We start from the raw sequence: 56930 nt of genomic DNA on the forward strand, positions 1-56930 counted from the left end.
CATGAGTGCGATTCATGCGCTCTCCCGGACTGAGCTACGGCCCCACGAAAAACAGAAATACTAGTCTATTTCAGGAAACATGACTGTCAAACTCCATTGTCCCAGATAGCGGTTACTCTTTATTGCTAAGGGAATTATGTATAATTTTCCTACGCATTGACAAAAAGGAGATAGCAGGATGCATTCCGTTGAGGTAGGGCTTATAGGTGCCGGAACCATAGGTTGCGGAGTTTATAAAACAATAAGCGAAAACAAGGACATAATAGAGAAAAGAACCGGGATAAGGCTCAGAATCAAGAAAGTAGCCGATATCGACATAAAGAGAAAACGCCCGGTAAAAATCCCTAGGAAACTTTTTACCACCGATGCGCGCGGACTCATAGACGACGAGAGCATCTCGATAATAATCGAACTTATCGGCGGAACGACGGCAGCGCGCGAACTGGTCTTGGCCGCGATACGAAACGGAAAAAACGTCGTAACCGCAAACAAGGCCCTTCTGGCCCACCACGGAGGTGAAATATTCAGGGAAGCGGCCGCAAACGGGGTTCACGTGGCGTTTGAAGCAAGCGTCGGAGGAGGAATACCCATAATCAAGGCGGCACATGAGAGCTATGTGGCAAACAACATTCTCTCCATACACGGAATAATGAACGGGACGTGTAACTACATACTCCACAACATGTCGGAGCAGAAAAAAGGGTTTGACGAAATGCTGCAGCGCGCCCAGAAAGAGGGATACGCAGAAGCCGACCCCTCGTTTGACATAGACGGCATTGACGCCGCGCACAAGCTGTCGATTCTGATAATGCTTGCCTACGGATTCTTTCCGAAATTCGAGAACATATACGTCGAGGGAATAAGAAACATCTCTTCAATCGATATAAGCTTCACCGAGCAGCTCGGCTACAAGATCAAACTGCTTGCCATAGCCAAGTCAACCGATTCGGGCATACAGGCTGGAGTTTATCCGGCCCTTATAAGAAAAAACACTCAGCTTGCCGATGTAAAAGACGCATTTAACGCAATCCATATCGTGGGAGACAAGGTAGGTCCGACAATGTTATATGGAATGGGAGCCGGGATGCTCCCGACGGCAAGCGCCGTTGTGGGCGATCTGGTTTCAATCGCAAAAACCGCCCAAAACGGTTCGCAGCCCGCCCCTCCCATGCTTTACGCGGAAGACGCAGGACGCAGGGCTCTTGTCAGCACCGACGGTCTTACGGGCCGCTACTACCTTAGATTTCAAGTCGAGGACAAGCCCGGCACGCTCGGGAAAATAACCACGATTCTCGGGAAGTGCGGAATAAGCATAGAGTCCATAATTCAGCAGACAAGGGAAACAAACGGCGGGGAGGTTCCCATCATAATAATGACCCACGAGTCGGGGGAGAAAAGTCTCAGGAAAGCTCTTGACAGGATAAGGAAATCCATGACATCTGTAGCCGACGCGATTTTCATAAGGATCGAAGAAATATGAGAGAACCAGCCGTAGCGAGAAAAATGCTTACGGACATAGAACCGCAGGAACATGCGACGTTCTACAAGGATCTTCTGGATTCACTTCCCGAGGGAGTGATAGTAGCTGACAAGGACCTTAATATAATTTCCGTTAACGAGCCGTCTGAGACCATACTCAATATCTCAAGGCGAAAGACAATCGGAAATCATATATCAAAGTTTCTGCCGGAAGAAATAACCAACCTCTGCTCAAGGGCGGTAAAAGAAGAAAGAGTCGTGCAAGAAAATGACCTGCTTTTCCGCATATCCCGCAACTCTTCGATCAACGTGGAATGCACTGTATCTCCGATACACGGAAGCGACGGCGGGATGAATGGACTTGTGGTCCAGATAAGAAACACTGAAAAAATGAACATGATGTCCATCATCAGCAGGAACTGCAGCCTCGAAGAAAATTACGAAACCCTTGTAAGGGGGCTCGCGCACGAAATAAGAAATCCCCTGAGCGGCATAAAGGGGGCTGCACAACTTCTAAACGGCACGCTGTCAAAAACGGAGAAAAACCGGTGTTCGAAGATAATAATAAAGGAAACGGAAAGACTGAGAGACTTGGTTGACAGACTCGTGAAACCGTCATCGGTATCAACGCAGCATCTGATGTCGGTAGATATAAATGAAATTCTGATTGACATAATATTTCTCGAATCGAATCTTCATAAAAACATAGAATTCAAGCACAAGCTCGACATTACCATTCCTCCCGTACCAGGAGACTACAACTCCCTGAAACAGGTGTTCATAAACATTATCCAAAACGCGGTGAGTTCGATAAAGAACAAAGGGCAGATAACGGTCAGCACCAAATGGGTCACGGATTACAAGATACGCAATAAACACACGGTCCTGATATCGGTAAAAGACAACGGAACGGGAATACAGAAGAAGGACCTGAAAAAAATATTCACCCCGTTTTTCTCGAGCAAAAGGAAAGGAACAGGGCTTGGTCTTTTCATATCGAGCCAAGTAATAGCCAAATACGGAGGAATGATTACCGCGGAGAGTGAAGAAGGAACGGGCTCCGAATTCAAGATACAGCTCCCGGCAAGCTAGAAATTATCAGCTTTTTGGGAACAGACAACGCAATTGCGACTTGGCGGTTGGAGAAACCAGATCATGAAGAATCGCATCCTAATAGCCGACGACGAAGAGGACATCAGGTGGATACTCGAGACATCCCTTAAGAAATCGGGCTTTGAAGTCGAGTGTGCCGAAAACGGAAAGGACGCCGTCCGAAAAGCGTGCGAGGATCCATACTCCCTGATTCTTCTTGACATAAACATGCCGGATATGAACGGGTTTGAAGTTCTCAACCAGCTTAGAAACAGAGAAATCGACTCGCCCATAATATTCATTACCGCGCAGAATACCGTCAGCAATGCCATAGATTCAATACAGCTCGGGGCCTATGATTATCTGACCAAGCCGTTTGACCTCGAAGAGGTAAAACTCTTTGCCGAGCGGGCCATAAAAAACTACGAAGTCGAGAGAAAAATAAGGCTGTCTCAGGATTCCGAGGAAAATATTTCGTTCGAAGAAATAGTCGGCAGTTCACCCGACATGCTGAACGTATACAAGCTTATAGGTCGCACCGCCTCCAAAAACATCACCGTGCTGATAACAGGAGAAAGCGGCACCGGGAAAGAACTTATCGCAAGAGCCATCCATTATAACAGCCCGAGAAGAAAGAAAAGACTGGTATCCGTAAATATATCCGCGATCCCCAAGGAACTTATCGAAAGTGAACTGTTCGGATATGAAAAAGGGGCATTCACCGGCGCCACCACCTTGAAGAAAGGAAGATTTGAAGAAGCCGACGGCGGAACCCTTCACATAGACGAAATAGGGGAACTTTCAACCGACCTGCAGTCAAAGCTCCTAAGGGCCATCGAGGAAAAACAGATCTACAGGCTCGGCAGTGAAAAACCGGTCTCCGTTGACCCCAGAATAATCGCAAGCACAAATAAAAACCTAAGAGATGCTGTCACGGAAGGTTCTTTCAGAGAGGACCTGTTTTACAGACTAAACGTCATAAGCATAAATTTACCCCCTCTCAGGAAAAGAAAAGAGGATATAAAGGAACTGGTTCGACACTTTTTGAATAAATACTCCACTGAATTCGGCACCGAGAAAAAGGTGCTCTCCCCCGAAGCGGAGCAGTTGCTGATCAGCCACAGTTGGCCCGGAAACGTAAGAGAACTTGAAAACACTATAAAACGTCTTCTGGTTTTAACTCCCGACAGCATAGTAAGCGGTGAGGAGACAAAAGAAGCCATCGATTCGCAAACCGGCTACGGAGAGACGGAAACGACGGAGAGGAAAACCGAAGAGCTTGTTCGTACGATGGTAGAAAATTCGGACTTATCCCTGCAGAACATCCACGAACAAGTAATCGGAAAAGTTGAAAAACAGTTAATCAAAACCATTCTCGCAAAAACTGACGGAAACATGAAACAGGCGGCAGCAATACTGGGGATAAACAGAAACACCCTGTCAAAAAAGATAAATGACCTGGAAATAGAAAGGAGTTAAAACCTAATACCCAAGCTTCCTGAGCGCATCGCGCGCCGCGGACTGTTCAGACTGTCTCTTGCTTCTGCCCTTGCCCGTACCCGCCAGGTCGGAAGAAATTCTTACCTCCACTGTGAAAGTCCTTTCATGCGGGGGACCTTCTTCACTCAGAACCCTGTACTCGGGCGTCTTTCCGAAGACGCTCTGGGAAACTTCCTGAAGCTGCGTCTTGCTGTCATGGGGAAAATCGTCTTCCTCAACAGCGTCTTGAAACAGTCGAGACACAACCTCGAAAGTTTTCTCGTAGCCCGCATCAAGATACAGCGCTCCTATGAGTGCCTCAAAAGCATTTGCGTTGTTTGACTCCCTTTCCCTCCCCCCGGTGCTTTCTTCTCCCTTTCCAAGCCTTATCTGCTCTCCCAGTCCCAGCATCTCGGCGTATTTCGCGAAATTCACACCGCTTACCACCCGACTTCTGATCTTTGAGAGATCTCCCTCGGTGTATGAAGGGTATTTTTCGTAAAGCAGAACGCTAACCATGCATCCAAGCAGAGCATCTCCGAGGAACTCAAGTCTCTCGTTGCTGGGACATGAAAACTCGTTTGCATATGAACTGTGGGTAAGCGCCGTTTCAAGCAGAGAGGGATCTTCGAACTTATAGCCAAGTTTTCGGTGAGTCATTGTGAGAAAATATCATTAACCACATTCAAAATCAACATCGCCGCAGGAGTGATTAAATTTTAAGATGTTATGCACAATAAACGTGCATCGTCGGAAAAATCTGAAACAGCGCTCGCGGGAAAAAGAGATTTTTTTACGAACAGAAATATAAATCGAGTCGCCTTCGGATTCTGAAAATATTTAATTATAAGAATTAGTTATAAAACAAAAAACTTCCCCTTCGCAAAAGAAACAGTTATTCTATACCCCTATTTTAAGAACCAATTCACTTAGAAACAAAAGAAATGGTATATTTTTTGATACTTTATTGTAGTTGAATAATAAGCGTAGGAGGATTTTACCACCATGAAGAAGATAGAGGCCATTATCAAGCCGTTCAAACTGGAGGATGTAAAGGAGGCTCTCAGGGAGATAGGAATTCAGGGTCTGACAGTTGTCGAGGTAAAGGGGTTCGGCCGTCAGAAAGGTCATACGGAACTTTACAGGGGTGCAGAATACGTCATCGACTTCTTACCTAAGATAAAGCTGGAAATAGTGGTTTCCGACGATATGGTCTCCAAGGTAATCGAGACCATAAGGGAAAGCGCGAAAACCGGCAAGATAGGAGACGGAAAGATATTCCTGTTCCCGGCCGAAGACGTAATAAGAATTAGAACTGGAGAAAGGGGCGAGGATGCTATATAATTAGCGCTCGCACCAAAGAAACTTTTCTCTGGAAACAATTGCATTAAGGAGGATTATTAATCATGGCTACTAAGTCGGGTCAGCCCGCTTCTCCGAAGAAGCCGGCTGAAGTAATAAAATTCATAAAAGATTACGAGATCGAGTTTGTCGATCTCAGATTTCTTGATTTTATAGGAATGTGGCAGCACTTCACCATACCGGCGGAGGAAGTTGACAAGTCGTTTTTTGAAAACGGCCTTGGTTTTGACGGTTCAAGCATCAGGGGATGGCAGGCGATTAACACAAGCGATATGCTCATTATGCCGGATCCCACCACCTGCAAGGTCGATCCTTTCATGCAGGCCCAGACTCTCGTCATAATATGTAATATTGAGGATCCCATAACAAGGGAACCTTATACCAGAGACCCGAGAAACATAGCGAGAAAAGCTGTTTCCTTCATGCAGGGTACAAAGGTCGCAGACACCGCCTACTTCGGTCCGGAACTGGAATTCTTCATTCTTGACGATGTAAGATACGATCAGAGTCCACGTGGCGGTTACTACTTCATAGATTCGGAGGAAGGCATCTGGAATTCCGGGGCTGATGAGCAGCCGAACCTCGGTCACAAGCTCAGGCACAAGGAGGGCTATTTTCCAACGCCTCCTTCAGACAGCATGCATGACATACGTTCCGAAATGGTGAGCACGCTTCTAAGCCTTGGTATTTCTGTCGAAGCCCATCACCACGAGGTTGCGACATCGGGGCAGGCTGAAATCGATATGCGTTTCGCCCCGCTGGTCGACATGGGAGACAACATGAAATGGTACAAGTACGTGGTAAAGAACGTTGCCCGGGAACACGGGAAAACGGTCACTTTCATGCCAAAACCCGTCTTCGACGACAATGGCTCCGGAATGCATGTTCACCAGTCCCTGTGGAAAAACGGAAAGCCTCTTTTCGCAGGAAAAGGGTATGCGGGGCTTAGCAATCTCGCAATGCACTACGTGGGCGGGATCCTCAAACACGCAAGGGCTATATGCGCGTTCAGCAACCCGATAACAAACTCATACAGAAGACTTGTTCCTGGGTTCGAAGCTCCTGTGAACCTTGCCTATTCGGCGAGAAACAGAAGCGCCGCGGTAAGGATCCCCATGTATTCGCCGAACCCCAAGTCAAAAAGAATTGAGGTCCGGTTCCCTGACCCCTCGTGTAATGGTTATCTTACGTTTTCCGCTATGTTGATGGCTGGACTTGACGGAATCGAAAACAAGATCAAGCCGGGGGATCCGCTGGATAAGGATATCTATGCTCTGGGGCCCGAGGAGCTAGCGAGCGTTCCCTCCGTACCAGGTTCGCTTGAAGAGGCCGTCAAAGCCCTTGAAGATGACCACGAGTTTCTGCTCAAAGGAGGAGTCTTCACAGAGGACGTAATCGAGACATGGATTGACTACAAAACGGAAAACGAAATCAACCCGATCAGGTTGAGACCCGTACCGTATGAGTTCATGCTTTATTACGACGTATAAGCTCTGCCGAAGGGGGGAGTCGAACCCCCACGGGCGCAATGCCCACAGGATCCTGAATCCTGCGCGTCTGCCTATTCCGCCACTTCGGCTTTTATCTTTCTCTCCAAGACGCCACGGTCGGATACGAATTTTTCTTTTTCAGGTCTTTACGGATAACGGCCTGAACCTGCCTTGTAACGGGAATTTGCTCTCCCACTATACCCGTGGAAACAGCGGTGTAGACATCACTTTTCCCGCCCTTAAGAACCACTCCCGAAATGCCGGAGCTTATCTTTAGACTGGAATCCACTCCCTTTAAGATTTTCGTGGTCTCGCTGGCAGATATGACTCTCTTGATGCTCCTGCGAAGGATTATCTCGTCGGCCATCCTCCCGACTACGCTGTCTTTTATCTCCCGGGGATCGTTCTGCCTCTCGTTGACCGAGACCCCCGCAGCCTTAATGGTAGCCATTATCACCGTTTTTGAAGCGGTGCTGAAATTCACCTTCTTGTCTTTAGGATATACGGTGAGATAGTCTTTGACCTGGAAAAAGAAATCCTTATCCATCCCCTCAATCATCCTAATTTCCTCAACGCTGTCAAGCAGTCCGTCCTTGATATAATAAGGATTATCAAGTTTTGCGTAATAGTTCCCACCGGCTCCATCGGGATCCTGATCGTTTCCGCTACCCGGCGCCGCCCCGTCAAGCCAGTTCACCAGACTTGCCACGAAGAGATCGGCCTTGTCCGTCTCCACCCCGAGAAAGCGGAAAAGTTCATTTAGCTGCGTTCGGACCTGAAAATCCACCCGGCCCGATCTCTGATCCACAAGAGCATTGAGATTGACCTTCGATCTCTCGTCTACAACTTGAAGAGATATGTTTCCTTCTCCGATGGGAAAAGAGATAATGGAAAGCTTCCAGCCGTCGGAACCGTTTTCTGAGCTTATTGCCTGCCCAAGGATTCCCTGCAACAAGGGCAGGTCCTCCGGCGTTTTCTTCCTCAGCACCCCCCGCACAACTCTCACCCCTGATTTCGCAATATGTCTTGCCTGGACATCGCTTGAGCTGTTCGCGGAAATTTCGTAACTCACGCGGGTCGAGTATATGAAATCAATCACGATTGTGGAAAGTATTGCAATCGTTATGACAACGATAACAAGTACTATTCCTTTTTGCGCTGTTTTCGGATCTGCTCTGCGCATTCAGTCAGCCACCGGTATAGCAACAATCATGGAATAAGCCTCCTCCTGATCTCCTGCTCCCAAAAGAATGATCTGGACTTGAACCGCCTTTGGAAATCCTCGCATTTCTGACGAATTCCAATCCCACACCTCTTGCTCGTTAGCAGATGCCGGGGATCGTCCGGAAAGGAAATTCACCCTGAAACTCAGCACCCTTTCCGAAATTGGATATGCGGCTCCAGCCTCATCGTTTCCGATCCAGTAATTATCCTTCCTCATAAGGGCAAACATATCTTCGCGCTCGCCGCGGAGCGGAACCAGATAGTAGGAGATCTCGCTCTGGCCGGATTGGGTGGAATAATGGGTGGGGTCCTTCGCAAAAGAGGTGAATACTATTCTGCTGTTATCCCCTTCGAGCCTCCCGGTAAAGTAGCTATACGCGGAAGGAGAAGAAACCTCGGAATTGATGCTCCCTCTGGGAAAAGCGTTCACCAAGTCATGGCGCATCTTAAGCAGGATGGTATTCGCTTCCTGGATCAGTTCGTTTTCCGCCTCAACCCTGCGTTTGACTGTTATAAGCTGGGAAAAGGAACTGTAGAGCATCGTGAGCACGATGACCGTTATGGCGACGACGATAAGAATCTCTATAAGGGTGAAACCGCTTTTATCATCCCGAATCGACGAAGCTGATTTCATAGCTTTCCTCCCCGTCGTCCCAGGTTATAAGAACACTGATAATGGTCATTTTCGCTTCGAATTGGGTTAAGTTGTAAGGGGAGACTGTGAGATGCCACTCAAAGCCGGGATAATTTTCAAATTTCCCGCTCCTCTTCGAGTCCGCCGTGAGCCCCTCAGCGTCGATCCGTGAAGCTATGTCGTCGGCCAGACTTGTGGCTATCAGGTAGTTGGTAGACCTTGTGGCAAGATTCACATTGTGACCTACAATGCCGAGGATTGAAACCATCGCGAAGGCAAGCAATCCCACGGCAACCATGACTTCGAGCAATGTAAATCCGCAAACGCTGTTTTTCGAGGCCTTCATACAGTCCTCTCCCTACCGTTCCGCCAGGTTCTGAAACCGGCTGTTAAATTCGACGTACTCGTCAAAAATCTTAGTGGCCCCGGTGTAGGGGTTTGTGGAGAGCGTGAAAAAATTGTCCTCGCCAGTTCGCAGGTGAATAACCGCCGAGTCAACAATCCCCGTCGGCAGAAAAAGTATGAATGCGTCTCTTCCGGAACCAATCTTTCCCTGGGTTCTCTCCGTCTGTATATCGCTGAAAAAAACCCCGCTGGGAAGCTTTCTGAATCCAGATGCGGAATCCTCCTCCAGGCGGAACTGGTTTTCCTCAAGAAATTCTGCCCAGTATTCTCCGGTATCGATATCGAAAGAAAGTTTGTATATCCGTTTTTCAAAAATGGCTTTGCTGTAAATATGCCTTATCGTAGTGACAAGCCCTCTTGAAGCACTGCGAAGGCTCATGTCACCCGTTTTGAGAACTCTGGGCATGGCCACGGAGAAAAAAGCTCCGAGCAGAAAAACGACCACAATGAGTTCAATTAAGGTGAAGCCGGCGGATTTATTTCTCATCTGTCTCTGCTGGACAGATCATCGTCTGAATTCCCTATCCCATCCGGACCGTTAGACCTTATATAGTACAATCCGTCCTCGGTCTGGTCGGTCCCGAAATACACAAACTCGTTCCCCCAAGGATCAAGCGGAACGCTCGCGGATTCAAGATAACGTCTCCACCTCTTGGCCTCCCTGCCCACCGTTACCGGTTCGACCAGAACGCGTAGCCCCTGCTGGGTTTCAGGATAAAAACCGTTATCAAACTTAAACAGCTGGAGCGCCTGCTCAAACTGCTTGATCTGAATCATGGCCTGTTTTTCCTTTGCCCTCTCCCCCTGACCTATCACGTTCGTTCCCACTATGTAGGCAAGCCCCGCTATGATAAGCACGACCACCATAATTTCAATCAGAGTAAACCCCATCTGGGATCTCATTTTTCTCTACCTCCCTGTTCAGCTTATTACAGAAGTTAGATTCAACACAGGTAAAAGTATAGCAAAGACTATAAAACCCATCACGACGCCCATAATCAGTATCATTACCGGCTCAAGAAGGGAAGTCAGCGTGGCAAGCATGCCGTCGACCTCGGTATCATACATATCGGCCACTTTCGACAGCATGACTTCCATTTTACCCGCCTCCTCGCCCACAGACACCATTCTCACCATCAGGGGAGGGAAAATCCCGGTCTGCCCAAGGCAACCTCCGAACGCCGCTCCCTCCGCAACCTTGACCCGAACATCCCTTATATTGTCAACATAAAGACTGTTTCCCATAACCGATTCGCTCACCCTGATGGATTCAAGAAGAGGAATGCCGCTTGAAAGTAGCGTGGCAAGCGTTCTTGTGAAACGGGAAATCATCACTTTTGAAGACATTTTCCCGAACACTGGAATTCTCAGGGAAAACCTGTCGTAGACCTTCCTTCCGGAAGGAGTTTTTACGTACCTCTGTCCAAAAAACAATACGACGGCCAAGAAAATCAGCAGAAGGACAAAATTCTCCCTGAGAAAATCACTTGCACCTATAAGCATTACGGTAACAAACGGCAAAGCCTTGTTACTGGCCTCGAATATGTCGGCGACTTTGGGAATTACGAAAGTCATCATGAAAACCAGTACCCCGAGTCCGACGACAAACATTATCGCCGGATATATCATGGCCCCCCTGATCTTCGAAGTCAGTTCGAGCTGCTTTTCAAGGAAATCCGCAAGACGGTCGAGCACGACATCAAGAGTGCCGCTAGCCTCGCCGGCACGAACCATGCTCACGTAAAGATCAGAGAAAGCTCCTTTGTGCTCCTCAAGTGCGGCGTGAAGAGAACTGCCTTCACTCACCCGGCTTCGCACCTGAGAGAGAATTTCCTTGAGCTTCTGGTCATCAGTCTGCTCGTAGAGGGCCACAAGTGAGGTCTCAAGAGGAAGGCCTGATGAAATCAGGGTTGAGAACTGTCTTGTCATAACGGCAAGTTCCGAGATGCTCACCCTGTTCCACGGAAGGCTCACCGACGAGCGGCGAGATCCGCTCGCCTCCTTTATAGAGGAAAGATAGATGCCGCCTTTTCTGAGCCTGTCGCTTGCGATCTTGACCGATTCCGCGCTGATAACTCCCTTTACCGATTCGCCCTTGTCGTTGATGGCTTTATAGTTATAAACAGGCATTTGAAATACCGATGTTAAAGACAGCCGCGGTCTAGCTCTCCGCCAGATCCTCTTCCGTAACCCTGAGCACTTCGTCAATTGACGTTATGCCTTTTGCGACTTTGTCGGCACCGTCCATTCTAAGGGTAATGAGTCCGTTTCTCAGGGCTTTTTCCTTAAGCGTTGAAGAATCCGGGTGTGTAAGAACAGTGTTTTTGAGTTCATCATCGATAAGCAGTATCTCAAAAATCGCTATTCTTCCCGAAAATCCCGTCTCCATGCACTCTTGGCATCCCTTGGCTCTGTATATCTTTCCTTCCGGACAGGCCTCGCGAGCAAGTCCTATACGACCGAGCTCCTCATCAATCGGCACGTACAGCTCTCTGCACCGCGTGCAAAGAATCCTGACAAGCCTCTGAGCTATGACCGCCGAGAGGGTAGAAGCTATAAGAAAGGACTCCACTCCCATATCGGCAAGCCTAGTCACGGCGCTTACCGAGTCATTGGTATGCAGCGTGGAAAACACGAGATGCCCAGTGAGTGAAGCGTTCATGGAAATATCGGCAGTTTCCCTGTCCCTTATTTCCCCGACTAGTATAACGTCGGGGTCCTGCCTGAGTATTGAGCGAAGTCCGTTTGCGAACGTAAGATCGACCTTGGTGTTGACTTGGATCTGGTTAATTCCCTGTATCTGGTATTCAACCGGGTCTTCTATAGTGATTATTTTCTTGTCAGGGAGATTGATTCTCTGCAGGGCAGCATAGAGGCTTGTTGTCTTTCCGCTTCCCGTGGGTCCCGTAACGAGAATGATCCCGTGAGGACGTTTGATAAGGGATTCCACCGTCTCGAGCTTTTTTCCTTCAAGACCCAGCTGCTCGAAGCTCATCAGCACCGAAGACCTGTAAAGCAGCCTCATTACCACGCTCTCTCCCCATGAGGTGGGAACTGTCGAAACCCTTACGTCGATATCCCTTCCTCCGATCTTGAGCCTTATGCTTCCGTCCTGAGGCTTTCTTCTCTCGGCTATATCAAGTTCAGACATGATCTTCACACGCGAGATCACCGAAGACTGAACCGTCTTCGGAACTTTCGTCACGTCGTGCAGAATGCCGTCCTTTCTGAACCGTACCAGCACTTCTTTTTCGAAACACTCTATGTGAATATCGCTTGCGTGCTCCCTTACCGCCTGAAAAAGAAGCGTGTTTATGAATTTTATGATCGGAGCTTCATCTTCGGCCTCAATCAGATCCTGGGGCTCGGTAAACTCCATGTCGGAGAGTCCCGAACCTTCGTTTATATCCTCTGACACAACGTCTTTGCCCTGCTCGTAGACCCTGTTAATGCTGTCGGTCAGCACGCGCTCAAGGGTAATGTAAGTTTCAAGCGAGCAGTTAAAGCGGGAGCGGACCTCGTCAAGGGCATAGAGCTCCTGAGGCGGTGCGAATACGACTTTGAGCGTTCCGTTGTCTTTGCTTATAGGGAGTATTCTGAATCTCTTCGCGAAGCTGATCGGAAACTGTTTTATCAGTTCATAATCTATATCGTCTTCGGGAATCGATTCGACTTTTTCAACTCCGTAAAACTCGGAAAGAATATCTAGAGCCGGGGAGTCTTTGAGCAAGTCAGTTTTGAGCAGTATGTCTTCTGTGTTCCGACCGTTTTTCCCTTTAAGCTCTTCAATCCTCCCCATAACCTCGGGGTAACGCCTGCCTATTATTTCGTCAAGGGCCTTCATTTTCTAAGAACTTCCCTACTCAAGCGTATTCAGATCCCTTCTATGAAGCAAGGTCTTTCTTCTCTGGTAATCCATAAGCAACTGCTTCATATCACTTTCCGTTTCAACTATCCGTGGGGTAAGAAGTATCATCAGGTTAAGCTTCCTGTTCTGATTGCGCTTGAACCTGAACAGGTTTCCAATCAGCGGAATATCTCCGAGCAGAGGTGTTTTGTTGTGAAGCACCTCTTCTCTGTCCTGAACCAGCCCACCTATAACGAGGGTCTGCCCATTTTTGACTATAACCGACGAATCGGCACTTCTTGTTGTAGTCGCAATGCCGAACTGGGCGGTGTTAAGTCCCGCGGGCGCCTCTCGGGTAGAGGAAACCTCGGTCACTATGTCAAGGTTAAGGTATTCTCCTTCGCTTATCTGAGGGGTGATGCTGAGCCTTATTCCCACCGGCAATCTCTCGATCGTCTGAACTGTAACGCCGCTTGTTCCAACAGTGCTACCCATCGGAAACGGTATTACGTCAGCCACCACTATCTCGGCCGGTTCGTTGTCGGTTGTAATAATACTCGGGGTTGAAAGAACATTGACGTCGGTCACGGAACTCAGCGCCTGAAACACCGCGGAGAACGAAGGAAGAGACGGAAGCGGACCCGAACCGTCGGGGTCAACTTCCTCTCCCACCACTCCGAGAAAGAGCCCCGAGAGACTGCCTATGGAAGCAGTTGCAATTGTAGGATCAGCCGCAACCCCGAGAAGACTTGGGATGCCCGGCAGCTGCTGTCCGATAAAACCTAGGTTGTCGCCCTCGATTGTAACGCCGAGACCGAAATTGGTTCCCAGCGCATTAAGGTTATCAAGGCCCACCTCGAGTATGGCAGCTTCCACGAACACCTGCCTTCTCCTTACGTCAAGCTTATCCACTATCTGCTTGACCATTCTGTACTGCGTGAGAGAACCGATCACTATGATGGAATTTGTCGCCGGGTCCGAAGTTATCTTAAGCCCATCGCCCGAAGACACTATGACTGAAGAACCGGTCTGCTCGCTCCCTCCCCTCTGGATGTTCCCGCCCTGGGAACCTAAACCACCGACATTTCCGCTGCCGCCCACTTTCCCCTCTCCGAGACGACTTGAAGGCTGGCCGGTTCTGCCGGATTGCCGCGCCTGATCCCGGTAGGAAACTGAAGACACTGCGCCTCCTTTCCCCTCCGCGAACAGATTTCCCAGAACTTCGATTATCTGCTCAGCGTCGGCGTTTTTAACCGGTATAACGTAGACGTCCTGTTCGGCGTGCTCGCTCTCGATGTCCAAAACGGCGATCGTCTCCTTTATCAGGGAAAGATCCCTCGGGTCGGCAATCACTATTATGGAATTTGTCCTCTCGTCGTTTATCACCTTGAACCCCAGGAGTTCGGATCTTCCGGATATGAAGCCGTCATTCTTGCCCTTTGACGGCTTGGCCTTGGCACTTTTAGGATTGAAGATCTCAAGCAGCTTAAAAATAACGTTGGCCGAGCTTGTGTTATGCACTTTGATGAACTCTATTTTCTTCTCGTAATCAATATTCGCAATCACTTCGGCTATCTTGTTCACGTTCTGTTCATTATCAACCACCACTAGGGTATTTGACGGTTCGTGAGCCTTCATAAAACCATCCTTGCTAACCAGGGCCCGAAGGACGTTGGAAATTCCTTTGGCTTTTACGCTCTTAAGCTTTATCAGCTTCATCACGTATTTCTGGGAAGACTCCGCAGGGTCGAAATCCAGTATTAACGGTATGCTCTCTGACTTTATCCCCTTTTTGGGGACGACCTTGTTAACTCCCTCCGCGCTTATGACCGAATAGCCGTTCATATCAAGCAGTATCTCAAAAATTCTAAACGCATTCTCCCTCTCGAAACCGCCCTCGGGAGTTATGATCGTTATATTCTTGTCCCTGATTTTGTCACTTAAGAGATAGACCTCGGAGGTGATCTCGCTTATGGTCTTTACCATCTCATTAAGCGTCATGTTGGAGCGAAGGTTGACCATCCCCCCGTCCTCGGGAATTTCCTCACCCTCTTCACCGAGAGTCCCATCGCCCGAGACCGCAACTGTTTCCTCAGGCTTCTTCGTCTCCGGCTCGGGAGACCTCTCAACTTCGACTGCAATTTCTTCCTCCGCTAAATCGAGCGGCAGACCGGGGTCCTCGACCAGGCCTTCAAGAGTCTCGTTGCCAGAAACTTTCACCGCATCTTTTCCAAGGGGCCTCAAGTCTTGCTTGCCCGGGTCCTTCGCGGCCTCCTCGGCCAGCAACTCCGTGGCTTCCACGGCAATATCAGCGGGTTCCGCGGGTGAGCCCTCCCCGTTCGCTTTTTCAAGCCTTGTGCCCGGGGCGACAACAACCCTGGCCCTCGTGAGATCCGGAAGCGGCTCGGACTTCTCCGCGGGAGCCAGATGGGGACAGAGAACGGAAGCGGAAAAAACGAGAACCGCTGAGAGAAGCGGGAGAAAATTTTTATTCAGAAAGTATTTCATAACCTGTTTAACCTTAAAGAAACTGAATTTTTTCGTATTGGGCCTAGTAAACCGTGTAGCGGTTGCTCTTTCTTTTACCCTGTCTCGTAAAATTAACGGTAAACTCACTCTGGCCCCTCAAGTCGGTAAAAAGCGAAAGAGCGCTCTGCACGTCGTTTAAAGCAACTTCATTTATCTGGTGAACTATATCCCCGTTTCTAAGACCCATTTTATAAAACACGCTCCGGCTTTTCACTCCGAAGATCTTGATGCCGTCATCGCGCGGCACAATCTTAGCCTCGGTTATTAAACTGCTGGGTTCAGCGAGCAGCTCTTCAAACATCACTCTCTCTATCTGGTACAAGCCCTCGCTGACCTTGCTGACCCCTGAAGCCGACGACTTTTTTGACCTAACAGACGGTCTGTTCCTTGCTTGAGAACTCGCGGGGCTTTTCGCGAAAACGGATTCAAGCTCGTTTCCGCAGGTAATCAATTCGGGACCTTCCGCTCTTCGTATAGTCACTTCGCAGTCGTCTATTTTCACTACCTCCACTTTTTCGGATGTCACAAGATCAACCAACTGCCCTTCAGAATAACCCTTTATTCCGCTATTTTCCATATTCTTTATCACGGCGATGCTCTTGTTGGCTGCAGAATCAGCGCGGCTTTTGAGTATGAAAGTTCCAAGAAGTTCAAGCTTGAGGGAAGTTTTCGGGGTAATTTCCCCCTCGAAAACTTCCGAGGAATTGCCCGTTCCCATCTGCCCGGCATACCCGCCCGTTCCGAACAGATTTGTTCTCAGTATAGAGTCGTAGTGCTCCCTTGAACGATAGGGAATCTTAACCCGTCCGTACTTCTCCTTGTAGATGTGTTCTCCTGTCAGGCCTCCCTTGTCGGACTCTATCTTGTCGCGCAGGCCGTTGTTGATCGTGGCCGAAACCGAGTACGCAATGGCGACTATCAGCAAGACGTTTACGACCCAGACATACTTTCTCAAGACAAACAAAACCATAGTCAATTCCTTAAATTAATCCCATATAATTTAATAGGATGCCTTATTTTTTTCAACATTCCCATCGCCGCGGAGACATAGCTCAAGAAAAGCCCGCAATTCTGAATCGATACCCCGCGGCGATTTTTTAAATATCCGTGCAATGTTCACTCGCTCCGTTCTGTTTCCCCCGCCGGAGCGACGACAGGGAAGTTTTCAAGCACGGAACAAAAATACCGCTTTTCAAGATCATATACGTCAAAAGCAAGTTCCGAGGCCCGCTCGAATCCCTCTCCGCATGAAACGCTCTCGCTTATCTCCTTGAAAAGCATTCCCATGTCGTACCACTTCTGACCGATGCTGTTCATCTCGTCGGGAAGACCCGCCCCGTAAAAAGGGGAGAGCACCGGGGAGACCTCTTCCAGGAAATCCCTGTAAAACCACCTGAAAGCGGCGCCGCAGACCCCTCTTCTGCATATGACCTGGTAAGTAAACCTCGCGGTCCACTTCCAGTCGGCAAGGTCTCTCCAGCCGGGAAGATCCTCGGCCCACTTCCTTATAACCTCAACGCCTGAAGTTCCTCTCAGTGTGGTTCGGCCTTCAAGCATCATCTCGGCGTTTTTCCTTACGGCACCGAGAATCATCTCCTCAAGGTCGGCGCCACGTTCCATGGACTCCACTTCAACCCTGTTGTTTGAAAGAGGATACGGCCTGGCTTTTGAGCTTCTCGCTTTTGTCATATTCTCAAAAGAGACAGTCTGGAGCCCTTCAAACGAGTTGTCCGCTACGTAAAAGACGGATTCGGAATCATCGTATCCGCATACCGCAATTACGTGTCCGGGGAAATGGGTCCTGGAGTCAAAATACTCAAGGTAGCGTATATCGGCCTGTATCAGTACCGGAATGTCTCTCTGAATAAATTCCTTGAGTTCAGCAGAGGCCCGTTCGTTGTCATCCTCATACTTCCAGTCGGCTATGTCAAGGCCGAAGTTCCTGAGGAAGTTAATCTCCATAAGAGGACCGCGAGGCTGTATAATCCTGCCCGGGTTCATCCCGTCCTCACAGGAGTAATAAAAACCGAGCCCCGCTCCAAGCCCGAAACACATCTGCTCGGAAAAATCCTGTCCGTAGTAGATACAGATATCCCTGAGTGCCGCGGAACCGCAGTGCACTCCCTTTAAGTGTCTCCAGCCCTCTATTGTCTTTCTCATAAAATCGTAAGCGCAGGAAGTCTTATGCCTCTTTTACCAGCTACAGCATGTCCATCGGTAGCAGCAAAATGTGAAGACGGATATCGGCAATGCTTACAATTTTAGCTGTTTCCGTTCCTTAACTGAAATTTTATGTTCCATAAATGAAGTTATGGAACGGAATCAAGAAAAGTTTTTCTGGCATATATGAGGGATTTTGAAAATCAGAAGTTAATCGAATTAAGGAGGGCGGTTCGATTCCAAATGTTTTCATTGGAGTAAGACTTAGCATCTTTGAGCAGGTTTCCGTATCCCTCTTTAATTCATTAACGAAATTAGCGTGAAAGTGTTTTTAAGAGTTCAAAAGGAAATTTATTTAAGGAGGATTTACACATGAGATTACGTAATCTTTTTATGATTCTATTGTTATGCATGACAGTAGGAGTTTTTGGTGTGTCCTGCACCGGTGATGATGGAGCTCAGGGGCCACAGGGTGAGCAAGGGGAAAAGGGTGATCCCGGTGAAGTAACGGAAGGTGACCTACCGGAAGCGGTAGAAACCTATAGTTTTCTTGAAAGCTGGGGAGTTGCTGAGGGAGTTTCTTGCAGTAGCGATATACTGAGCACCGAAGCAGACCTCCCCGGACCTGATTTGGCAGATATTAGTGCTACCGGTCAGGGTAATCTTAGTAGGACCAATGACATAAATAATGGTGTTAGTGCTACGTGTGCTGACAGTATTTTCGGCAATATTGTAGCTATGCAGAAAGGTGGAATCAACTTAGATGATCCTGCTCCAGCAGGTAATCAAATTTATCTTTATAAAACCAGCCGGACAGAAAAATCTATAGTAGAGAAGGTGCCAACGGAGAAAACCGCTTTCTCTCTTGATATTCTAACCACCACCACAAAAGATATTGTCGGGGGTAAGGTTTATGCGAAGTTGGAAACTACTGGAGGGGATGAGGCCATTGAGCGTCAGCTTCTTCACTCCCAATGCACCAAAGGAACGGATCCTCCGGATATTGTAGGAGATTTCCGGGCCGTCAAGATAGTAACGGCAGCACAAGAGTTTGTTAACAGTATGCCATGTACTGCCGGTACTAACTGTACACCCGCGACAAAGACAACTACTAAATACAAGGTCTGTGTGAGGCTTGATGCTCATCCCGGTCAAGTTAAATGTCTTGTAGTGGATAAGGGTGTAACTCCTGATCCTACACCATCTGACGATAAAACCTTTATAGGTCTTTATGACGGTATGGATGTAAGTGATCAAGAAGTCGACATCACTGCCACTGTAAGTTCTGGTAATTTCTTTGGTGACACTGCTGCTGAAGTCGCAGGAGCCTATGCAGGTCTTTGTCATCTGTTCGGACTTGAATAATCGACTAAATCCCATAAACGAAAAAGCTCCTAGTGGATTGTTTCCATAGAGACATCATCCATCATCGAACTAGCTGCTTTATCTTTGGGTAAAATCCCTCGGTAGGTTCTTCCGTAACTTCAGACCTGCCGGGGGATTTTTTTATTTTGAAAACAAAATGTTTGGGAATAAACAGGATTGAGACCGTCTCTAAGGGGCAGTGAAATATCAAAAATCGAAAGACCAAAAAGCAGATTTAATGTTCCATAACTTCATTTATGGAACATTAAACTCTTCCGCTCCAAAACCCTTCCTTATAAAACTACCACAAAAGACTTCAATATGTCAAGAACTTTAAAAAACCCTGTAGGAAGAATTGTATGAACATTCTACTTCTCAGAGCTATTGTAATCCGGCTTGCAGAAAAAGCAAGTTGTGTGAGAAGAAAATAGGAACAGGAATGACTGCAACAGAGACAAAACGGTTTCATGCTGGAAGCATATTCTGGTAACCTTTCTCAAGTGCTATAGTTGCTTTTTAGTCCAAGACGCCGTGTCGCCTGGATCAGCTGGTCACCATGATTGAGAAAATCCTTAAAAATTCGAAAAAAGCTATTCTGCTCGGAATAGGAGGGGGAGGAGATATAGTCGGAACCCTTCCGACGGCCAACCTGCTCGAGATAAACGGAACGCAATGCGTTCTGGGGGGACTCAGCTGGGAGCGTTTCACAATAGACCCCGATCCGGGGCCAAGAAAACTTGAAGAATCGCGCAACGTGCGCGAGATAAATGACGTGGTCTGGAAATGCAACAAAGATTCCACGACCCGAGGCGGAGCAAGGTTTGCCGAAGCAGGCATGGCCGAAGTTCTGGGAGAGGAAACTCTTCTTGTCGATATAAGTTACGGTCCGGAGAAGGTTTTTGAGGGAATAACGGACGCCGCCGAAAAACTCGGCGCGGATCTGGTGGTGGGAATAGACGTCGGCGGAGACGTGCTCGGGTTCGGAGACGAAAAGGGACTCATGAGTCCGCTTGCCGACGCCGTAATGACCGCGGCGCTTTACAGACAGAGCTTCCGGATGCCCACCGTAATGGGAGTATTCGGCTTCGGAAGCGACGGAGAGCTCTCCAAGGAAGAGCTTGAGAGGTCATTCGGCATCATAGCGCGGAACAACGGAATTCTCGGCAGCTGGGGCATATCCGCAAACACACTGGAATTAATGGAAAAGGCGATAAGCGTAATACCCACCGAGGCGAGCAGAGGGCCAGTTGAATACGCAAGAGGAGCTTTCAGCCCCACTTCAATAAGAGGCGGCAGAAGAAAAGTCGAACTCGATATAAGTTCCACAGTGACTTTCTACGTAGATCCCCGGGTGGTTTACGAAAAGGTTTCAGGACCCGCGCAAGCGGTCTGCGGATGCAGAACGATAGGGGAGGCAAACGCAAAACTTAACGAAGCGGGAATCAGAACGGAACTTGATATTGAGATGGAACTTTACGAAAATCCCGGGAAAAACTGACGGCGCTTACGGCCAGCAGTTAAAACTGTACCGCCGACCCGATGGCTGCATTTTCACGGGTCATCGGCGCTTCCTACCGGTCGCTCCAGACCGCAAGTTCATTGCCGCTGGGATCCAGAAAATGAAACCGCCGTCCTCCGGGGAAGGAAAATATCGGCCTGCGGAGTTCGCCCCCGGCGGCGGTGACGCGCTTGAGTGTGGCTTCCAGATCTTCTGCGTAAAGCACCACCAAGGCAGCGCCCCGGCTGCTGTCTGACCGCAGCGGGGAGCGGTAGAAACCGCCGTCCATGCTGCCGTCATTAAAGGCGCAGTAGCGGTCGCCGTAGTCCTGGAAGGTCCAGCTGAACACGTCACCGTAAAACGCCTTGGCCTTGGTGAAGTCTTCGGCGGGCAACTCGATATAATTGATCCGGGAATCTTCTTTCATGATCGCACACCATCAGGCCTCAGACCCTTCCCTTAGGCGGGATGTCAGGGCAGTTGCTTCCGCTGTTCAATAGAGTTTTTCGTGAATAAGCTTGAGTATGCGCCTTGATTCTTCCTCATTTCCCCAGACGCCGACGCGGATAATCAGATCGGTTATCTCGGGCCTGTCGTACTTGACAGTCACATAGGCAATCTTGTCCTGGTCGCGAAGCTTGGCTTCGACAAGCGCCTTGCCCATATCGCTCTCTTTTCTGATTACCTCAAGTTCCTGCTGTTCCACGACCTCCACAACCGCGAACCAGACCCTGTCAAACGAGGCGGTCTCCTTGCTTTTAAGAACCCCTTTGAGGTAAGCGGCGGCACTTCCGCCCATCACGCTACCAGCCACAACCGCACAACCTGAAGAAAAAACAATCAAGAACAACAGAAGAAACAGGGTGCGATACTTTCTTTGCAGGAAATTCATCTTCACTCCGGGCAGTCTTTACAAGAAAAACCTGTATGATTAGTTAACCTAACTTAGGAAGAAAAAGAGTCAACATCCATGGGATCCTTCATATCAAAAAACAGACTGGTTCTGGGAATAATCGCGGGCGTTCTGCTGGGCGGCGCCGTGGGTTCGTTTTTCCCTGAATTCGGCGCGGGAACCCAGATTATCGGAGAGCTCTTCCTAAACGCCCTCAAGATGGTTGTGCTCCCCCTCATAATAGTGTCGATTACGCTGAGCATAATGAAAGTCGGCAACCTGGGTTCTCTCGGGCTTAAAACCATCGCCTACTATACGGTAACCACGGCGATAGCCGTTTCAATCGGAATAGCGGTGGTCACGATGGTGCAGCCCGGAGACGGAAGCGAGATACTCAAGGGAACGATGCCCGAGGTAGTAAAAAGCAAGGAGGGATTCAGGGTAACCGACATCCTGCGGCAGATATCGACTCCGAATCTTTTCAAGTCCGCATACGAATTCCAGATCCTTCCAATCATAATCGCGTCTCTTCTTTTCGGAATAGCGTTCGGCAGACTGAACAGGGAAAAGCAGTTGGTTCTGGACCTGTTTGAATCCATGGACAAAGCCATCATGAAGGTAGTCCACTGGATAATCGCGTTGACTCCGATAGGCATCTTCGGCCTCATAGCCGGAAAAATCGGAGAAGCGGGCGGCGGGGATGAAGTGCTGAGACTCGCAACGCAGCTGGGTAAGTACGTGTTCTGCGTTCTTCTGGGACTGCTTATCCACGGGTTCGTGGTTCTCCCGCTGCTTCTGCGGGCACTATCCGGGAGGAACCCGGTTACTTACTTCAAGAACCTGAGCGAAACGCTTCTCACGGCCTTTTCAACCGCCTCGTCCTCAGCCACCCTGCCCCTTACCATCACCAACGTAACGGAGAACGCCAGGGTTTCGCCGAAAATCTCGAAATTCGTTCTGCCCCTCGGAGCCACAGTCAACATGGACGGAACGGCTCTTTACGAGTCCGTCGCCGTAATATTCATCGCCCAGAGCTACGGAATACACCTCGGGGGAGGCGAACTCGTCGTGGTGTTTCTCACCGCCACCCTGGCGGCCATAGGAGCCGCGGGCATACCGGAAGCCGGTCTCGTAACCATGGTGCTTGTGCTGCAGGCCGTCGGGCTCCCCATAGAGGGCGTAGGCATAATACTCGCGATTGACTGGTTTCTGGACAGGTTCCGCACTACCATAAACGTATGGGGAGACAGCATAGGAGCGGCAGTCATAGAGAAACTGGAGCCCGATGAAAACACAGGCTGAAAAGCAAGACAGAACTCCGGGGAGAACAGTCTCGCTCGACATAGGAACCAAGACGATAGGGGTTGCCGTAAGCGACGAGCTTGGGATCACGGCAAACGGCGTCTGTACCATAAGTCGGGAAAACGAGAAAAAAGACCTCGCGCAGTTGCGGGATATAATAGAGCAATATTCTCCTAGCGAAATCCTCGTGGGGATACCCTGCAACCAGGACGGTTCTCTCGGGAACAGGGCGAAGGGCATCAGGAAATTCTCCGAACGCATTCGGGATTCTCTGGGCCTTTCGGTGAAATACTGGGACGAGAGCTTCTCCACCAGGACCGCGGAGCAGACACTGATAGAAGCAGGCATGGGAAGAAAGAAGCGAAAAACGGTAATAGACAAGATGGCCGCCACAGTAATACTGCAAGAGTATCTTCTGAGCAGGGATCAGGGCTCGGGAGAGACATGACATGCCATACGCAGAGACAAACGGAATAAATCTTTATTACAAAGAGTACGGAAAGGGGAATCCGCTCGTGCTCATCCACGGTCTCGGGAGCAGTCTTGAGAGCTGGGATGTGCAGGTTCCCATCTACTCGGAACATTTCCGCGTGATAGCGTTTGATAACAGGGGCTCGGGCCGCTCCGAGAAACCCGATTATCCCTACACAATGGAGCAGATGGCGGATGACGCCGCGGGGCTCCTCGACTTTCTCGGGATAGAGAAAGCCCACTTCGTCGGAAAATCAATGGGCGGAATGATATGCCAGTGGCTGGGCATAAAATACCCCGAGAGGGTAAACAGGCTCGTTATGGGATGCTCCTCCGCGCACAGGGACGAGGTCGGAAATCTGCTCATCAGAACCGCGAGGGACATAGTGGACAAGGCGGGACCCGGGGCGGGGTGGGTCTTTGCGCTTTTTCTCGGATACAGAAGGAAATACATAGAAGAGAACTACGACTCCCTGATAAGCAGAATCCGGGAAGTTCCCGCTGACCCCGAGGCCGCCGCCGGATACAGAAACCAGAGCTACGCGTGCGAGAACCACGACGTACTGGCCCGACTCGGTAAGATCTCCGCGGAAACCCTGGTTATGTACGGGGAGCGGGACATAGTCACGCCTCCCGAGAGATCGAAAAAGCTCGTTGAACTTATACCGAACGCGGTTGAGAGGGCGTTTGCGGACGTCGGCCACGGATTCTGGAGAGAGTGCCAGGCAGAGGCGGACAAGGCCGTGCTTGATTTTCTCGCAGAAGACTGAACTGCCCCGTGCCTGCTCTCCTTTCCGCTCGGATGGAGATGCGCTGCCGCAGGCTGTTTCCGGCCTGTTTCGGAGAAAATGAAAAGGCTCAAGAACCTGAGAGAAAAACCAAGGAGATTCTTTCTGAGTGCGGGAAAGTACGCCGGCTTCGGGGCCGTGCTGCTGCTGATCGCGTGGTTCCTGCCGCTTTCTCCATCCTCAGACCAGCAAGCTTCCCGGGATGACCCTGTCTGCGCCGACAACCGTGCGCCCAGACTATCAGGAGCTGGCGCGCTGGCCAAACGCCTTCGGAATACAAACCTTCTAAACGGTAACGAGATATACGACCGGCTAAGTCTCGAGAGCGGCGACACAGAAACCGGACAAGCCGATGCTTCACCCTCAAGAGGCGCTGGCGGCTTTGTGACGTCCAGTCCGTTCGATCCCCGGTACCGTGAATCCTACTCCGACATTGCGGAACTGCGCTACTCCCTGCCCGCAAACGCGAGGAGCTACGAGCTCGACGAGACCAAGGCGACGTTTCTGTTCTACGGTCAGGAGCCAGTGCTGCGGTGGCACTCGTCACTGGGCTCGAATACCGAGGTGTGTGCCGTCCGGTTCGTGGACACAGACCGCACAGACTACCGGCTGCGCACGTTTCCCGACCAGAAAAGCGCGCTTGCGGAAGGCCATGTCGTCACACACCGCTACCACTGCGGAACATGCTCCTCCCTGCGGGATCTCGCGGTCTACCTGGCGAAACCGGATCTGACGAAACCGGCGAGAACATGCGGGAGGAAGCTTACGGCAGACGGCATCAAGAAGTGTTTCATGGAAAAAGTCGGCTTTGCGGAAATGTGCGCAGAGACCTGGACATACAACGTACTGCACACCAAGCGCCGGTGCATGAAGACCTGCGTTGAGCACTACGGGTTCTGGAACGTGCTGACAAACAAGATGAACGACGCGCATGCAGACGAGCGGGGGAACCTGAACCCGTGCCTGGCCTGTGACGAGCACGCTTCCGGCCCGGGGTTCCAGTACGCAGCGGGACGAACGCGGAGAAATTCCGGCCTGGTGTCAGCTATCTGCCGGCAGGCAGGGGAAATCTACCCGGTCGAGCATCGGCTTTACTTTGAGTAGCAGATGCCGGACCGCAACGCGCCCGTGCACACGCAGGTCCACCATAATCAGGAATATGGCACACACCGGTACATGTACCTGCCTTTTTTCCGTCACATATACCGATAGGTCAGCTGCACGCCGAAGGTCCTGCCCCTGAAAAGCGACGTGAATGAACCTCCCAATTGTTGAAAGAGAGGATTGTCAAGCGCTTGATAGCTTCCGTGCTTGACCTCGTTAAGAAGGTTCTTTCCATAGAATCCGACTGAAAATCTGTCGCTCATCGGGGTGATGTCAATTCCGGCGTCAACAATGTTCTGCTCGGGAGTATATCCCATATTGTTATCCGTGAGATATGTTTTGCCACGATATGAATAGCTTATCCTTGAAGTCATCTTCCCCCAGTCCGCAAGTCCGGCGTCATGGGTAGCGCCGACGCTCCAAGTCAGCTTCGCGGCCCGGGGAAGCTCTAAAGCCAGGTCTTTTTCGTCAAGAACGCGATCCACATTAAGGTCATATTTTATTTTGGTGTACTCGGGATCCACGTATCCGACTGAACCCAGAAGAAAAAGCCTGTCGGTAACCGCAACCAGCCCGTCAAGTTCAAAGCCGAAGGCTTCCACGTCAGCAGTGTTGCGAATCTCCTGTGCGAAAACGCTGGCCGATCTGGGAAGAGTTATTATCCGCTGCACATCATCGATCATGTTATAGAAAACCGCGCCGTTGAGAATACCTATGTTTGTCGATATCTTGAATCCCGCCTCGAAGGTATCGATTTTCTCCTCATCGTACGGCCCCGGGAGCTCCTGATCTGGGGGGTAACTGTTTCGCAGATTATAGCCTCCTGAACGGAATGCTCTGGTCCAGTGTCCGTAGACACTCGCTTCAACTTCCGGTCCGCCACCTATATAGTAGACAGCGCCGAGCTTGGGCGACCAGCTGTTCCAAGTTTCCTCGTCGGTGAAATCAAACTCGCATGCCGGTCCGACCGCAACGTTGCATGGCACCGGGGTAGCGGAAACGGTCTCCGCCTTTCTCTTTTCATGGCTGTAACGGGTGCCCGAGATAAGCGTTACCCGGTCCGTAAGATCGTAATCAAGCGAGAGAAACACGCCCAAAGTATCGACAAAATAATTTCCTCCCAGATTCTGGGTTACAGCTCCTCCCAGTATATAACGGCTGTCATGGTAGTTTATCTCGTTTGTAAAGTAGTAAAGACCGGTCGTCGCGTGGAGACTTTCAAAGAATCTGCCCGCATAGCGCAGTTCGTTGCTCCACTGGCGGTATGGGGTCCATCCGCGTATGTGGAGAATGTTTTTCGGGGTAGAGTCGATATCAACCTGAGCGCTACCTTCCGAATCGAAAAAACCGAATATATTGGTCACGGTGCCGTCTCCGAAATCCACATCCCAGTCAAGCTGAGCGGTGAAGAAGTGATGTTCATGCCTCCTGAAGCCTTCTTCGTCAATGCTGAAATCATGACTGTTAAGATCGAAGTCACGCTGGTTCTGCGACGCGGTGCCGTCGTTCCTCGTTTTTTCGTACTGGTAGCGCAGAACAAGGCTCACGTCATCCGTCGGGCTCCACGCAATCATCGGTCGTACCATCCGTATGTCGTTCTCTCCGAAAGCCTCGCCCGTGTGGAGGTTCTTGAACCAGCCGTTATCCTGATTCGTGTACGCGCTTACCTTCACTCTTAATGTCTCGCTGATCGGGCCTCCGACTGTGGTCATGTAATAGCTGTTAAGGCTCTCGCCCCCTCCTTCAAACGAAGCGCGGGCCGATACCTCAAAAACGTCTCCCGGTTTCTTAGTGTTAATCAGTACGGCTCCCCCCGTGACATTCCGCCCGAAAAGCGTTCCCTGCGGTCCCCTCAGCACCTCTATGCTTTCAACATCGAAGGTGTCAAACAAAACAATGCTTATCTGCCCCATATACACGCCGTCGACAAACACTCCCACGGTCGGATCAATAGACGCTATGGTGTCGTTTATTCCCACGCCGCGGATGGAAAAGTTGGCTAGCGACATTCCCGAGATGCCATCGTCAAGGGCCACGTTGGGCATGAGCACCGCGAGACTTTCAAGGTCGTTTACCTTAAGGGTTTCAATCTGTTCCGAACTGAAATGGGTAATCGACAGGGGGACGTTCTGAATCAGTTCCTCCCGTTTTCGGGCGGTGACCGTGATTTTTTTGAGAAGTACGCCGCTTACCCCGAACACACTCTGCGCGGCAGTGTCATCGCCCTGTGCGGATGCGTCGCCGCCACCGAGCGACGCCAGGAACAAGCATGCGAGAGACATGCATAAAAGCCTCTTCACTGCAGACTGGAATTTTCTTTTAATCATTTCGATGCCCTCCTTTCTGTCAAGCAAAAATTATAACATGATCCCGCACGAAAAATCCAAGTCATCAGAGGACTACACGGATTCGCCCAGGCCGGAGATCCGGTTCCTCCAACAGACCCGAGGCGCGACGTGTCACGGGATCTTGGTTAACTTCGGCCTTTTAAGAGACCTTTCCAGAATACTGCCGAAAACAGTACGGAGGCTATGAAAAACAGGCTAAACAAAGTACCTTTGGCAGTACCACGAGCCCCGGCAATCGCACACCCGTCGTCACCGCTAACTCCCGGATGAAGACCGGAACCTATTATAAGTTCCTCGCCTCCCAGAAAGTCGGGATGACTATAGGTTACAACATAGCTTAACTTGGGTACATCACCAGGGGCTCTGCCTTCTTCGGTCCTTGGGGGTATATCATCCGTCGGATCATCCCACAGGTATTCGACAAACCCCCCGGAGTCCTCCGGCAGCAGGCCCAGTTCCTTACATTGCCTGTCCTGGCCATTTGCCACCCTGATTGCCTCATTGCCAACATCGCACTCATTATCGTCCCTGACATCAAAACTTCGGTTCTCAAGATGAGGCCCATTCCCGTTAAAGAACACCAGATTCCCCTCGGTCATGATAAACACGTAGATACCCTTGTGCCTCCAGGGCGATATCCTCCAGCAATTGCGGATCCTGGCTAACTGGGCGGGACTTTGACTGTTTTCTTCCACCTGCTCGGCAAAGTGGTCCCTGAAATTCTCCACAAACTCTTTAAGCGTGTCGCTGTCTGCAACCTCATTAGCAGTTCTTCCCTGAGTGATAAAGGGTTTTTCATCAATTGGCTTTGTGAAGAATGGACAATTTATCTCATCAAAGCTCACTTCACTATCATCATCCCCTTCATGATCATGATGATAGCCGGCGATAAGGATAAGCTTGGTCTTCCAGATTGGGTGTTCGAACTTGACGGCACATGCTATCCTTTCCGTACCGCGCTCACCCTCTTCATGCTCATCGCCTTCTTCCGGGCCGTACGGAACACAGCCGCCTGCTTCCATTCCTGAAGCTTCAATGAGGCTGGTTACTTCCGGGTGAAGGCCGCCCGTTCGTGCCTCGCCTTCGCCTGAATAATGAACCAGTGTCCCGTTCTGTGCTTCAGGGTCATCTGCATGAATAAAGATTGTGCCTTCTTCATCTATCACCATCAGATATATGGTGCCGTTCTTCCAGTCCCCTTCCTCTGTTATGCTCTTCTCGAATTCTATGTTGTCGTTCGGTTCACTGATGGCCTCCCAGTGAGCTTTTGCATGCAGGATGAAATTCTTCATTCCAGGTTCGTCTGCTTCGGTAATGTCACCAGCGGTTAAACCGGTTATGTTGCCATGGTCACCATTTCCATGAGCAACTGCGGGCTGTGGAGCGGATAAGAAAACCACCAGCGTTAAAGCAAAGACAAACAAGATTGTCACCCTTTTTCTCATGATTGATCCTTTTTTTGTCCGTTTTCCCGGCGGCCGGTTTTTCCACAAAACCGCTGAAAACAGCAAGGAAACTATCATCAAGAAGTTGAATACGGTGCCGCGAGACGTATTCCCAGCGCCCGCAATCGCACATCCCCCGTCATCATCTTCAAGGTAAATACCGGAACCGAAGATTAAATGAATTGTATTTGTCGCAGTAAGCTGCAAAGGCACTTTCTGAACATAGCTCCTCTTGAGTGAAGTGCCGGGAGCACAGGTCTGAGGGCCATCCGGGCAGTTCTCCAGATCGACATCGTCATCAGGTGTCGTCGGATCATCCCACAGATACTCAACAAAGCCATCGCTATCGGGGTCGTTCACCTCTTCAACAATCAGGTCTCCCACGTTTACCCCGTTCTCATCCGTGACATTAAGAGTTTTATTTTCAAGTTCCGGGGTATTTCCGTTAAAGCCTACAATTCGATTTTCGGGCATAAAGAACATATAGATGGAGCCATGTTTCCACGGCAATGCCCTCCAGCAATGTCGGAGTCCGATCACGCGGGCACCGCCAAGTCGCTTTCTCTGCTCTATATAATAATCAATAAACTCTTGTACAAACTGCTTCAGAGTCTCTTCGTCCACCACTTCAGCAGCGGTTATCCGGGGAACATAGTAGGGGCATGTCGCCTTGGCAAAAGATACATCTTCAAAATCGTGATGAAGTCCACCGATCAGGATCTCTGTAAGCTTAAGAGTTTCTTCACGGAAAACCGGATGGAGAAATTCGACAGCACAGCTAACCCTTTGACTTCCGTTCAAGACATAGTTCAGACAGCCCCCATCCTCGTTTTCGCCTGCAAGCCTGATGAGTCGTTCCACAACCCGTGTTCCCTCGTCGTCCTCGAAATCATACAAAGACCCGTTTTCCGCGAGAGGATGGTATGGCTGATGAATCAGCGTACCATCTTTCCGTAACCGGATTACATATGTGGCGTCGCTTCTCCAATCTCCCCCATCTATCGATGCCCGGTTTTTGAATTCAACAAACGCAGCTATACTTCCCGTGGGAACTTCGTCCAAGTGTGCTTTTATATGCAGCACAAAGTCCTTCACGCTGCCTTCATTCGCAGGGTCAACGTCACCGGCGGTTACGCCCATTGTATCGCCGTGGTCACCGTCCCCATGGGCGGTTGCGGGTTGGGTTGCGGAGAAGAAAAACAGCAAAGCCAGCACACACGCAAGAAGCGCCGCTCCGCTTTCCAGTTTCCTCGCAAAATCTTTCTTCGTCAAGATCTTCATCACAGTCTCCTTTCAATTCGGCAGGAAGTTTAAATACAAGACACAGCTTCTCCATATTCGACAAGGAATTCTGATTACTGTCAAGGGATTGTTAAGCTACACGGATAGAGCTTTCGATCAGCAGGATCGGTATATTTTCCCTTACTGGGTAAAGATGTTCTCCGCCGCGGCAGAGAAGACCACCTTCGATCTTCTCGGAGACCGGCTCTCCCGACCTGTCAACAAGAGTTCCGAGTTCAACAAGTTCGTTAAGCCGCGCAATTATCTCCCGACCGGCCTCTTCAAGAGGTTCTCCGGTCTCAGGACACACGAGAATTTCAAGCAGTTCCCTGTCAATCATCGGTTTCGGGATTAACGGTTTCAGAAGGGATCCCCCGGGGCACGGGTGCAGCGGAATCCCCGCCCGCAAAAAACCCTCTATGTTCCCAGCAGCTTCTCCGCTTCCTCATCCGATTTCTCAAAATAAAACTTGGGATCGCTGCGCCCGGCTATAACGCTTTCGTCAATGACGCAGCGCGTCACTCCCTCAAGCGAAGGCACTTCATAGAAAACCTCAAGCATAATCGCTTCTATGATGGCCCGAAGCCCCCTGGCCCCGGTCTTTCTCAGGACGGCCTCCCCGGCGATGGCCTTTCTCGCGTCTTCGGTTACCTCCAACTGCACCTTCTCGATTTCCATCATCCTCTCAAACTGCTTCACAATGGCGTTTTTGGGCTTGGTCAGAATTTCGACCAGCTGTTCTTCGGTAAGTTCGCTCAGGCTGGCGATAATCGGGACCCTGCCGACGAATTCGGGAATCAGTCCGAACTGAACAAGATCCTCAGGCTGGACCTTGTTGAGAAGATTGCTCTCGTCCTCCGCGGACCTGTCTGACAATTTAGCCCCGAAGCCGATGGACTTCTCCCCGATTCTCGCGCGGATAATATCCTCAAGACCGCAGAAAGCGCCACCGCATATGAAAAGGATGTTCGTGGTGTCCACTTGAGTAAATTCCTGCTGGGGATGCTTCCTCCCCCCCTTGGGAGGAACGTTGGCAAGAGTCCCTTCCATTATCTTGAGCAACGCCTGCTGCACGCCCTCTCCCGAGACATCCCTCGTGATCGAGGGACTGTCGCTCGATTTGCGCGTGAGCTTGTCTATCTCGTCTATATAGATAATGCCTCCACGGGAAGCTTTTTCGACATCGTAGTTTGCCGCCTGAAGGAGACTCACTATCATGTTTTCCACGTCCTCGCCCACATAGCCAGCTTCCGTATAGCAGGTAGCATCCACTATGGTGAATGGAACGTCGAGAATCTTGGCCAGCGTCTGCGCAAGCAGGGTTTTTCCTGAACCCGTGGGGCCTATGAGAAGTATGTTGCTTTTCTCCACTTCCACTTTGTCGCTTCTTCTCCTGCCGGATTCGTTAAACTGCATCCGCTTGTAGTGATTGTAGACGGCGACGGAAAGTACCTTCTTGGCGTTTTCCTGACCTATTATGTATCCGTCAAGAAAGGACTTCATCTCCTGTGGGGTCGGAAAGGATTTCTTCGGTTTTGGAAAAGCGCTGTCCTTGGTCCTCTCTTCCGCTATGATCTGGTTGCAGAGGTCTATGCACTCATCACAGATATAGACGCCGTGGCCCGCTATGAGCTTGTTGATCTCTTCCTGATTCTTCCCGCAGAAAGAACAGTAGTGCTTCGTTTCTTCTTTGCTTTTTCTGGGACTCATCCGGTTGCCTCCTCCCTTTCGGTAATTATGGCATCCACTATACCGTACTCAATAGAATCCTGAGCGGTCATGAAAAAGTCTCTGTCCGTATCGTTCGCTATCCTCTCAAGAGTCTGCCCGGTGTGCTTTTCAAGTATGGAGTTGAGCTGCTCTTTCACCCTGACGATCTCCTTTGCGTGTATCTCTATGTCGCTTGCCTGCCCGGAAACACCTCCGAGCACCTGGTGAATCATCACCCTCGAGTGAGGCAGCGCGTACCTTTTGCCCGACGCGCCGCTTGCCAGAAGAACCGCAGCCATGCTGACCGCCTGCCCGATGCATATGGTAGAGACTTCGGGCTTCACGTACTGTATCGTGTCGTAGATGGCAAGACCGGAAGTAACATGCCCTCCGGGAGAATTTATGTAGAGGTAAATAGGCGTCTCGGGGTTCTCGGATTCAAGAAAAAGGAGCTGGGCGATTACGACGTTGGCTACCGCGTCATTTATGTCGGAACCTATAAAGACGATCCTGTCCTTAAGGAGCCTTGAGAAAATATCGTAGCCCTGATCGCCCCTGCTCGTACGCTCAATAACGTAGGGTATGAAATCGGTTATCATTGAACCGATTATAACTAAGCGTGTTATTCCTTGTCAATCTGCGCCGCTTCGCCCTCTACTTCCTCAATCCGGGCCTGCTCCAGTAGAAGATCCAAGACTCCTCGGGTTTTGATCTGGGATTCCAGATGCTCCATAGTCCCCGGCTGCTCATAAGCCTTGTGTACCTGATCCGGGGGAAGATTGTATGAAGCGGCGAGGCGGTCTATGTGGTCGTTTAGCTGTTTGCGGGTAACTCTCACGTTCTCCTTCTGAGCGATGCGACCGAGAATTATGGATGTCCTGACGCTCTCTGCGGCCTTCTCGGTGAATTTCGGCGCCACGTCCTCCCCGATCTCCGGCTCCGCGACTCCGCCTCTCTGCATGTCGGAGAGAAATCTCGCTTTAAGGCTCTCCTCCTCCTTTTCAAGCAGCGACGGAGGAATGTCGAACTGGTTTTTCGAGAGAAGGTCGTCGACTATCTGTTCCCTCATGGATGAGAGCTGTTCGTCTTCATGAAGGTGCTCAAGCTGCTCCTTTATGAGCTCTCGCAGTTCAGAGATGCCCTCAACGTCAAAATCCTTAGCGAAACCATCATCCGCCTCGGGCAGAATCCTGTCGTGAATCTCATTTATCTTGACGGTGAAACTGACGGTTTTCCCGGCGGCCTCGGGTATCAGGAAGTCTTCCGGGTAGGAAACCGAAAATTCCGTCTCCTCGCCCGCTTTTTTCCCAAGCAGGTTCTCTTCGAACTCGGGGGCAGCCTGCTCTTCACCCAGAAGGAACCTTACGTTCTGCCTGTTAAGATCGTCTATGGTCTCCCCGTCCTCAAACGCACCGCTGTAGTCTACAAAAACATAATCGCCTTCCTTTGCGGGACGGTCCTCCTCGACAAGCCTTGACTGTACGGACCTTTCCCTGAGTTTCTGCACCTCGGCGTCTATATCCTCCTTGGTCACCCGGCGGACGGTTTTCTTAACTGGAATTGAGGTGTAGTCGGAAAGTTCAAAATCGGGAATCACCTCGAATTCAGCTGAATAAGCAAACTCCTCTCCGGTCTTTACCTCACCCATCTCCGTAATGTCGGGGCGCGTCACCGGCAGAAGCGAGCGTTGCGCAAGGGCTTCGGACAAGGTTTCCGAAACAAGGTTAGATGCGGTTTCCTGATCAACTTCCTTTCCATACATTGACTCGACCACGTGACGGGGGACCTTCCCCTTCCTAAACCCCTTGACGCTCACTCCTCCCATAACGTCGCGGAACACGGAATTTCTTTTTTCTGCGACCTGTTCTGGAGAGAGGGAAACCCTTATCTTTTTTCTGGTGCTGTCAATGTCCTCAATATTTATTTTCATTTAGTTTAAAACCTCTCAGTAAATAATTCCCCGAGGAAGCAATGTTCTCTCTGGGATGCTGATACATTTGTTACTTGCTTTTTGCTTTTAGGGGAAATTTTTCAGGATTCTCTATTATTTCTTCCGTAACGTCAACATCAATATCGGGCCAATAGAAGTGCCCTGGGGACGGTTCTTCGACATTGATGATCGATTTTATGGACTGATCCCTGAACCAAGGAAAATCATCATAAGACATAAACAACTCTTTTCCGTGAGCCAGAAGCCATACTCCATGAGTAGAGATATTTGTCACCTCAACTGCCGAAATGCTGCTTCCATGCTGCGATAAGCTCATCGTAATGAACCTCCACGAGTAATTCAATCTCCCTGAGTTGGTGTATAGAATAACGATAATTTTTTGCTAACTCAATTTTGGGTTCAAGCCAAAACTTCGCCTCGCCTTCACTTGATACTACATGGACGTGCATTCGTTGTTCTTCCCTTGAGAAAAAGAAGAACCGATACCCCTTTTCTCTGAACACCGTAGGACTCATGATCAGCACATATTTATACTTGCTGGAGATAGAAACCGCTACATGTTTTGAGTGCCGTTCGCAACTTGCGAATGTTTTTCCCGGTATACGTAATTTCGTGCGAACAAAGAAAAGGCAAGGAGAAGGAGGACAGCTTGGGGGATCGCGGTCTCATAAGAGGGATATATCCCGAGAGTATCCATGTAAGGAATGAAATCCGCCGTAGTTGAAGAAATAATTCCCGCCTCCTGGAGTTCAAGTATTCCCTTGCCGAGAAGTATGAAACAGAGCAAGTAGAGGAAAACGCTCGTGAAGGAAAAGAAGTATTTAAGAGGAATCCTGAGGGTAAACCTGTACATAAGAAAGGCTATTACGAACACGACCGCCACTCCTGCAATAAGTCCATAGATCACGTGCGGCGTGGATGAACCGGTCTGGAAGAAAAGCGCCTGGTAAAAAAGAATCGTCTCGAAAGCCTCCCTGTAGACGGCAAGAAACGAAACGAAAGCAAGAGTAAGACCGCTTCTGCGGGTAAGCGCGCCCTGGGTCTTCGAGCGGACGTATTCCTTCCATTTTTTTACGTCCGCCTTTGAGACAAGCCAGTAACTTACGTAAAAAAGAATCGCTGCCGCCAGAAGAGAAGTCACTCCTTCCACGATCTCCCTCCTGGCCCCCGAGATGTCTATTATAGTTCTTGCCGCAACCCACGTCGCCAGTCCCGCAAAGATGGCGAGCACCCACCCGTAGTGAACGTACCTGATCATCCCGCGGTTACCTGAATGCGCCAAAGCGGCGATAATGGCCGCAATGATCAGCAGAGCTTCAAGCGCTTCTCTGAGTATTATGGCAAAAGAATTAACAAAACTCAGGTATTTGCCGAGCGATGAGCCGCCTTGCAGAATGCGTTCCGACTCACGAAGATCCTCCTCTATGCTAGCTTTCAGATCATGAAGCTCGGAGGAGTCCCGGTCGGACATCACTAATGACCTGAAAAATCCCATTTTTTTCTCAACCTCAAGAACAAGCGGTCTTTTTTTCGATACCAGGGCAGGTTCGATTCTCTGAAACCCTCCCAGGTACCCGTCGAGAGCCTCCTTGAAAGCCTCGTCCTTTCTACCGGCCTCGTAAAGATCGATGGCCTCTTCAAGCTTCCCCACGGTATGGGCTATAGCTTCGGATGCATCTCCAGCAATTCCATCCCGAAGATAAGCGGTTCTCAGGTAAAAAAGAACTTCCTCGTCACTGCCCCCGGCTCCGGCATTAAGAAGAATCTCCGCATTGCTGGCCAGGGCAAGATTTTCAAGCTTTCTTACATCATGGGGAATATTCTCCGTGGAGAACCCAGAAGTACCTCCGCCTGAGGGAATATCCGGATACCCGAGCGAGAGAACATAAAACGCCACATCCCATTTCTGTTTTTCGTCAAGCACCTTTTCGAACGAGGTCATGGCGGTACCTTCGATCCCGAAAGTGGTGGTGTTGTAAACTTTAAAGGGTGAGAGCCCGAGATTTATATCAGGGGCTGTGAAATCCGTGGGAGGAGGATTGAGGGTCTTAGAGAAAGCATCGTCCGGCCTTCCTGAGAGCCCATGACAGGAGGAACAGTTCCTTACGTAAAGCTCTTTTCCGCTTTCGTAATCGGGTATATTCGCCGGATAGGGTTTTATGTCATAGGCTGAAATGATCCGCTCTTTCAGTTCACCTGCAAGGCTTTCCACCTCAGAGACGGGCCCTTTGGATACCACAATTGAGTGCAGACGTGCGAATTTTTCGGAAAAATCAGCTGTTCCTTCTCTCTTCTCACCCGTTTTTTCCCACAGGTCAACCGCTACGGAAGAAAAGTCCAGCATTTCCTGATACTCAAATTCGTTTATGATCTTCCCTTCTTTTACGGCATTTGCGTAATCTCCTCCTATGTAATCGACAAGAGAGAGGACCCTGTCTATCTCCGCGGCATAAGAGAGCGCGGGAAAAAGAAAAAATATGAGAACTGGCAAATAGAAGAAACTTTTTTTAAGCATAGTCCGCGGACATCTCCCCATCTTGGGGGTCAGGGAAGGTACTTTTTACCATTCTAGACCTTTATTGTCAATAATTCTCATCGTTGTCATTTTCGCCTCTCTAAATGGTTCCGGGAAGAAAATCAGACGGGTAATTTCGCTGATTTTCTTGTCCGCAAATATTTTTAAAAAATTCTTGACATCATAACTCCAGAATGTTATTAATTTACATCATGGATATCAAATATCCAGAATATCTATTAATTACGCACCCTAACAAGGTCACAAAAAGGTGGAAAATGCTTTTTGTCTTTTTCCTGATTTTTTCACTCGGAGGCACGCAGATTTCTCTAGCGGGTACGGCTTCGGACGAAAAGATAAAAAAGCTTGAGGAGCAGATAAAGGTTCTAGCGGATGAGATAGAAGCCATAAAGTCCGCTTCGGTAACGGAGCCTACGGTTTATGAGACGGAATTCGGCTTGGCCCCCGCGGCTTCTAAGGTCTACAGGGTTGATCAGGGAATATCGTTCGGAGGATACGGTGAGGTGCTTATAGGCAACGTAAAAGAGGGGGATGCGAACGATGTAGTGGATACCCTGAGACTGGTTCTCTATAACGGCTACAAGTACAACGACCACATAATTTTCAACTCGGAAATAGAATTCGAACACGGTACGACGGGAAGCAACAAGGATGGAAAAGCGGGATCGGCCTCGGTTGAGTTCGCGTACGTCGATTTCCTTATAAGGGATGAGCTCAACCTTCGGGGTGGGCTTCTGCTGACTCCTTTCGGAGTTGTAAACGAGATTCATGAACCGACAACGTTTTACGGAGTGGGGCGACCCGAGGTGGAGAGACGGATAATTCCGAGCACCTGGAGAGAGTCTGGTGCCGGGGCGCACGGAACGTTTGATCTGGGCAGCGGCGGAGAGCTTTCTTACAGGGCCTACGTGATGTCGAGCGCCGATGCTCGGGGGTTCAAGGCGTCGGATAACAGAAGTCTTCGAATCAAGGGAAACAGGGCAAGATTCGAGGACATGGCTTTTGTCGGAAGGCTTGAGTACGATCCTATTCCGGGAATCAGAATCGGAGGATCCATGTACTACGGTAACACCGGTCAGGGCGAGGAAGTTAACGGCCAGACTATAGACGGCCTCTTCCAGATGTACTCGGTTGACGGACAGTTTCAGTATGCAGGGTTAGACCTGAGGGCTCTAGCAGTCTGGACCAGTCTTGATGACGCCGCGCTTATAAACCAACTTAAAGAGTATGAAGGCAACAAATCCGTCGGGGAGGAACAGTCCGGCTGGTATGTTCTAGGAGCATATAACATTTTCTCCGCGCTTAACTCCGGAAGCAAATACATGGAGTACCTAGCGCCTTTTTTCCGATATGAACAATTTGATACCCAGGAGAAAGTTCCCGCCGGATATGGGAGAGACCCAGCGAACGACAGAACCCAGTACACTATCGGGATAAATTACAAGCCGATTCCAAACGTGGTCGTAAAGGCAGAGTATCAGAATCTTGATACCGCCGCGGGTCAGGCAAAGGACCAGTACAACTTCGGGATTGGATATGTGTTTTAGTATGCAGAACTTAAATCCGCGATAAACGGGCGCGGGTTTATGCTTCTTTTTTTCTCTCTTTCTCTCTCTTAAAAAGGGCAATATTCAGATAGAATGTTGCCCTTCCTTCATCATGAGTATGAGAATCCTTATCTTAATAACGCTTTTGTTTTTTCTGCATGGTGCCGGAGATGTCTCCGCCAAGGTCTTTCTTACCAAGGGCAAGGCGCTTGAGCTCCTTTTCCCTGAAGCAGAAGAAATAGAAAAAAGACACGTTTTTCTCACCAGACCCCAAGCCGAAAGCGTACGCGAAATGGCCAAGGCAGAGGTAGATTCAAGACTTTATACTTTCTACATAGCGAGATCCGGCGGAAAAGAGACTGGCTACGCCGTCATCGATACCCACACTCTTCGGACACTTACCGAAACCGTACTGTTCGTGATAAATCCCGATGGGACTCTTCGCCACGCCGAAACTCTCGCATTTTTCGAACCCACAGATTACATGCCGAGCGGAAAATGGATAAACTTGTTCCTAGAAAAAACCAAGATGGACAGAATGAAGGTAGGAAAGGGAGTTCCCAACATTACCGGAGCCACTATAAGTGCCGTATCTTTTTCGCAAGCCACGAGAAGGGTTCTCGCAGTCTACAGGGTTATGCTCGGCACCCCGGCTGATCAATAACTTCTATTCAGGAGAGGAAAATGAAATTCTTCATTTCATCGGACATAAGAAAAAACGACCTGTTAAAACTTGTCGTTCTGCTTACGACTATTTTCTTCCTCTTTCTGTGGTTAACCAACCTTCTGCTTTTCCTTAAGGTGGGGTTCAGTTACGGGAGCGTTGTTGAGTACTACAGGGGATCCGAGGAGAGTTTCAGGCCTCCGAGAAGCTACCTTGGACTGCTTGAAGAAGCCCATTTCCACTTTTTTTCAATGGCTGTTTTACTTGTAACACTCAATCATCTTTTTCTTTTCACTAACAGAAGCTCCGCCGAAAAGCTTCTCGTCATAATAGCATCTTACGGCTCGGCCTTCCTCGATATAGCCGGCGGCTGGCTGGTAAGGTACGTAAGCGCCGAGTTTGCCTATGTTAAAATCGGCTCTTTTGTCGTCCTTCAGATATCTCTTCTTTACCTGATCATTTTCGTAACGTTTTATCTTTACAGAAAAAAACCGGAGTATCCGAAGCCGAAGCAGTGACTCCCCCGCACCTCAGGGACACGCATAAGACCCGAAGCAGGACCTTTTCTCCCCGTTCTTCTCAACGATCAAGAAACCCAGTGATTTATCCTTTCTGGCAAACATCTCCGCGCCACGCGGACCCAGAACCGAAACGGCAGTCGAGAAGACATCGGCTTCCGTAGCGGTTCTGGAGATGGCTACAACCGAAGTCACATCCTCAGCCGGCCAGCCCGTCCTGGGATTTATTATATGGGAGTATCTTTTCCCCTCGTGCTCAAAGTAGCGCTCGTAATCTCCTGAAGTCGCGACACCCTTGTTCACAAGGTCAAGCTTCGAGATGATTTCGCTTGCCCTCCCGGGTTTTCTCACTCCCACATCCCAGAACTTTTTGCCTGCAGGGGGGTCCATCGCGTATATGTTTCCCCCGAAATTCACAAGTCCCCTCTTGATCCCGTTTTGCTTGGCGATATTTACCATCTCGTCAACCGCGTAACCTTTTCCTATAGCTCCGAAGTCGAGTCTGACGCAGTCGCCGTCAAGGAAAACCCGGGATTTAACTTCGTCTATCTTTATTTTCCGAAAACCCGTACACCCAAGCGCGTCGCGGATCCGTGACCGACCGGGTAACCGCCCCGCCTTGGTCTCAGCCCCCCAGAGTTCGAAAAGACTGCCGATAGTTATGTCAAAAGCCCCTTCGGTAAGCTCCGAGTACTTAATCGAGGTTCGCACGAGACGCAGAAACTCCGCGGGAACGGAAACGGGAGCGACCCCCGCGGTTCTGTTCACCTCGGCAAGAACGCTGTCATCCCTGTAGTTACTGAAGAGCCGGTCTATTTCCTTGGTTCTCTCCACGCAGGCATCAACAACCCGGTGGAAAAGTTCCTCGCTCGGGGAATAAAACTTAAGTTCCACCGTTGAACCCATCGAGTAAAAGGATCTCTCGTAGAGATTCTCCGTACCGTGGGAGCAGGAATAAAAAAGCAGAACTAAAAGCGCAAGGTGGCGCATGTCTTGAGAATCACGTAAAGCGTTTTTCTGCGAGAGGAGGGAGTCGAACCCTCACACCCTAAGGTACTAGATCCTAAATCTAGCGCGTCTGCCTGTTCCGCCACTCTCGCCCTTTACAGTCAAAATCGGCAAGCACCCTGAATCGTGCTTCCGGACAGCGCCGTAAGGCGCAAAATGAAGTGGGCTGCGAGGGATTCGAACCCACGACCGACTGATTAAGAGTCAGCTGCTCTACCAGACTGAGCTAGCAGCCCGCAAACAGAATAACAGAAAAGAAAATAAATAAAAACCGAAAGCCCGTTCCCCCAAGCAGCCAGAACTTCCCGCCTTTTTGAACTCTTCGCTAGGATCGTTTATTTTTGAAGTCGTGGAAAACGTGATCAATTACTTCAGGGGATACCACGACGCATATCAAACGCAGATAGAAAACCTCCTGCTGTCGATTCTGATAATTGTTGTCCTGCTATTCCTGAGAAAGGTTCTCATCTCTCTCATAACCAAGAACACAAAAGATCCCAAGACAGTCTATTACTCAAAACGCATTGTCGGGTACTCCTACGTTTTTCTCGCCATAGTGCTGGTCGGCAGCGTGTGGATAAGCGGACTGGGTCAGGTAGGAGCCTATCTGGGTATAGCAAGCGCCGGCCTGGCCATAGCGCTTCATGAAACCTTAGCCAACATCGCGGGCTGGTTCTTCATACTCTGGAGAAAGCCCTTCACGATAGGGGACCGCATACAGATAGGAGAAACCAAGGGTGACGTAATAGACCTGAGGCTGTTTCAGTTCAGCCTGATCGAGATCGGGAACTGGGTTGAAGCGGAGCAGAGTACAGGCAGGGTCATACACGTTCCCAACAGCCACGTGCTCAGAGAAAAAACCGCGAATTATCACGGCGGGTTCAACTACATATGGAACGAGATACAGGTTCTCATAACGTTTGAGAGCGACTGGAGAAAAACCCGCGAGATCCTGGAGAGAATAGCGAGAGAAGAAAATAAAACTTCTCCGGAACAGGCTGAGGAACAACTCCGCGCGGTCGCCGAAAAGTACATGATACATTTGCCGAACCTCACCCCGATGGTTTACATGTCGACAAGGGACAGCGGAGTGCTTTTCTCGATCAGATACACGACAAACCCGAGAAAAAGAAGAGGCTCGGAGCAGGCCATCTGGGCAGCCATACTCGCCGAGTTCGAAAAGCATCCGGACATAGATCTCGCTTACCCGACAACGCGCTTCTATTCCCTCTCGTCCGGAAGCCCCGACGGAGAAGACCCCGATTCATAAACCTGGGCGAAGCAGGTTCCCCGCTACCTGCCTTCGGAAAAATCTTATTCGGGCTTCAGGATTGAAACCGCCGCCGCAGCGGGATTTATGTACTTCCTTGCCACCCTCGCCACGTCGTCCGCTGTGACGGAAAGAATTTTCTCCGGGAACCTCCTGTACTCGTACGCGCCTATTCCGTAAAGCTCGTCAAACCCGACTATTGACGCCTGAGCGGAGTTTCTCTGAAGCCCTATCTCGAAACTTCCCACAATATAGTTCTTCGCCCTCTCAAGCTCCTCCTCCCCGACACCCTTCAAGACAAGCTGGAGCTGTTCCTTTATCGCTCCGAGCGCCTCCTCCTGCTTCTGCGGAGCAGTTCCTATATAAACACCGAAATAGCCCCCTTCCATCCCGGGAACATAGAACGAGGTAACGGCGTAAGCAAGGCTTTTCTTGTCCCGAAGCTCGATGAAGAGTCTTCCTCCCTGACCTGAGAGCACCGAATTCAGCACCTCAAACGCGTAGCGGTCCCGGCTTTTAAAACCAGGGGCGTGATAGCCCGCGATAATATGGGTCTGGGCCTTGTCTCTTTCAAGCTCGACGGTTTCCCTCGCAGAAGAAAGCGCGGACTCACGGGGCGGCCGGGTCTTTTCGAAACCTCCCCGCTTCATGCCGCCGAACAGCTTTTCAAGAACGCCAAGAGTTTTCTCCGCGTCAATGTCGCCCGCAACGGAGATGACCATGTTCTCGGGTCTTATGACTTTCTCGTAGAACCCGCGTACATCGGCCGAGGTAAACCTGTCTACGTTTTCCTCGGTTCCAAGAACGTTGAACCTGTAGGGATGCTTAAGGAAAAGGGTCCTCAGAAAGTTCCTGACCGCCTTTCCCGTGAGATTGTCCTCCTGCTTTTCCAAAGCGGCCAGAATTTCTCTTCTCTCCCTCTCCATTTCCTCATCGGAAAAAGAAGGATCAAGTATCACGTCCGAGAAAATATCCATCGCCCCTTCAAAGCTCTCACTCAATGCCGAGAGAGTCACCCCGACGCTGTTTTTCCCCGAGAAGCCGTCAACCGTTCCCCCGAGCCCTTCTATCTGGGCGGCTATATCTTCTGCGGAGCGGTTCGAGGTGCCGCGGGTGAACATCCCGGACATGAAGTTCGAAATCCCGTTCGTGTTCTCGTCCTCATACCTGAGGCCGCCCAGAAACGCCGCGTGAACGGAGAAAAGCGGAACGGCCGGATTGCGTTTCAGAAGAACCCGGATTTCGTTTGAAAGCTCGTATCTTTTAAATTCCGCCTGCGCCTGAGAAGCCTTTTTCCTTTCTTTTTTCTGGGCCCCTCCGGGAAAAACAAGGGCCTCTCTGAAGCCCTTCTCAACCCCCTTGGCTTTGTCTTCCGGAAGCAGCGCTCCCGCGGTGAGATTTTTCTGCACGAGGTATTCTCCGGCTACCCGCAATATGTCCTCCGGGGCAACATTCCTCACCCTCTCAAGGTAGAGGCGTTCGTAGCCGTAATCTCCGGTTTCAAGCTCGAAGTAACCAAGCTTTCTCGCCTGTCCCTGCATGGTCTCCTTGGCGCGGATGAAGTCCCTTTCTATGTTAGTCTTGGCGCGGGCAAGCTCCTCGGCCCCGACGGGTTCGGTCTTTATAAGCTCTATCTCCGCCACTATCTCCTCTGAGGCTTTTTCAACCTTGCCGGGGTCAAGAACTCCGCCCACGAGGAAAAGGCCGTTCTCCTTGAGGCTGTAAGCGTAGGCGTATATGTCGTTTACGGTGGCGTTCTGCTCCTTCAGTCTTCTGTAAAGCCTGGAGCTCTCCCCGCTGCCGAGTATGCCGCTTATAACGTCAAGAACCGGAGTGTCGGCGTGGCTCGCCGAGGGAGTATGGAAGGCAAAACTGAAGTAGCCCGTGTTTACGTCGCGGCCGATAACGAAGGTTCTCGTGCGTTTCTGCTCGGGCTCCGGGGGAAGTTCGCACCGAGGAGTTTTTCTTTTCTTTATTTTTCCGAAAGTCCGGGCCACCTCGTCCTTTATTCCCTCGGGATCAAAATCCCCGACCACAACGAGAATCATGTTGTCCGGGGAATACCACTTTCTGTAGAAATCAAGTATCCCGTCTCTGGTGAAGCTCCCCACGCTCTGCTTGGTTCCTATTATGGGCCTTCCGTAGGGATGAACGCTGTAGGCCGTGGAGAAAAGCTTCTGGCTGAGCACCCTTGAGGGAGAGTCCTCTCCCCTTCTTATCTCTTCCTGGACAACCTCAAGTTCCCGCTCAAGCTCCCCGGGGTCAAAAGTCGAGTTCTCCATGACGTCCGAGAGCAGGTCAAGAGCCACGGGCAGGAAGCGCCGCGCGCTTACGATGTAGTAAACCGTCTCGTCAAAGGAAGTAAACGCGTTTATGTCTCCGCCTCCCGCCTCGACCATCCCGGCTATCTCGCCGACCCGTCTTTTCTCCGTCCCCTTGAAAAGCATGTGTTCGTGCACGTGCGCGAGGCCGTACTCGCCCTCCACCTCGCACGCGCTTCCGGTCTTCACCCACACGTTAACGGCGACGACCGGGGAAGAGTCGTTTCTCTCAAGAAGCACGGTCATGCCGTTAGAAAGACTGTACTTGGTTACTCCACTGACACCCGCAAGGGTCTGCGCACCTGAATTCATAAGACTTGCTCCCGTAATCAGAATGAACAAAAAAAGTAATTTGAAAACCCCTCTCATCGACTCAGGCCTCCTGAGGAAAAACCCCTAGGACTCGTCGCCGGCCAGGGCTTCTGACTCTTTGTCCCGCGATGCAACCTTCGCGGCCAGTTTCCAGGCGCAACGTCCGAGATCAAGGACAAAATAACAGTAAGTTATAACGACCGCGACCACCCCGGGATTGGTAATAAGCGCCGCAATTATGATGGAGCCCGCGACAAGAGTGCTGAAAGGTCCGAATCTGGCGATTCGCGGAAACTTCCTGTACGGAACCTCGCTGACCATGACAAGTCCCACAACAGGAATGAAGAAAAGATAAAAAGATTTCATAAGTGGCGAAGCAATGATCTGAAACTCGGAGAGAAGGAGTATCGGAGAGAGAATAAGTCCCGCGGCCATAGGACTCGGAAGACCCGTGAACATGCGCTTTTCCTTGGTCGCAAACTGTACGTTAAAACGCGCAAGCCTGAGCGCTGCGCAGACCACGTAGAAAAGCATCGCCATCAGTCCCGGATTTCCATATTCCGAAAGCCCCCAAACGTAAAGAAGCACTGCCGGGGCGACCCCGAACGATACAAGATCGCAGAGCGAATCATAGGACGCACCGAAGCGGCTCTCCGAGTTAAGAGCTCTTGCTATCCTGCCGTCAAGCATGTCGACAAGTACCGCCATGCCGATAAATCCCGCTGCCCACCAGAAACGGTTAAAAAGCCATTCCTCAGAAACTGCGGCTGAGGCACGGTCCCCGTGGATGGAAATCGAAGTCACTATGGACGCAAGTCCGAACGCAAGGCCCACGGTTGTGAGCATGCTTGGCAGCAGGGGGATGACTCTCCCCGGACGGGGAGACCTCCTTCTTCTTTTTTTTCTCAAGTTAGCCACGCTATAACCGTCCTGCCGGCCACGACTTTCTGCCCTACCTCAACACCCACCTTCACATCCTCGGGCAGGTAAATATCCAACCTTGAACCAAACTTTATAATCCCGAATTTTTCCCCGATTTCCAATACGTCGCCGAATTTCGCACGTGATACGATTCTTCTCGCGAGAAAACCAGCCACCTGGACTATAACCACCTGGACTCCGCCCTCGCACTCAATCAGGGTCGCGAGCCGCTCGTTGGCCTCGGATGAATCACCCCTAAAAGCCATTTTGAATTCCCCGGGGCAGTAAGTGGTTCCGACTACCTTGCCCGAAACGGGAAATCTGTTTATATGGCAGTCGAAAATAGAGAGAAAAATGCTTATTCTTCGGGTGTTCCGCTTGAGATAATCGTCTTCAAACGTCTCCGAGATGTCTATTATTTTCCCGTCTGCGGGACAGATCACGGAACCGGGTTCAAGCGGAGGAAGTTCCCTTTCAGGATCCCTGAAGAAAAAGACGAAAAAAGCGGTGAGCAGAAGAAATACTAAAGATAAAGAGAGAGAACCCAGAAGCGCGGAGAGAATACAAAGCGCGGCTGAAACGTAAATTATACCGAGCCCCTCGCTTGCGACCCTCACAAATCGGAAATTCATCAATTCTTGTCTTTATCGACCAGTTTCTTCTGGAAAAGCGAGCTCATCATCCCCCTGAGCTCTGCGCCGACTTTTTCGATCGGATGCTCTTCACCCTGCCTGAGAAGCGCGTTATAGGAAGGCCTTCCAGCCTGATTCTCAAGTATCCATTCCGAGGCGAACTGTCCGGACTGAATCTCCCCGATTATCTTTTTCATCTCCTGTTTCACGGAGTCGTTTATAAGCCTCGGGCCCCTGGTTATGTCTCCGTACTTGGCCGTATCGCTCACCGAGTAGCGCATGTTGGCTATCCCGCCCTCGTATATGAGGTCAACTATAAGCTTGACTTCGTGGCAGCACTCGAAATAAGCCATCTCGGGCGGATAACCGGCTTCAACAAGCGTCTCGTATCCCGCCAGGATAAGGGCCGTGAGCCCTCCGCACAGAACTGACTGTTCCCCGAAAAGATCGGTTTCCGTCTCGTCCTTGAAAGTCGTCTCTATAACTCCCGCCCTTGAACACCCGATGGCTCTGGCGTAAGCAAGAGCGAGATCCTTGGCGTCGCCCGTCGGGTTCTGGTGAACGGCTACGAGTCCCGGCACACCGGCACCCCCGACATACTGGTCCCTTACCGTGTGGCCCGGGGCCTTGGGAGCGACCATGAACACGTCCACGCCCGCAGACGGTCTGATCTGTCCGTAGTGAATATTAAAACCGTGACTGAACATAAGCGCGTTTCCGGCAACTAGGTTCTTTTCGACATGCTCATGGTATATCGCCGGCTGGTAAGTGTCTGGAGCCAGCATAACCGCTATGTCCGCGGACTTGGAAGCGGCGGAAACCGACTTCACGTTAAAACCGGCCTCCTTGGCCTTTTTCCAGTTGGGACTGTCCTTAATGTCCGCGACCGTGACCGAGACTCCGCTTTCCCTCAGGTTCTGGGCATGGGCGTGACCCTGGCTTCCGTAGCCTATGATCGCAATCTTCTTTTTCTTAAGCTTGGACGGATCAATGTCATCATCGTAGTAAACTTTCACCGGTTATATCCTCCTTTACTTGCTCTTCTTGTTCGCCCGGGACATGGCGACGGTTCCCGTTCTCGCGATTTCCTTTATCCCGAAAGGTCGTTGAAGTTCAACAAACGCCTGAATCTTCTGTTCATCCCCGGTAACCTCGAACGTGTAGGACCTTGGAGACACGTCGACGACCTTGGCCCGGAATATGTCGGCGATTCGCAGAATTTCCGGCTTGGAATCGGCCTTCGCGTCGACCTTGACGAGAATCATCTCTCTTTCCACGCGGTCAAGTTCTGTCATGTCGACAACCTTGATCACGTTGACCATGTTGTTGAACCTTTTGATTATCTGCTGAATTATGGCTTCATCGCCGGTTGTGACCAGAGTTATTCTGGACGTCCCCGGTTCCTGGGTTTCCGCGACGTTAAGACTCTCTATGTTAAAATCCCTGGCGCTGAAAAGCCCCGCGATTCTTGAGAGTACTCCGGCTTCATTGTCTACCGTTATGGATATCGTGTGTCTCGATTTCATGGAACCTCCAGAATGGTGAAAAAATTATAAAGATCGTGATTATACCGAATCTCCTGTAAATGTTAATATCCCGGTGATAAACCACCAAGATGATCTCACTCTAGATGAAACAATGGCTTTATAATATCGACAGAGGGTTTTAGCTGTGAAACAAAGTACCCGTTTAACAAGGAACACAAACAGTGACTACCAACACCAACTCATCCCACTGAATCGTTTAGATTTTGTTTCTGAATGATCGTTAATGAAGCCGTATCAGTATTCCATTCACTATACTGTTTGTGAACAACTTTAGTTTTTTCAGGCAGAAAAGGAGCAATTCTTTTTAAGATATCCTTATATTTCTTCTCAGCGTTGGACAGCTTTCTCAATTTTTCTCTTGGTATAATATTTTGCTTTTCTTTCATTTTACACACCACCTGCCGCAACAAAAAAACTGGAGTTCTTGCTCTCAATCAGTTTTGATGTTGACGTAGTAGATAACAGGTTGTTTATTCTATAGTACAACTCATAAATTTGGGACCACGTATCATCCTTAAGAGGTTTGATTTCAACATTTAAACCACATTTTTTTACTTCCTCCGCATAAATAGCACGCCCATGGGACTTAACTTTTTTCGGCGTAAGAAAATTCTTGATTTTCCTTCTTATTAACGCTTCACCCATACTGGACATCATACCTGATTTTAGAGCTTGTATACTGATATCTTCTGACAAACCTAAAGCACTTCTGTGTTCTTCAATGTCGCGAGCGTCATAATTTTGCAATTGTTGCAAATAGGGTTCTAAATTCCCTTCTTCTTGAATTGCACCACGGAATAAATCTTCATAGCTTTTAATCAAATTGTAGACCGAATAAACCTTTGTTGAATTGCCTTGAGTGAGTTGAATTTGCGGGTCTACCGGCCCCAGTTCTGATGTTGAATCCATTAAAATTTTGGATGACCCCAAACATATCATGGTTGCGGCAGATTTTGCTTTGCCTGCAACAATCGAAAGGTACTCGCCAGTACCACTATATTCTCTTAGTATCTGGATGATTCTTTCCGCGGCCAAAGCATAACCACCGGGGGAATTGATGAATAATGCAACGCCTTTTTCCAGAGACATAGGGCGTAACAAGTCTTCAAGCATTATTGCGTCTCCGTCATCTATGAGCACATCATGAACGAAGCTTGTACAATATGAAACAATCGGTCTGCCTAATTTTTCTTCGATGGAATTATAAAGTTCTCTGCGAGTAGCAATCCCTTGATTTTGTTCTTCCTTAACCTTAATAAAAGTTGTTTTGCCAGACATAGTTTGGAGAATAATAATGCTAAATGGTTAAAACACAATAGAGAAAACGGGTCCACTTCTTATTGTCACCCGTTAAGTGTAGTCCACCGTTATCTGAACAAAGCTAACCGCTCCCTTCTCAGTCTCCGGCGTCTCCCTTAAAAATTCCCTCCAGCTCCCCGTTTGCGTGCATTTCGGTACATATGTCGCATCCGCCTATGAAGCTTCCGTTAACGTAGAGTTGTGGAAGCGTCGGCCACTGGGAGTAGTCCTTTATCCCCTGGCGGATCTCCTGGTCCAGAAGGACATCGACGGTAGCATAATCCACACCGTAATAGTTAAGAATATTGACCACCTGCGCTGAGAAACCACACTTGGGGGCATCCTTTGACCCCTTCATGTAGAGAATAACGGGGTTCTGCGCTATCTGGCCCTCTATTTTTTTCTGTATATCCGACATTGCACCACTCCTTAGTTATTAAGCTTCTCCCACTGCTCAGGCGTGTAGGTCTTCATCGAGATTGCGTGTATCTCAGATTCCATGGCGTCTCCAAGAGCTGCATAGACAAGTTTGTGACGCTCAATCGGAGGCTTGCCCGTAAACCGCTCGGATACGATGACCGCCTGGAAATGCGTTCCGTCCCCCGTGACCTCAACAAATGAAGTCGGGATGCCCTGCTCTATCATTTCACGAATCCGCTGCGTTTCCATTACAGCGGGGAATTATATACGCATACAACCACGTTTCCAAGGGAAAAAAGGAGCATGCTGATCTCAGTAGCAAGGGAATCCCACTCAAATCGGCCGCTTGGAACTTACGCGATCACGCTTGCGGACTCAGTTCATAGCAAGAAAAGGATTCTTGAAAAAAATTCCCGGCCGTTTATTTTAAAATGTGCTTGGAAAAGGAGGTTCCGACGCGCCATCATGAAGAGTTTCGGGGTGTCAAAGGAAAAGCAGACGGCACTTGAGCTTGAAATGAAGTGCCTCGGCATAAGGGAAGAGGATATTGAGGAAACCTTCACGAGATCTTCAGGGCCCGGCGGACAGAACGTAAACAAGCTCGCCACCTGCGTTCACCTGAGGCACCGGCCAAGCGGCATCGCCGTAAAAATCTCAAGGGAACGCTCACAAGCACTTAACAGGTTCCTTGCGAGGAGGATTCTCGCCGGGAAAATCGCGACGCAGATTCACGGAGAGGATTCTGTGGAAGCAAAAAAGGCTCAGAAAGCCAGAAAACAGAAGAAAAGAAGAAAGAGAAAGACGGCGAGAAAGCTTGCTGGAGAACCTCAGGAATAACCGGGAAGGATTTATGAAAAAGGATCTTTTGCCGAAAAACAGAACTGAACCTCAAAAAACGAAAAACGCTTTCGCCGGAGTGAGGAGTGAACTGTCAGCACTGCTTATGGCTGCGGCACTGCTTCTGCTCCCGGGCGTCGGAGCGGCTCAAGCCGAAACGCTAGAGGGCAGACCTTACGTAACGGACGCCGACACGGTCAGGATATCAGGAGAGAGAATCAGGCTTGAGGGTATTGACGCCCCCGAGACAAACCAGAGATGCAAGGACGCCTCCGGGAAAAGCTACCGCTGCGGTCTTGTCTCGACCTCGGCACTGAAAACCAGGATAGGAGGCGAGACAATCAGATGCGAAGGCACGCAGCGCGACCGTTACGGGCGTCTGCTCGGCATCTGTTATCTGGGCGACATTGACCTAAACGGCTGGCTTGTAAGAAACGGCTACGCGCTTGCCTACAGACGCTACTCGAAGCGTTATGTACCGCAGGAAATCCAGGCGCAGAAAGACAGTCTCGGGCTCTGGGCCGGTGAATTCATGCCTCCTTGGCAGTGGCGCAAGAATACGCGCTAAGCAACTGCCCATGGCAAATAGACAGGTTACGTAAAGCTTATCCCAAAGGCCGTCAGCTTAATCCTTACCGGAACTGTCGTAACTTCTCTTCTGTAAGCAAAACCTTGGCAGACTTGTCGATATGAGCTTTCAAGGGCGGATATTCCACCAGGTTGTAGCCCACAAGATCAACCTTGTAAGGAAGACTGCTTTCATGAAAACATGCCCACAGACGGTCAACCGTACGCTCCTCGATATCGCCGTAAAGAACCATGTCTATATCAGAACAGCTTCGGTGAGACCCCGTTGCCCTTGAACCAAAGATTGATACACAAAGATTGATACAGACTCAACGGCGGGGGCAAACTCCGTTATGATGCTCCCGATCAGATTCACCTGTTTTTCACTCAGTCCATGGTCAGCCATCATTAATCTCCATATAAGCCTCGGACAATTTCTCGTACAGCCCGCCGATACAGTCAAGGTATCTTGCATGTATTTGCTCTATCACAGCTTCGAACTTTTTAAAATCATAGGTGCGACTCAGCTTGTTGTGCGCGTCAAGTGCGCTCATCCAGCCTTCTCCGCCTGATACTAAATTTCCCGCTATAGATTCCTTTAAGACTGCCCTGGGGGTGACTTGACCGAATACCATGTTCTGACTCTCAAGATAGTCCTTCATCGTCTTCCAGGCAAGTTCAATACAGAGTTCAAACCGCTTGATCATGCCTTCTTTTGCGAGCTGGTCCAGTTCCCCGGCCTTGTCTCTCTCCACGGCCTCTCTCAGCAGAAAATAAGGCCGGCTGAAATTGTCGAACCTGTATTGCCATCTCTTTTTTTCAGAACTCATGACAAACCAACCCTCAAAGCGCAACTACGAGAAAACCTGAGCCGCCTGATGGGGCTTCCTGAAGCCAAGTAACCCATTTCTTCTACCATAAATTTTACCGATAGCGACAACGGATTAAAATCCTGAATCCCCGGGCAGAGCCCGCGAAAACAGCCGCAGCCCGTGGACCGGGAAATTCGTCGCGCCCTGAAGCTTGCGAAAAGGAAAATGGTCGACGAATACTTCCCCACACTGAGGTCAGCAGAGAAATGTTGAAAAACCGGGAGTTCGTGTCAATCTTACTTTCATGGAAAACGAAACCGCAGATTCCTCCGAGAAAAGCCGCGGACTCTCCGAAGACTGGGTGGTTTTCGGACCGGCCTTCGTCCTTATAGCCCTCGGGCTTGCTTTCCCCCATCTTTCTCTTCCCGAGTTTTCGTGGACTCCCGATTCCGCGGGCAAAGTTTTAAGCGCAGAGAACATCTCTCTTTCCCTTTCGCTGGGCGTGGCCTTCCTGCTTCTCTCAAGCGTCGGCGTCCGCCTGATTGGCGGATCGGTCACCCGCTACGCGGCGGGTTTCCCCATGGTATTTGCTCTCGCATGGGCATCCAAGCTCCTCGCCGGAAACGCAGTGGCCAGGGAGTGGGGCGTAAGCTATGTCATCTTCGCCCTTTTCATCGGAATGCTAGTCGGCAATATTTTCCCCGACCGCTTCCGGGAGGCGGTCCGCACCGAGTACTACATCAAGATCGGGCTTATAATTCTGGGCTCCGGCATTCTGTTCGGCAAGATACTCTCTGCGGGGTTGGCGGGAATTCTGCAGGCCCTGCTAGTCGTCCTTGTCATCTGGTATGCCTGCTACTGGATCTGCAGGAAGTTCGCAGTGGATTCGGAGTTCGCCGCCATGCTCTCAACGGCCGTTTCCATCTGCGGAGTCTCTGCCGCCATTGCGGCCTGCGGAGCCATAGGCGGAGACAGAAAGAAGCTCTCCTACGTAACATCTCTCGTCCTCATAGTAGCCGTCCCCATGATGCTGATCATGCCCTGGGCAATAGAACAGTTCCAGATTCCCGCGGTTATCGGAGGGGCATGGGTCGGAGGAACAATTGATACCACCGGAGCCGTGGTGGCTGCCGGGGAACTGGTGGGAGAGTCAGCGATGAACGCCGCCGTGGTAGTGAAGTTTTCGCAGAACGCCATGCTGGGTCTGGCGGCGTTTGCTCTTTCTCTCTGGTGGACGTTCCGCCAGGGCAAAGATGAAGGAATAAAGCCGTCGGTGGGGGTGATCTGGGAGCGCTTCCCGAAGTTCATTCTGGGTTTCATGGCGGCATCGCTTCTTTTTTCCTTCGCCATCGGAGACGATCTTGTTTCGCAGACCAAGGATCTTATGAAGGGACTTCGAGGCTGGTGGTTCGCCCTCGCATTTGTCTGTATAGGTCTTGAGACCCGTTTTTCCGCCCTGATAAGCATGGAAGAAGGCCGACCCGCCTGTGCGTTCCTCATAGCGCAGGGAATGAACGTCATCTGGACTCTGATCGTAGCATGGCTTCTTTTCGGCGGCTTTTTATTTCCCGCCCCCGTTCTGTAAAGGCCCTTGATCGTGCCGAGCCCCCAAGACGTCCGCCACTTGCCGGGTTCTCGGCGCCATTAAAAGCACAGCTCCCGTTATTGCCAAACCCGCAAAGCCAAGTACCTTAATTGCAGCAAGTATTCCAGAGGAGTTCTCAACAATGAAAGCGATTATATATCACGAATTCGGAGAAACGGATGTTCTTAAGTACGAAGAGGTAAGCAAGCCGGAACTTGGACCGGGAGAAGTCCTTGTAGAGGTGAAATCCTCCTCTATAAACTTCGTTGACCTCAGGCTCAGAAGCGGAAAATCGCCCCGTCCGGTGCCCCTGCCGCATGTGGGGGGAGTGGACGCGGCGGGCATTGTCTGCGAGAAAAGCGATGACGTATCTGACGTGGAAACGGGCGATCGGGTAATGATCATGCCGGCCGTGCGATCGGAAAGAGGACTTGAGATAGTCGGGGTCAATCTCCACGGAGGATTCGCTGAATACGTAAAGATACCTTCATCTAACGTGGTATCGATTCCCGAAGAACTCTCCTTTGACGATGCGGCGACCCTTCCAACATGCTATGTCACCGCTTGGTACGGCTTCTGCGAAAGGGGGAATATCGCCAGGGGAGAAACGGTGCTTGTGCACGCGGCGGGAAGCGGAACGGGAAGCGCCGCGATCCAGGTAGCCAAGCTTTTCGATTCCTTCGTGATAGCTACCGCGGGAAGCGACGAAAAACTTGAGAAGGCAGAAGAGATCGGAGCCGACGTCACCATAAACTATAACTCCTCGGATCTCGGAGAGGAGCTGAAGAAAATTACAAAAACGCATAAGATAAACATGATCTTCGATCCCGTGGGAGCTTCGGTGTGGAAAGAGAACACGCAGTATCTGGCCCCCGGGGGAAAACTTCTGCTGATCGGAGTTGCTGGAGGCGGCGCCACGGAAGCGGCCCTCGGACCGCTTATTATGAAAGATCTCTCCGTACTGGGAGTAACGGTGTTTAACGCCCGGGCGGAACACTTCGAGAAAGTCGCGCAGCTTGCCGAGGAAGGTGCCCTGAAACCTTCGATACACAGCAGGTTTCACCTGAGCGAGGCGACGGCGGCGCAGAAAATTCTCGAAGACCGCCAGCAGTTCGGAAAAGTCATCCTGAACCCGTAAGGAAAAGCCTGATTCCCAAGGTGAGCATCAAAAATCTGTTCGCGGCGTTCCTGTTCGCCCTCTTCGCCGCGCCAGTTGCGTGCCTGGCAAAACCGCCCTGCCCAGAAAACATAATATCGCTCACTTTGGCTTCAGATGAAATCCTGGTCGATATAATCGGCGACAGAAAGAAAATAGCTGCGCTTACCTGTTTCTCGACCGACCCGCTGATCTCAAATATCGTTGAAAAAGCGCGGGGAATTCCCCAGGTCCAGGCGAATCTCGAGCAGGTAATCTCAAAATCTCCGGATCTCGTGATAGTCGCGGGTCACACCAACCCGAACATACGCGCGCATCTTGAGGCGGCGGGAATAAAAGTACTGGTGCTCCACGAAATCGTCTCTCTTGAGAGCATAAAAAAGAATATAGAACTGGTTGGAGAGGCTGTCTGCGAGGAAGCCGCGGCGAAAAACCTCGTGAAAGAAATGGAAACCCGGATCGCGGATGCCAGAGCAAAGATTCCGCCTCACGTAAAAGCCCCGACGGTTCTTTTCTACGGAGCTCCGGGGTTCACGGTCGGCAACCACTCAACCATAAACGATATAATAGAAAGTTCCGGAGCCATAAACCTCCCGGCACGCCTCGGGCTAAGCGGATACAGCAACATATCTGCCGAATACGTAATCCAGAACAACCCTGACCTGGTGCTTACAAGTAGTTATAATCCATCTCACCCGGATTTTGCGGGCCAGATGTTCAAAAATTCCGCCTTCAGAGACAAAAAGATCATAGTCGTCGCGGGAAAACATCTAGACGCCGCGTCTCATTACGCGGCGCAGGGGGTAGTTGATCTGGTGAACCTGATATTCAGAGCAGAGAACAATGCCGACCGGTAAGAAAACGCTTTCCGTATACGCAGTACTTGCCTCCCTGCTTCTGTTGACCGTCGTCGTGTGCGTATCGCTCGGGGCGGTGAGCGTTCCGTTTGACAAGGTAATCAGCGTGATAGCCGGCAAGCTGCTGTGGCTTGATACCGGAGCGGGAATCGAAAAATCACAGGAACTTATCGTCTGGAACATCAGGCTACCCAGGGTTCTTCTCGCCGCCACCATAGGAGGAGGACTCTCAATTGTGGGAGCGGTAATGCAGGCGATGTTCAGAAACCCCCTGGCTGAACCTGGAATACTGGGCTGGTCAAGCGGAGGGGCTTTTTTCGCCGTTCTCGTTATCTACACCGGCATTCATCAGCAGTGGTTTCTTCTGCTCCCTCTCGCGGCGTTTGCAGGCACGCTTCTCACGGCATACGCAGTCTACGGAATATCACGTTACAGGGGGTTTGTCGAGAATACGACGCTTCTTCTCTGCGGGGTAGCGCTGGGAACGCTTTTTGTCTCTCTCACGACTTTCGTGCTTTCGGTGTCAAACGCGTGGTCAATGAAGGAAATGCTTTTCTGGATAATGGGCGGAGTCGACTCGCGCACCTGGACGCATTTCGCAATGGCAGCGGTTCCCGTGCTTGCCGCCTCGGTCATGCTGCTTTTTTACGCTAAGAACCTGAACGCAAGACTTCTAGGCTACGAGACAGCGAAGACCGTCGGTATCGACATAGAGAAAACGACCAAGCATCTCATAGTCCTGAGTTCCCTAATAGTTGGAGCAAGCGTGGCGGTAAGCGGCATCGTGGGGTTCGTCGGACTTATAATTCCGCACTCAATAAGATTGCTGATCGGAGTAGATCATCGCCGGCTCCTGCCCGCAAGTTTTATTGCCGGAGCCATATTTCTGCCCGTAGCGGACCTTATAGCAAGAACCGTCATGAGCCCTCAGGAACTTCGTCTCGGGATAATCACTTCCTTCATCGGAGTTCCTTTCTTCGTGTTTCTGCTGAGGCGAAATTTCAGCGGGAGAGAAATTGCGTAGAATGCAAAGAGAACCCTTAAAAACATCGGGACTCAGTTACGGAGTAAACGGAAAAACCATAGTTGAGAACGTAAGCTTCGAGATCAAAAGAAACGAGCTTCTGGGCATAGTCGGCCCCAACGGCGCGGGGAAATCCACGCTTCTCAGGCTTCTTGCCCGTATAATCAATCCCACCGGAGGCCGCATCCTGCTTGACGGAGAAAATATCTCGGAATACGAAGCAAAAGAGCTTTACAAAAAAATATCGTTTCTCCCTCAAACCTCGTATTTCGATTTTCCGCTGAGCGTGCTTGAGGTAGTACTTACGGGAAGGTATCCGTACCTGGGAATCCTCGAAAGCGAAAGCAAAGAAGATATAAAGCGCGCCGAGGATTGCCTTTCGCTTGTGGACCTAGAGGGTTTTTCTCGAAGAAAAGTAACGACACTCTCGGGAGGAGAGCAGCAAAGAGTGTCGATCGCAAGGGTTCTTGCGCAGGGGACCGATTTTATTTTCCTTGACGAGCCATCCTCCCACCTTGACATACACCACAAGTTCGCCCTCATGGAACTGCTCGAGTCGCTAGCGCAAGAAGAAAAAGGGGTCGTGGCCGTTCTCCACGACCTTGATCTTGCGAGCAAGTTCTGCGAAAGGATCCTTGTACTTGAGAATGGACGAGTCGCAGCCTTGGGAGAACCGTCGCGCGTGTTTTCCGAAAAGCTTCTCTCGTCGGTATTTAAAGTAAGGGGTTCATGGGATCCCAGAAGCGAAAATCTTCTTGTTTTCCGGTGAACTCAGGGAACCTGAAAAACGCCTTTTACATTTTCTGAATCATGAGGCATTTGCCCTTGCTCTATATGTGTACATTCAAAAGCGCAAATGTCTCACTGGGAATAAACTAAGGTTCTGCCGTTTTGCGGACCGCAAAGCGGATTCCGCTGTTTGCCGGGGCGTCCGGGGCGTCCGGGTCCATGCGTTTTATTATTGATTTTACCAACTTGTTGACGATGATCGGATTATAGTTTTCCCATTCGCGGACCTGTGGCTTGTCCGCGTTGCGTCGCAGAATCCGTACGCTACCGAATTCTCGCTCAAGCGAGTAGCCGGGAAGGGAGATCCTGGGGTCCTCGGACACTATGTGCGTTACCGAGGAGAAAACCGCTTCCAAGTTCTTTAAATTTGCCGATCCCCTGGCGTCGTCATAGAACGGTATTTCACGGTGCAGGTAGTAGTAGGCGGGCAGAGCGGCATAGTAGCGGTCAAT

The 56930-nt window shown here is 50.3% G+C and carries 57 protein-coding genes and 3 tRNA genes (1 of these 60 running past the window's edge); 22 read left to right on the plus strand and 38 right to left on the minus strand.

The genetic code is table 11. The features are described 5' to 3' along the window. The first annotated feature begins 178 nt into the window (after positions 1-178). The 3 genes from OXG10_01190 (at position 179) to OXG10_01200 (ending at position 4050) form a co-directional block, all read left to right on the plus strand. Positions 179-1480, plus strand: a complete 1302-nt coding sequence (locus OXG10_01190; protein MCY3825985.1) for a homoserine dehydrogenase — start codon at positions 179-181, stop codon at positions 1478-1480. Then, positions 1477-2571: an ATP-binding protein gene (locus OXG10_01195; GenBank protein MCY3825986.1), complete on the plus strand. Its 1095-nt coding sequence runs from the start codon at positions 1477-1479 to the stop codon at positions 2569-2571. Before OXG10_01190 ends, OXG10_01195 begins: the two co-directional genes overlap by 4 nt. Positions 2572-2634: 63 nt before the next feature. Then, complete coding sequence (locus tag OXG10_01200) at positions 2635-4050, plus strand: sigma-54 dependent transcriptional regulator (protein ID MCY3825987.1); 1416 nt, start codon at positions 2635-2637, stop codon at positions 4048-4050. A gap of 3 nt (positions 4051-4053) precedes the next feature. Here OXG10_01200 and rnc read toward each other — a convergent pair whose 3' ends face one another. Next, positions 4054-4710: a ribonuclease III gene (gene rnc / locus OXG10_01205; protein MCY3825988.1), complete on the minus strand. Its 657-nt coding sequence runs from the start codon at positions 4708-4710 to the stop codon at positions 4054-4056. A gap of 345 nt (positions 4711-5055) precedes the next feature. Between rnc and OXG10_01210 the strand changes: the two genes are divergently transcribed. Continuing rightward, the gene (locus OXG10_01210) at positions 5056-5394 is read left to right on the plus strand and encodes a P-II family nitrogen regulator (GenBank protein ID MCY3825989.1); all 339 of its coding nucleotides are present in this window, start codon (positions 5056-5058) and stop codon (positions 5392-5394) included. A gap of 62 nt (positions 5395-5456) precedes the next feature. Beyond that, entirely contained in the window at positions 5457-6902 is a 1446-nt protein-coding gene (gene glnA / locus OXG10_01215) for a type I glutamate--ammonia ligase (GenBank protein ID MCY3825990.1), read from the plus strand. Between the two features lie 4 nt (positions 6903-6906). Here the strand turns inward: glnA and OXG10_01220 are convergent. The 11 genes from OXG10_01220 to OXG10_01270 form a co-directional block, all read right to left on the minus strand. Then, a tRNA-Leu gene (locus OXG10_01220) sits at positions 6907-6991 on the minus strand. Positions 6992-6993: 2 nt separating this feature from the next. Beyond that, positions 6994-8085 (minus strand): type II secretion system protein GspK, encoded by a 1092-nt coding sequence (locus tag OXG10_01225; GenBank protein ID MCY3825991.1) that lies wholly within the window; start codon positions 8083-8085, stop codon positions 6994-6996. Next, positions 8086-8760, minus strand: a complete 675-nt coding sequence (locus tag OXG10_01230; GenBank protein MCY3825992.1) for a prepilin-type N-terminal cleavage/methylation domain-containing protein — start codon at positions 8758-8760, stop codon at positions 8086-8088. It lies immediately after the preceding gene. Beyond that, positions 8732-9106 (minus strand): prepilin-type N-terminal cleavage/methylation domain-containing protein, encoded by a 375-nt coding sequence (locus OXG10_01235; GenBank protein ID MCY3825993.1) that lies wholly within the window; start codon positions 9104-9106, stop codon positions 8732-8734. Before OXG10_01235 ends, OXG10_01230 begins: the two co-directional genes overlap by 29 nt. A gap of 12 nt (positions 9107-9118) precedes the next feature. After that, entirely contained in the window at positions 9119-9652 is a 534-nt protein-coding gene (locus OXG10_01240) for a prepilin-type N-terminal cleavage/methylation domain-containing protein (GenBank protein ID MCY3825994.1), read from the minus strand. Then, entirely contained in the window at positions 9649-10068 is a 420-nt protein-coding gene (gene gspG, locus OXG10_01245; GenBank protein MCY3825995.1) for a type II secretion system major pseudopilin GspG, read from the minus strand. The genes OXG10_01240 and gspG overlap by 4 nt, the downstream gene beginning before the upstream one ends. Before the next feature lie 18 nt (positions 10069-10086). After that, entirely contained in the window at positions 10087-11295 is a 1209-nt protein-coding gene (gene gspF / locus OXG10_01250) for a type II secretion system inner membrane protein GspF (protein ID MCY3825996.1), read from the minus strand. A gap of 31 nt (positions 11296-11326) precedes the next feature. After that, on the minus strand, positions 11327-13009 hold the full coding sequence (gene gspE, locus OXG10_01255; protein ID MCY3825997.1) for a type II secretion system ATPase GspE: 1683 nt from the start codon (positions 13007-13009) through the stop codon (positions 11327-11329). Between the two features lie 15 nt (positions 13010-13024). Further along, positions 13025-15520 (minus strand): type II secretion system secretin GspD, encoded by a 2496-nt coding sequence (gene gspD, locus OXG10_01260; protein MCY3825998.1) that lies wholly within the window; start codon positions 15518-15520, stop codon positions 13025-13027. Between the two features lie 43 nt (positions 15521-15563). Next, positions 15564-16511 (minus strand): PDZ domain-containing protein, encoded by a 948-nt coding sequence (locus tag OXG10_01265; protein ID MCY3825999.1) that lies wholly within the window; start codon positions 16509-16511, stop codon positions 15564-15566. 146 nt (positions 16512-16657) lie between these two features. Then, positions 16658-17701 carry a BtrH N-terminal domain-containing protein gene (locus OXG10_01270; GenBank protein ID MCY3826000.1) on the minus strand — a complete coding sequence of 348 codons (1044 nt, stop codon included), beginning with the start codon at positions 17699-17701 and terminating at the stop codon, positions 16658-16660. Between the two features lie 372 nt (positions 17702-18073). Here OXG10_01270 and OXG10_01275 point away from each other — a divergent pair, with 372 nt between their 5' ends. Both OXG10_01275 and OXG10_01280 read left to right on the plus strand, forming a co-directional pair. Then, positions 18074-19066, plus strand: coding sequence for a hypothetical protein (locus OXG10_01275; GenBank protein MCY3826001.1), 993 nt, complete (start codon positions 18074-18076; stop codon positions 19064-19066). 556 nt (positions 19067-19622) lie between these two features. Then, positions 19623-20564: a DUF1152 domain-containing protein gene (locus OXG10_01280; protein MCY3826002.1), complete on the plus strand. Its 942-nt coding sequence runs from the start codon at positions 19623-19625 to the stop codon at positions 20562-20564. A gap of 73 nt (positions 20565-20637) precedes the next feature. Here OXG10_01280 and OXG10_01285 read toward each other — a convergent pair whose 3' ends face one another. Both OXG10_01285 and OXG10_01290 read right to left on the minus strand, forming a co-directional pair. Next, positions 20638-20991, minus strand: a complete 354-nt coding sequence (locus tag OXG10_01285; protein MCY3826003.1) for a VOC family protein — start codon at positions 20989-20991, stop codon at positions 20638-20640. 66 nt (positions 20992-21057) lie between these two features. Continuing rightward, positions 21058-21456 carry a DUF3568 family protein gene (locus tag OXG10_01290; GenBank protein MCY3826004.1) on the minus strand — a complete coding sequence of 133 codons (399 nt, stop codon included), beginning with the start codon at positions 21454-21456 and terminating at the stop codon, positions 21058-21060. Between the two features lie 78 nt (positions 21457-21534). Here OXG10_01290 and OXG10_01295 point away from each other — a divergent pair, with 78 nt between their 5' ends. The 4 genes from OXG10_01295 to OXG10_01310 all read left to right on the plus strand — a co-directional run bounded on the left by OXG10_01295 (position 21535) and on the right by OXG10_01310 (position 25121). After that, positions 21535-22758 carry a dicarboxylate/amino acid:cation symporter gene (locus tag OXG10_01295; protein MCY3826005.1) on the plus strand — a complete coding sequence of 408 codons (1224 nt, stop codon included), beginning with the start codon at positions 21535-21537 and terminating at the stop codon, positions 22756-22758. Continuing rightward, positions 22742-23206 carry a Holliday junction resolvase RuvX gene (ruvX, locus tag OXG10_01300; protein MCY3826006.1) on the plus strand — a complete coding sequence of 155 codons (465 nt, stop codon included), beginning with the start codon at positions 22742-22744 and terminating at the stop codon, positions 23204-23206. Before OXG10_01295 ends, ruvX begins: the two co-directional genes overlap by 17 nt. 1 nt (position 23207) lies before the next feature. Next, positions 23208-23999 carry an alpha/beta fold hydrolase gene (locus OXG10_01305; protein ID MCY3826007.1) on the plus strand — a complete coding sequence of 264 codons (792 nt, stop codon included), beginning with the start codon at positions 23208-23210 and terminating at the stop codon, positions 23997-23999. 78 nt (positions 24000-24077) lie between these two features. Continuing rightward, positions 24078-25121, plus strand: a complete 1044-nt coding sequence (locus tag OXG10_01310) for a hypothetical protein (protein MCY3826008.1) — start codon at positions 24078-24080, stop codon at positions 25119-25121. A 92-nt stretch (positions 25122-25213) separates the two neighbouring features. Here OXG10_01310 and OXG10_01315 read toward each other — a convergent pair whose 3' ends face one another. The 9 genes from OXG10_01315 to OXG10_01355 all read right to left on the minus strand — a co-directional run bounded on the left by OXG10_01315 (position 25214) and on the right by OXG10_01355 (position 36371). Next, positions 25214-27448, minus strand: a complete 2235-nt coding sequence (locus OXG10_01315) for a TonB-dependent receptor (GenBank protein MCY3826009.1) — start codon at positions 27446-27448, stop codon at positions 25214-25216. 146 nt (positions 27449-27594) lie between these two features. Continuing rightward, positions 27595-30195 carry a hypothetical protein gene (locus OXG10_01320; GenBank protein MCY3826010.1) on the minus strand — a complete coding sequence of 867 codons (2601 nt, stop codon included), beginning with the start codon at positions 30193-30195 and terminating at the stop codon, positions 27595-27597. A gap of 91 nt (positions 30196-30286) precedes the next feature. Beyond that, complete coding sequence (locus OXG10_01325) at positions 30287-30535, minus strand: hypothetical protein (GenBank protein ID MCY3826011.1); 249 nt, start codon at positions 30533-30535, stop codon at positions 30287-30289. 77 nt (positions 30536-30612) lie between these two features. Beyond that, complete coding sequence (gene clpX / locus OXG10_01330; GenBank protein MCY3826012.1) at positions 30613-31905, minus strand: ATP-dependent Clp protease ATP-binding subunit ClpX; 1293 nt, start codon at positions 31903-31905, stop codon at positions 30613-30615. Beyond that, positions 31902-32504 carry an ATP-dependent Clp endopeptidase proteolytic subunit ClpP gene (gene clpP / locus OXG10_01335; protein ID MCY3826013.1) on the minus strand — a complete coding sequence of 201 codons (603 nt, stop codon included), beginning with the start codon at positions 32502-32504 and terminating at the stop codon, positions 31902-31904. The genes clpX and clpP overlap by 4 nt, the downstream gene beginning before the upstream one ends. Before the next feature lie 23 nt (positions 32505-32527). Continuing rightward, complete coding sequence (gene tig, locus OXG10_01340; protein MCY3826014.1) at positions 32528-33835, minus strand: trigger factor; 1308 nt, start codon at positions 33833-33835, stop codon at positions 32528-32530. Positions 33836-33905: 70 nt separating this feature from the next. Continuing rightward, a complete protein-coding gene (locus OXG10_01345) occupies positions 33906-34172 on the minus strand; it encodes a DUF2442 domain-containing protein (protein ID MCY3826015.1) in 267 nt (88 codons plus the stop codon). Then, positions 34132-34371 carry a DUF4160 domain-containing protein gene (locus OXG10_01350; protein MCY3826016.1) on the minus strand — a complete coding sequence of 80 codons (240 nt, stop codon included), beginning with the start codon at positions 34369-34371 and terminating at the stop codon, positions 34132-34134. The genes OXG10_01345 and OXG10_01350 overlap by 41 nt, the downstream gene beginning before the upstream one ends. A 38-nt stretch (positions 34372-34409) precedes the next feature. Beyond that, complete coding sequence (locus OXG10_01355) at positions 34410-36371, minus strand: cytochrome c/FTR1 family iron permease (protein ID MCY3826017.1); 1962 nt, start codon at positions 36369-36371, stop codon at positions 34410-34412. A gap of 278 nt (positions 36372-36649) precedes the next feature. On the opposite strand from OXG10_01355, the gene OXG10_01360 reads away from it, so the two are divergent. The 3 genes from OXG10_01360 to OXG10_01370 all read left to right on the plus strand — a co-directional run bounded on the left by OXG10_01360 (position 36650) and on the right by OXG10_01370 (position 39121). After that, entirely contained in the window at positions 36650-37939 is a 1290-nt protein-coding gene (locus OXG10_01360; protein ID MCY3826018.1) for a hypothetical protein, read from the plus strand. A 118-nt stretch (positions 37940-38057) separates the two neighbouring features. Beyond that, positions 38058-38603: an FMN-binding protein gene (locus OXG10_01365; protein MCY3826019.1), complete on the plus strand. Its 546-nt coding sequence runs from the start codon at positions 38058-38060 to the stop codon at positions 38601-38603. A gap of 20 nt (positions 38604-38623) precedes the next feature. Beyond that, entirely contained in the window at positions 38624-39121 is a 498-nt protein-coding gene (locus tag OXG10_01370) for a hypothetical protein (GenBank protein ID MCY3826020.1), read from the plus strand. Positions 39122-39133: 12 nt separating this feature from the next. Here the strand turns inward: OXG10_01370 and OXG10_01375 are convergent, their stop codons facing one another. The 3 genes from OXG10_01375 to OXG10_01385 all read right to left on the minus strand — a co-directional run bounded on the left by OXG10_01375 (position 39134) and on the right by OXG10_01385 (position 40365). Continuing rightward, the gene (locus tag OXG10_01375) at positions 39134-40111 is read right to left on the minus strand and encodes an FAD:protein FMN transferase (protein ID MCY3826021.1); all 978 of its coding nucleotides are present in this window, start codon (positions 40109-40111) and stop codon (positions 39134-39136) included. 28 nt (positions 40112-40139) lie between these two features. After that, a tRNA-Leu gene (locus OXG10_01380) sits at positions 40140-40221 on the minus strand. A 70-nt stretch (positions 40222-40291) separates the two neighbouring features. Continuing rightward, positions 40292-40365 (minus strand) — tRNA-Lys (locus OXG10_01385). Positions 40366-40442: 77 nt separating this feature from the next. On the opposite strand from OXG10_01385, the gene OXG10_01390 reads away from it, so the two are divergent. Then, positions 40443-41399: a mechanosensitive ion channel family protein gene (locus OXG10_01390; GenBank protein ID MCY3826022.1), complete on the plus strand. Its 957-nt coding sequence runs from the start codon at positions 40443-40445 to the stop codon at positions 41397-41399. A 44-nt stretch (positions 41400-41443) separates the two neighbouring features. Here OXG10_01390 and OXG10_01395 read toward each other — a convergent pair whose 3' ends face one another. The 9 genes from OXG10_01395 to OXG10_01435 form a co-directional block, all read right to left on the minus strand. Further along, positions 41444-44032 carry a pitrilysin family protein gene (locus OXG10_01395; protein MCY3826023.1) on the minus strand — a complete coding sequence of 863 codons (2589 nt, stop codon included), beginning with the start codon at positions 44030-44032 and terminating at the stop codon, positions 41444-41446. Between the two features lie 84 nt (positions 44033-44116). Next, positions 44117-44941 carry a CDP-diacylglycerol--serine O-phosphatidyltransferase gene (pssA, locus tag OXG10_01400; GenBank protein ID MCY3826024.1) on the minus strand — a complete coding sequence of 275 codons (825 nt, stop codon included), beginning with the start codon at positions 44939-44941 and terminating at the stop codon, positions 44117-44119. After that, positions 44938-45585, minus strand: a complete 648-nt coding sequence (locus tag OXG10_01405) for a phosphatidylserine decarboxylase family protein (GenBank protein ID MCY3826025.1) — start codon at positions 45583-45585, stop codon at positions 44938-44940. Before OXG10_01405 ends, pssA begins: the two co-directional genes overlap by 4 nt. Continuing rightward, positions 45585-46601, minus strand: a complete 1017-nt coding sequence (gene ilvC, locus OXG10_01410) for a ketol-acid reductoisomerase (GenBank protein MCY3826026.1) — start codon at positions 46599-46601, stop codon at positions 45585-45587. Before ilvC ends, OXG10_01405 begins: the two co-directional genes overlap by 1 nt. A gap of 15 nt (positions 46602-46616) precedes the next feature. Then, positions 46617-47111, minus strand: a complete 495-nt coding sequence (gene ilvN, locus OXG10_01415; protein ID MCY3826027.1) for an acetolactate synthase small subunit — start codon at positions 47109-47111, stop codon at positions 46617-46619. 200 nt (positions 47112-47311) lie between these two features. After that, a complete protein-coding gene (locus OXG10_01420) occupies positions 47312-47518 on the minus strand; it encodes a hypothetical protein (protein ID MCY3826028.1) in 207 nt (68 codons plus the stop codon). 1 nt (position 47519) lies between these two features. Further along, positions 47520-48410 (minus strand): hypothetical protein, encoded by an 891-nt coding sequence (locus tag OXG10_01425; protein ID MCY3826029.1) that lies wholly within the window; start codon positions 48408-48410, stop codon positions 47520-47522. Positions 48411-48528: 118 nt separating this feature from the next. Beyond that, a complete protein-coding gene (gene grxD, locus OXG10_01430; GenBank protein ID MCY3826030.1) occupies positions 48529-48849 on the minus strand; it encodes a Grx4 family monothiol glutaredoxin in 321 nt (106 codons plus the stop codon). Positions 48850-48860: 11 nt separating this feature from the next. Continuing rightward, positions 48861-49100, minus strand: coding sequence for a BolA/IbaG family iron-sulfur metabolism protein (locus tag OXG10_01435; protein MCY3826031.1), 240 nt, complete (start codon positions 49098-49100; stop codon positions 48861-48863). Positions 49101-49154: 54 nt separating this feature from the next. Between OXG10_01435 and OXG10_01440 the strand changes: the two genes are divergently transcribed. Next, a complete protein-coding gene (locus tag OXG10_01440) occupies positions 49155-49688 on the plus strand; it encodes a peptide chain release factor-like protein (protein ID MCY3826032.1) in 534 nt (177 codons plus the stop codon). A 13-nt stretch (positions 49689-49701) separates the two neighbouring features. Further along, a complete protein-coding gene (locus OXG10_01445; protein MCY3826033.1) occupies positions 49702-50256 on the plus strand; it encodes a thermonuclease family protein in 555 nt (184 codons plus the stop codon). Between the two features lie 64 nt (positions 50257-50320). Here OXG10_01445 and OXG10_01450 read toward each other — a convergent pair whose 3' ends face one another. Both OXG10_01450 and OXG10_01455 read right to left on the minus strand, forming a co-directional pair. Continuing rightward, entirely contained in the window at positions 50321-50560 is a 240-nt protein-coding gene (locus OXG10_01450) for a nucleotidyltransferase domain-containing protein (GenBank protein ID MCY3826034.1), read from the minus strand. Positions 50561-50653: 93 nt separating this feature from the next. Next, the gene (locus OXG10_01455) at positions 50654-51085 is read right to left on the minus strand and encodes a nucleotidyltransferase substrate binding protein (protein MCY3826035.1); all 432 of its coding nucleotides are present in this window, start codon (positions 51083-51085) and stop codon (positions 50654-50656) included. 286 nt (positions 51086-51371) lie between these two features. On the opposite strand from OXG10_01455, the gene OXG10_01460 reads away from it, so the two are divergent. The 5 genes from OXG10_01460 (at position 51372) to OXG10_01480 (ending at position 56458) form a co-directional block, all read left to right on the plus strand. Next, entirely contained in the window at positions 51372-52652 is a 1281-nt protein-coding gene (locus OXG10_01460; GenBank protein MCY3826036.1) for a putative sulfate exporter family transporter, read from the plus strand. Positions 52653-52794: 142 nt separating this feature from the next. Beyond that, the gene (locus tag OXG10_01465; GenBank protein MCY3826037.1) at positions 52795-53790 is read left to right on the plus strand and encodes a zinc-binding dehydrogenase; all 996 of its coding nucleotides are present in this window, start codon (positions 52795-52797) and stop codon (positions 53788-53790) included. Positions 53791-53810: 20 nt separating this feature from the next. Beyond that, entirely contained in the window at positions 53811-54665 is an 855-nt protein-coding gene (locus tag OXG10_01470) for an ABC transporter substrate-binding protein (protein MCY3826038.1), read from the plus strand. Beyond that, positions 54652-55689, plus strand: coding sequence for an iron ABC transporter permease (locus tag OXG10_01475; GenBank protein MCY3826039.1), 1038 nt, complete (start codon positions 54652-54654; stop codon positions 55687-55689). The genes OXG10_01470 and OXG10_01475 overlap by 14 nt, the downstream gene beginning before the upstream one ends. Before the next feature lies 1 nt (position 55690). Continuing rightward, positions 55691-56458 (plus strand): ABC transporter ATP-binding protein, encoded by a 768-nt coding sequence (locus tag OXG10_01480; protein ID MCY3826040.1) that lies wholly within the window; start codon positions 55691-55693, stop codon positions 56456-56458. 106 nt (positions 56459-56564) lie between these two features. On the opposite strand, the gene OXG10_01485 is transcribed toward OXG10_01480, so the two are convergent. Next, positions 56565-56930 carry the 3' portion of a hypothetical protein gene (locus OXG10_01485; protein MCY3826041.1) on the minus strand. 1323 nt of this gene lie beyond the right edge of the window, so the window shows 366 of its 1689 coding nt (coding positions 1324-1689); its start codon lies beyond the right edge, outside the window; it ends in the stop codon at positions 56565-56567.

Source organism: Candidatus Dadabacteria bacterium (assembly GCA_026706695.1).
GTDB lineage: Bacteria > Desulfobacterota_D > UBA1144 > Nemesobacterales > Nemesobacteraceae > Nemesobacter.

Coding starts and splice junctions, on each gene's coding strand:
- OXG10_01320 (MCY3826010.1), bottom strand. CDS start 30,195: ATGAAGATCTTGACGAAGAAAGATTTTGCGAGGAAACTGGAAAGCGGA.
- OXG10_01425 (MCY3826029.1), bottom strand. CDS start 48,410: ATGTCTGGCAAAACAACTTTTATTAAGGTTAAGGAAGAACAAAATCAA.
- OXG10_01270 (MCY3826000.1), bottom strand. CDS start 17,701: ATGAGAAAGACAATAGAGGGCTGGAGACACTTAAAGGGAGTGCACTGC.
- OXG10_01360 (MCY3826018.1), top strand. CDS start 36,650: ATGCTTTTTGTCTTTTTCCTGATTTTTTCACTCGGAGGCACGCAGATT.
- OXG10_01200 (MCY3825987.1), top strand. CDS start 2,635: ATGAAGAATCGCATCCTAATAGCCGACGACGAAGAGGACATCAGGTGG.
- ruvX (MCY3826006.1), top strand. CDS start 22,742: ATGAAAACACAGGCTGAAAAGCAAGACAGAACTCCGGGGAGAACAGTC.
- gspD (MCY3825998.1), bottom strand. CDS start 15,520: ATGAAATACTTTCTGAATAAAAATTTTCTCCCGCTTCTCTCAGCGGTT.
- clpX (MCY3826012.1), bottom strand. CDS start 31,905: ATGAGTCCCAGAAAAAGCAAAGAAGAAACGAAGCACTACTGTTCTTTC.
- OXG10_01480 (MCY3826040.1), top strand. CDS start 55,691: ATGCAAAGAGAACCCTTAAAAACATCGGGACTCAGTTACGGAGTAAAC.
- gspE (MCY3825997.1), bottom strand. CDS start 13,009: ATGAAGGCCCTTGACGAAATAATAGGCAGGCGTTACCCCGAGGTTATG.
- OXG10_01370 (MCY3826020.1), top strand. CDS start 38,624: ATGAAATTCTTCATTTCATCGGACATAAGAAAAAACGACCTGTTAAAA.
- OXG10_01475 (MCY3826039.1), top strand. CDS start 54,652: ATGCCGACCGGTAAGAAAACGCTTTCCGTATACGCAGTACTTGCCTCC.
- OXG10_01420 (MCY3826028.1), bottom strand. CDS start 47,518: ATGAAAGAAAAGCAAAATATTATACCAAGAGAAAAATTGAGAAAGCTG.
- OXG10_01235 (MCY3825993.1), bottom strand. CDS start 9,106: ATGAAGGCCTCGAAAAACAGCGTTTGCGGATTTACATTGCTCGAAGTC.
- OXG10_01230 (MCY3825992.1), bottom strand. CDS start 8,760: ATGAAATCAGCTTCGTCGATTCGGGATGATAAAAGCGGTTTCACCCTT.
- OXG10_01435 (MCY3826031.1), bottom strand. CDS start 49,100: ATGGAAACGCAGCGGATTCGTGAAATGATAGAGCAGGGCATCCCGACT.
- OXG10_01240 (MCY3825994.1), bottom strand. CDS start 9,652: ATGAGAAATAAATCCGCCGGCTTCACCTTAATTGAACTCATTGTGGTC.
- OXG10_01210 (MCY3825989.1), top strand. CDS start 5,056: ATGAAGAAGATAGAGGCCATTATCAAGCCGTTCAAACTGGAGGATGTA.
- OXG10_01345 (MCY3826015.1), bottom strand. CDS start 34,172: ATGAGCTTATCGCAGCATGGAAGCAGCATTTCGGCAGTTGAGGTGACA.
- OXG10_01465 (MCY3826037.1), top strand. CDS start 52,795: ATGAAAGCGATTATATATCACGAATTCGGAGAAACGGATGTTCTTAAG.
- OXG10_01325 (MCY3826011.1), bottom strand. CDS start 30,535: ATGATTGACAGGGAACTGCTTGAAATTCTCGTGTGTCCTGAGACCGGA.
- clpP (MCY3826013.1), bottom strand. CDS start 32,504: ATGATAACCGATTTCATACCCTACGTTATTGAGCGTACGAGCAGGGGC.
- ilvN (MCY3826027.1), bottom strand. CDS start 47,111: ATGAAATCGAGACACACGATATCCATAACGGTAGACAATGAAGCCGGA.
- gspF (MCY3825996.1), bottom strand. CDS start 11,295: ATGCCTGTTTATAACTATAAAGCCATCAACGACAAGGGCGAATCGGTA.
- OXG10_01395 (MCY3826023.1), bottom strand. CDS start 44,032: ATGAATTCAGGTGCGCAGACCCTTGCGGGTGTCAGTGGAGTAACCAAG.
- OXG10_01365 (MCY3826019.1), top strand. CDS start 38,058: ATGAGAATCCTTATCTTAATAACGCTTTTGTTTTTTCTGCATGGTGCC.
- OXG10_01285 (MCY3826003.1), bottom strand. CDS start 20,991: ATGAAAGAAGATTCCCGGATCAATTATATCGAGTTGCCCGCCGAAGAC.
- OXG10_01310 (MCY3826008.1), top strand. CDS start 24,078: ATGAAAAGGCTCAAGAACCTGAGAGAAAAACCAAGGAGATTCTTTCTG.
- OXG10_01280 (MCY3826002.1), top strand. CDS start 19,623: ATGATTGAGAAAATCCTTAAAAATTCGAAAAAAGCTATTCTGCTCGGA.
- OXG10_01290 (MCY3826004.1), bottom strand. CDS start 21,456: ATGAATTTCCTGCAAAGAAAGTATCGCACCCTGTTTCTTCTGTTGTTC.
- OXG10_01190 (MCY3825985.1), top strand. CDS start 179: ATGCATTCCGTTGAGGTAGGGCTTATAGGTGCCGGAACCATAGGTTGC.
- OXG10_01375 (MCY3826021.1), bottom strand. CDS start 40,111: ATGCGCCACCTTGCGCTTTTAGTTCTGCTTTTTTATTCCTGCTCCCAC.
- OXG10_01275 (MCY3826001.1), top strand. CDS start 18,074: ATGAGATTACGTAATCTTTTTATGATTCTATTGTTATGCATGACAGTA.
- gspG (MCY3825995.1), bottom strand. CDS start 10,068: ATGAGATCCCAGATGGGGTTTACTCTGATTGAAATTATGGTGGTCGTG.
- OXG10_01455 (MCY3826035.1), bottom strand. CDS start 51,085: ATGAGTTCTGAAAAAAAGAGATGGCAATACAGGTTCGACAATTTCAGC.
- tig (MCY3826014.1), bottom strand. CDS start 33,835: ATGAAAATAAATATTGAGGACATTGACAGCACCAGAAAAAAGATAAGG.
- OXG10_01315 (MCY3826009.1), bottom strand. CDS start 27,448: ATGATTAAAAGAAAATTCCAGTCTGCAGTGAAGAGGCTTTTATGCATG.
- grxD (MCY3826030.1), bottom strand. CDS start 48,849: ATGTCGGATATACAGAAAAAAATAGAGGGCCAGATAGCGCAGAACCCC.
- OXG10_01295 (MCY3826005.1), top strand. CDS start 21,535: ATGGGATCCTTCATATCAAAAAACAGACTGGTTCTGGGAATAATCGCG.
- OXG10_01225 (MCY3825991.1), bottom strand. CDS start 8,085: ATGCGCAGAGCAGATCCGAAAACAGCGCAAAAAGGAATAGTACTTGTT.
- OXG10_01460 (MCY3826036.1), top strand. CDS start 51,372: ATGGAAAACGAAACCGCAGATTCCTCCGAGAAAAGCCGCGGACTCTCC.
- OXG10_01440 (MCY3826032.1), top strand. CDS start 49,155: ATGCTGATCTCAGTAGCAAGGGAATCCCACTCAAATCGGCCGCTTGGA.
- OXG10_01195 (MCY3825986.1), top strand. CDS start 1,477: ATGAGAGAACCAGCCGTAGCGAGAAAAATGCTTACGGACATAGAACCG.
- OXG10_01445 (MCY3826033.1), top strand. CDS start 49,702: ATGAAAAAGGATCTTTTGCCGAAAAACAGAACTGAACCTCAAAAAACG.
- OXG10_01355 (MCY3826017.1), bottom strand. CDS start 36,371: ATGCTTAAAAAAAGTTTCTTCTATTTGCCAGTTCTCATATTTTTTCTT.
- OXG10_01305 (MCY3826007.1), top strand. CDS start 23,208: ATGCCATACGCAGAGACAAACGGAATAAATCTTTATTACAAAGAGTAC.
- OXG10_01350 (MCY3826016.1), bottom strand. CDS start 34,371: ATGAGTCCTACGGTGTTCAGAGAAAAGGGGTATCGGTTCTTCTTTTTC.
- glnA (MCY3825990.1), top strand. CDS start 5,457: ATGGCTACTAAGTCGGGTCAGCCCGCTTCTCCGAAGAAGCCGGCTGAA.
- rnc (MCY3825988.1), bottom strand. CDS start 4,710: ATGACTCACCGAAAACTTGGCTATAAGTTCGAAGATCCCTCTCTGCTT.
- OXG10_01265 (MCY3825999.1), bottom strand. CDS start 16,511: ATGGTTTTGTTTGTCTTGAGAAAGTATGTCTGGGTCGTAAACGTCTTG.
- OXG10_01405 (MCY3826025.1), bottom strand. CDS start 45,585: ATGAATTTCCGATTTGTGAGGGTCGCAAGCGAGGGGCTCGGTATAATT.